Origin of the sequence: Streptomyces dysideae (assembly GCF_001514305.1) — a bacterium.
Lineage (GTDB): Bacteria > Actinomycetota > Actinomycetes > Streptomycetales > Streptomycetaceae > Streptomyces > Streptomyces dysideae.
The window spans coordinates 268,983-311,141 of record NZ_KQ949081.1 but is presented as its reverse complement, the minus strand read 5'-3'; the positions used below and the strand labels follow the sequence as shown (position 1 = coordinate 311,141).

Sequence of the window (42,159 nt, the reverse complement as noted above, 5' to 3'; positions counted from 1 at the left end):
GCCCCACACGTAAAGATCAAACCTGCGGGTTACGTGGACCGAGCAGACGGCGGCTAACGGGTACCACCAAGGCACCCGATACCACGGTGCGATTCAGCTACTCATCGAGCCGACAGGCCGAAGCATGGCGGGCAAGTGGGTCGGGTTCGGCAAAGACTTCGATGTGAACACGGGCCCGTGGGAGCTGCGCCTACGCGACCGATCGACCGGCCGCGCGAGCATCGAGCGGTACTCGACTACACCGCAGTAAGGGATCGGGGCACTCTCCTACAAGGAACAGCGGGAGTCGCCCTGTGCGGGCGGCCCGGCCGCCGAGTCTGCCCCAACTGGTTCGACCTGGCGGGTGCACAAGATCTGCCCACTCTCATGTTCCCCTGAGCGTCATCATGCGAAATCCTCGTTCAACGGGTCGATGAGCAGGCCCGGCAGGGAGCGGAAGGCGGCAGCCCCGATTGGCCCGAAAGACATCATTCGTCAGGATCGGGCCATGGCCTCTGAGCGCGCGTTCCGCCCGCACCGTGTCGTCGTCCTCGCCCTGGACGGACTGCTCCCCTTCGAGCTGGGCATCCCGCACCGGATCTTCGGCCGTCCCAAGGACGCCGAGCGGCGGCATCTGTACGAGGTGATCACCTGCTCGGTGCGCCCGCCGGGCCCGGTCGAGACCAACGCCGACTTCGCCATCCACGTCCCGAACGGCCCGGAAGCCCTGGCCACCGCCGACACCGTGATCGTCCCGGCGTCGTACGAACTCGGCCCGGTCTACGAGGAGGGCGCCCTGACCGACGAACTGGCCGCCGCGCTCGCCCACATCCGGCCCGGCACCCGGTTCGCCTCCATCTGCACCGGCGTCTACGTCCTCGCCGCCGCCGGCCTCCTCGACGGCCGGCCCGCGACCACGCACTGGGCCGACGCCGAGCGCCTCCAGCGTCTCTTCCCGCGCGTCAGGGTCGACGCGGACGTCCTGTTCATCGACGACGGCGACGTGCTGACCTCGGCGGGCGTGGCGGCCGGGATCGACCTGTGCCTGCACATGGTGCGCCGCGACCACGGCACGGCGGTCGCGAACGAGGTGGCCCGCCGTACCGTCGTACCTCCCCATCGGGACGGCGGGCAAGCGCAGTTCATCCACCGCCCCGTGCCCGACCCGCAGCTGGCGACCACGACCGCCGCGCGCGCCTGGGCGCTGGGCCGGCTGCACGAGCCGATCCAGCTGCGGGACATGGCAGAGCAGGAGGCCATGTCCGTACGGACGTTCACCCGCCGGTTCCGCGAGGAGGTCGGCGTCAGTCCGGGCCAGTGGCTCACCCAGCAGCGCGTCGAGCGGGCCCGGCACCTGCTGGAGTCCACCGGCCTGACCGTCGACCAGGTGGCCCGGGACGCCGGCTTCGGCACGGCCCAGTCGATGCGCCAGCACCTACAGGCGGCGCTCGGGGTCACCCCCACCAGCTATCGGCGCACCTTCCGCGCCGGCGGCGACAGCGGGGTCGGTGTCAACGGGCGGATGCGCAGCGGCACTTGAGCCGTCAAGGCGGGCCTCTCCCCACCAGCCGAGCGCCGTCAGCAGCAGGGTCAGCAGCACGCCGACCAGGATGGCCGTGGACGGTGCCACCAGCTGAAGCAGACCGCCGACGAGGGAACCCGACGCCGCGTAACCCGCGCCCGCGGCCGCGTACATCACGGAGTAACCGGCGGCCAGAACACCCGGCGGCACGGCCTCGCGCAGCGACAGGTTGCGGGTGATCAGCGCGCCCGACTGGAGCGTGCCCGCCAGGACGAGGGCGACCGCGATCCCCGCCGCGCCCGGTATCAGCGCGGCGAGGGTCACGAAGACCGACATGCCGCACATCAGCACCACACTGCGCACACGGAGCCGCCCCGGCCACGACCTCATCCCGTACAGGAACGCCCCGAGCCCCGCGCCCACCGCCAGGCCCGCCAGCATCGGGCCGGACCAGCCGACGCCGATGCCGCGCTGCTCGAGAAGGGCGGGCAGGGTGAGTTCGGCCAGGCCGAGCAGGGTGAGGCTGGCCGCGCCGGTGACGTACACCGGCCAGGCGCGTATCAGAACACGGAGCTTCGCATGCCCTGCGTCCTGCTCCCCGTTGTCCCAGCCGGCAGGCAGCAGCCACAGGCCCGCAGTCGACAACGCCATCAAGGCGGCCGCGAGGAGCAGCGGGACGCGCGGCGCGACCCCGAGGGCGAGGCCGGCGACCGCGACCGGCGAGACCGCCCACACCCCGGACATCAGCATCGACTCGGCGGACAGCGCCTGCGCCACGGCACGTTCCGGGACCAGCGAGGTCAGCAACGCCCGCTGACCACCGGCGGCCGCGGCCGGGGCCGCACCGGCCAGGAACGCGAACGCCCCCAGCACGACGGGGTGCGCCTCGGCCAGCACACCGAGCCCCGCGAACCCCACCGCCCCGAACGCGAGCCCGACGGCCAGATGACGACGGCCGCGAGCCGGGTCCATACGCATCCCGAGGACCGGCGCCCCGATGATCTCGCCGATCACATAGGCCGCCGCGAGGGTCGCACCCAGGGTGTAGCCGCCGGGCCGCTCCCGCGCCAGGAAGACCAGGGCCAACGGCGCCATGGCGACCGGCATACGGGCGGCGACGGCTGTGCAGGCCCAGGTCAGAACCTGCTTGGAGGCGACATCGCGGTAGGTCATGGTGTGAACCGTAGGGGGCGGCACTGACGGTGCGGCAGTGGATTTCCGGGCCTGTGGAAAACTCCGGAGGTCAGAAGGTCAGCACCGCCCGGGCCACCTTCCCCGCCTCCGCGTCCGCCGCCGCCCTCTCGAACTCCTCGACCGGATACGTCTCCGTGACCAGCTCGTCCAGCAGCAGCCGCCCCTCCCGGTACAGCTCGGCGTACAGGGCGATGTCCCGTTGTGGCCGCGAGGAGCCGTAACGGCACCCCAGGATCGACTTGTCCAGGTACATGGACGACACGACGAAGGACGCCTCGGCCCCGGCCGGCGGCACACCGAGCAGGATCGCCTGACCGTGCCGGTCGAGCAGATCGACGGCCTGCCGGATGAGCTCGACCCGCCCCACGCACTCGAAGGCGTGATCCACCCCCGTAGGCAGCAGGTCCCGTACCCCTTCGGTCGAGGTCAGGAAGTCGGTCGCCCCGAACCGCCGAGCAGCCGCCTCCTTCTCCGGATTGGCGTCCACCGCCACGATCCGCAGCGCCCCCGCGATCCGGGCCCCCTGAATGACGTTGAGCCCGACACCGCCCGTGCCGATCACCAGCACCCGGTCCCCCCGGTCCACCTTCGCCCGGTTGAGCACGGCACCGACGCCCGTCAGCACCCCGCACCCGATGAGCGCGGCCGCCGGCATGGGAATGTCCTTGGGGATACGGACGGCCTGCACCGCCCGCACCACGGTCCGCTCGGCGAAGGCGGAGTTGGAGGCGAACTGGTAGACGGACCGGCCGCCCCTGGTGAACGGCTGTCCCGGCCGTCCGATGGCCCGTCGGCACATGGTCGGCCACCCCCGGTCGCACTCCGCGCAGGCACCGCAGTTGGCCAGCGTGGACAGCGCGACATGGTCCCCGGGCCCGACGTGCGCGACCCCCGCGCCCACGGCCTCCACCACCCCCGCCCCCTCGTGCCCCAGCACCACAGGAACCGGGAAGGGGATGGTCCCGTCCACCACCGACAGATCGGAGTGACACAACCCCGCCGCCGAGATCGTGACCAGCACCTCCCCGGCCCCCGGCTCCCGCACCTCGAGATCGTCCACGACCTCGGTCTGCTTCCCGTCGAACACCACGCCTCGCATCACACAGCCACCTCAGCCTCTCGGTTCCTTCGGCAGGCCGAGCACCCGCTCGGCGATGATCGTGCGCTGGATCTGATCGGAGCCGCCGTAGATGGTGTCGGCCCGCGAGAACAGGAACAGGTGCTGCAACGCGTCGAGTTCGTACGGCGCCGACGCCGACCACGCCACCGGCCCCACCGCCGCCTCGGCACCCCGTACGGCCATCGCCAGCTCCCCGAGCCGCTGATGCCACCCGCCCCACAGCAGCTTGGCCACACTCGACGCGCCCGTGTCCCCGGAACCCCCCAGAGTCCGCAGGGCGTTCCACCGCATCACCCGCAACTCGGCCCACTGCCGCACAAGGCGCTCACGCAGGACGGGATCCCCGACGGCCCCCGTACGCAGGGCAGTCCGCACAACGCGCCCCAACTCCCCGGCGAACCCGATCTGCTGGGCCAGCGTGGACACCCCCCGCTCGAACCCGAGCAGGCTCATGGCCACCCGCCAGCCCTCACCCTCTCCCCCCACGACATGCTCCACGCGCGCGTGCGCCCCGTCGAAGAACACCTCGTTGAAGTCGCCGGTGCCGGTCATCTGCCGAATCGGCCGGACCTCGATCCGCCCCGGCTGGTCCATGGGCACGAGCAGAAAGGTCAGCCCGTGATGCCGACGAGACCCGGCTTCCGTACGGGCCAGCACAAAACACCAGTCGGCCTCATGGGCGAGCGAGGTCCAGATCTTCTGCCCGGTGACCCGGTAAACCCCCTCCGAGTCCCGCACGGCCACGGTCCGCACCCCGGCGAGATCGGACCCGGCCCCGGGCTCGCTGTACCCCTGGCACCAGAGCTCCTCACCGGCGGCGATCGGCGGCAGAAAGCGAGCCTTCTGCGCATCACTGCCGTGGGCGAGGAGGGTGGGGGCGAGAAGCTTCTCGCCGATGTGCCCGGAGCGCGGAGGCGCCCCCGAACGCGCATACTCCTCGGCCCAGACCACCTGCTGGGTAAGGGAGGCAACCCGATTCCCGTACCCCACCTCCCCCCAGGAAAGCCCAATCCAACCCCCCTTCCCAAGGACCCGCTCCCAGCTACGCCGATCCTGCCCACCGTCGGCATGCGCACAGAGCCAAGCCTTCGCTTCGGCCCGAAAGGCCTCGTCCTCAGCACCAAACCCAAACTCCACAGGGCTCCCCTCTCAACGCCGGACACGTGCAGGCACCTGAGGGGCGCGGGGCTGTGCCATATGCGGCTCCGCCGCGTGGGCGCGACAAGCCACAACGAACCCGCAGCCGCCGAACACCCCAAATCCCCCACCCCCCTAGGCCCCCGACCCCGGCCCCTCCAACAACGGCATCGGATCCACCCCCACCACCCCCGGCAAAACCTCAGCAACCCGCTCCGGCGTCCAGGAACCCTCGGCATACGCAGCGCGCAGCTCCCGCGGCTGAGCCCAGACCGCCAACTTCGCCCCAGCCATCGTGTACACCTGCCCGGTGATCCCCCGAGCCCCGTCGGACAGCAGGTACACCACCAGCGCGGCGACATCCTCCGGCTCCCCGATCTCCGGCAACGCCACCGGCACCTTCGCCGACATCCGCGTACGAGCGACCGGCGCCACCGCATTGGCGGTAACCCCGTACTTGTTCAGCCCCAACGCCGCACTCCGAACCAGCGAGATGATCCCGCCCTTGGCCGCGCTGTAGTTGGCCTGCGATACAGACCCCTGGTGGTTCCCGCTGGTGAACCCGATCAGCGTCCCCGCCCGCTGCTGCCGCATCACCGCCGAGGCCGCCCGGAACACCGTGAACGTGCCCTTCAGATGCGTGGCGACGACCGGATCCCACTCCTCCTCGGTCATGTTGAACAGCATCCGCTCCCGCAGAATCCCGGCAACACAGACGACCCCGTCCAGCCGCCCGAACGACGACACCGCAGCATCAACAACCCGCTGCCCGCCTGCCATCGTGGACACGTCGTCGGCCACCGCGACGGCCTCCCCACCCGCCGCCTCGATCTCCTTGACCACACCCTCGGCAACCTCACTGGTCGGCGAGGCCCCGTCCACAGAAACGCCGTAGTCGTTGACGACAACCCGCGCCCCTTCGGCGGCAGCCGCGAGCGCGACCGCCCGCCCGATGCCACGCCCCGCACCCGTCACGGCGACGACCTTGTCTGCCAAGAAGTTCCCCATGCCCGGCCCCTTCCCGCAGTTTCTGACGGTCCGTTAGATTCGACTCAGATTCTACGACCCGTCAGATACCCGGCGACAAGCCCCGGGGAGGGCTCATGTCACTGCCCGACGAGTTCCACGAGATCGCCAAGCGCGTGAACAACTGGGGCCGTTGGGGCGCCGACGACGAGATCGGCACCCTGAACCTGATCACCGACGAGGTGGTGCGCGAGGCCGCGGCCGAGGTCCGCACCGGCCGCCGGATCCCGCTCGCCCTCCCCCTCCAGCAGGACGGCGTGCAGACCGGGATGATGCCGGGCCGCGTCAACCCGCTGCACGCCATGGTGCAGATCAACCAGGAGATCTTCGGCCCGGGAACGGTCGCCTGCAGCGACGACGCCGTGACGATGGGCCTCCAGGCCGGCACCCACTGGGACGCGCTCACCCATGTCTCACACTCCGGCAGGCTCTACAACGGCCGCCCCGCCGACACCATCACCCCCCACGCAGGCGCCCAGTTCAGCGGCATCGACAAGGCTCGGCACATCGTCTCGCGCGGGGTGCTGCTGGACGTCGCCCGCGCCCATGGCAAGGACCGCCTCGACGGCGGGCACGCCGTCACGCCCGAGGACCTCGACGCCGCCGAGGATCTCGCGGGCACGCGCGTGCGCGCCGGCGACATCGTGCTCGTACGGACCGGACAGGTGCAGGTGTATCTCGCCGGGGACAAGCACGCGTACGCGTTCCCGTCGCCCGGACTTTCGGTCCGTACGCCGGAGTGGTTCCACGCCCGCGATGTCGCCGCCGTCGCCAACGACACCCTCACATTTGAGATCTTTCCGCCCGAGATCGAGGATCTGTGGCTGCCCGTGCACGCGCTCGACCTGGTGGAGATGGGGATGCTCCAGGGCCAGAACTGGAATCTCGAAGAGTTGTCCACAACCTGTGGACAAGAGAGCCGCTACGCGTTCCTGCTGTCGGCGATGCCCGAACCGTTCACCGGCGCCACGGGAACTCCGGTGGCACCGGTAGCGATTCTGTAGGAGGTGAGGAGTCCGACTGGCGGCGCGCTGCTGCCCACCCCGAGCGCGGCTCCGCGCGCCGCCATCCGAATCCGGCGTTCCCGCCCAGCCCCTCCTGCCCCCGAGAGACCGACGCCGGATCACGACCCACACTCGCCGAGGGTTCCCGCCACCGAAACCCTCGTCGTCCCCTCGCGGCGAATCGCTGACCACAAGCGTGATCAAACGGACACGCGGCGTCAACACCTGTTTGGGGATTTATTACTTACGCCCTATTTGCAGTAGGCGCGCACTGAGGCACGGCCCGGCGCATCATCACTCGCGTGACACAGGAAGGCCAAGATCTTTGCCACCATGCACCGCCCCGCACTCCGGGGCGTCACACCGCCTCGAAGGCCAGCCCTTCGCACGCCGAAGCGCCACCCGCGTACGCCGTCGCACCCTCGTGTGACTGTGCGCACCGGTCGAGTTCGCACCAGATGCGCTTGCCGGCGCCCTCGGGGCTCCAGCCCCACCGGTCGGCGAGCCCGTCGACGAGCGCCAGCCCGCGGCCGCCCGTCTCGTCGCCGTCCACACACCGCGGCACCGGCGCCCGGTCGCTGCTGTCGGCCACTTCGAGGCGCACGGTGGCCGACTCCTCAGCGCCGCCCCGCAGGGACAGCCGCAGCACGGCCGGACAGCCGGTGTGCACCACGGCGTTGGTGACGAGTTCGGAGATGAGCAGGATCAGGGTCTCGGCGAGCGGCTCGTCGGCTCCTATCCCGGACCCGGCGAGCCGCGAGCGGGCCCATCGCCGGGCCCGCCCCACTTCAGCGGGGTCGGGTCGGATCTCCAGCTGCACTTGAAGCACCTGCACCGCTCACACCATCCGAACCGGCGGACACTTAGCCCCGCGCCTCACGAGGGCCACGATCGTAGCCATTTTTTGCATGGCCAGAACAATGGCCGGACCCAGGGTCACGGAACGTGAATCCCTTGCATGACAGCATGGTTGACGTACAGTCACCCCAACAAGCGCTTCGGGCATATTCCAGCGCGAAGGAGTACCCGTGCGGCATACTGTGCGACGCTCATTGCGGGAAGTCGAACAGGCGGGGGCAGAAAGCCCTCTCACCCTGCGGGCAGCGGCGCGCACCGCCGGATCCGGAGCCGCCTCAGAGGCAACACCGGCATGGCTCGTGCTCAGAACCACTCGCATCTGACACAAGGTACCGGAGCGGGACAGCGACTCCAGGTCGTGACGAGTCACACCTAGGACACAAGCCGATATCAACGCTCCGTAATTCCGGTATGCCACAATCCGCGACATCCGTACCGGCCTTCCTGAAGACACCGCAGCCCAGCACCCTCAGGCCACCAGATCGGCCGCGAGCAGCTCCTCACTCTGCGTGACTCCGCCGCCACGCTGTGCCCGCACCCAGGCCCGTTTCAGCAGCAGATGCACCTCGGACTCCCAGGTGAAGCCCATGCCGCCGTGTACCTGGAGGCAGTCGCGGGCGCCGCGTACGGCGGCCTCGTCGGAGAGCAGCCGGGCCGCGGCGATGTCCGCACGGTCGCCCGTGACGGCCGCCGCGTACACGGCGGCCCGGGCCACCTCCACCCGCGCCAGCAGCTCCGCGCACAGGTGCTTGACGGCCTGGAAGCCCCCGATCGGCTGCCCGAACTGCTCACGGGTCCGGGCGTGTTGCACGGCGAGCTCGCACGCGCGCGTGGCGGTGCCGAGCTGCTCGGCGGCGGTCAGGAGTACGGCGACGGGATCGGCGACCCCGGCCGCCCCGGGGGCCCGGTGCAGCGGCGTCAGCGGATCGACCGACCGCAGCGGTACGGCGCCGGCGGCATCCCCGCGGACGACGTCCGCTTCCGCCAGCCACTCCACCAGCCCGCCGTCGACGGCCGCCACGACCGTCTCCCCCGTGGCGGCCCCGGCCACGGTCCCGGCGGCGAGATGGGTGGCCAGCAGCGGCCCGGGCAGCAGTGCCCGCCCCGCCTCCTCGAAGGCCAACACGGCCTCGGGCAGCCCGAGTCCCACTCCGCCCTCCGCCTCCGGCACCCGCAGCGCGAAGAACCCGGCGGCCCCGAGCTCCCGCCACAGCGCACGGTCGAGACCGGGCTCCGCCACCGCCGCCCACAGGGCGTCCCGGTCGAACCGCCGGACCAGCAGTCCCCGCACACCGTCCCGCAACGCCCGCTGGTCCTCGGTGAGTTGAAACCGCATGACGACCTCACCGCCCCTTCGGCAGCCCGAGGATCCGCTCGGCCACGATGTTCCGCTGGATCTGCGAGGTGCCGGCGGCGATGGTGTACGACAGCGAGGACAGCCGGTCGGGCACCCACGGCCGGTCGAGGTCGAGGGCCTCGGGGCCGAGGACGTCGGCGGCGGCGTCGTAGAGCTCCTGACGGGCATGCGAATACCTCAGTTTGAAAACCGAACCCGCGACGCCGGGTACGCCCCCGCCGGTCTCCGCCGCGCTCACGTTCCACTGCGTCAGCCGCCACAGCGCCCGGAACTCGGCGTTCAGCCGCCCCAGCCACCGCCGGAGTGCGGGATCGTCCCAGCGCCCGTTCTTCCGTGCCTCGGCGGCGAGTTCGCGCAGCACGCGCCGGCAGGCGACGACCTCCCCGACAAAGGCCGTACCGCGCTCGAAGGACAGCGTCACCATCGTCACGCGCCACCCGTCGTTCTCGTCCCCCACCCGGTTGGCCACCGGCACCCGCACCTCGTCGAGGAACACCTCGGCGAACTCGGCCGACCCGGCGAGGGTCCTGAGCGGCCGTACGGTGATGCCCGGCGCGTCCATGGGCAGGGCGAGCCAGGTGATGCCCCGGTGCTTCGGCGCGTCCGGATCCGTCCGCACCAACAGCTCGCACCAGTCGGCGACTTCGGCGTGCGAGGTCCAGATCTTGGACCCGTTCACCACGTAGTCGTCGCCGTCCCGCCACGCGCGCGTGCGCAGCGCCGCCAGGTCGGAACCGGCGTCCGGTTCGCTGAAGCCCTGGCACCACACCTCGTCGCCGCGCAGGATCGGCGGCAGCCAGCGCGCCCGCTGCCCGTCCGTCCCCTCGGCGGCGATGGTCGGCCCGGCGTGCAGCAGCCCCACGAAGTTGGCGCCCACATAGGGCGCGCCCGCCTTCTCGGTCTCCTCCAGGAAGATCAGCCGCATGGTCGGGGAGGCGTCCCAGTGCACGTCGGCGTACCCGGCGTCGTACAGCGTCCGCTGCCAGCCGAGGTCGTAGGCGCGGCGCGCGGGCCAGTCGTCGGGGGAGGGTTTCGGCGGAAGGGACGGCAGCGTCTTGCGCAGCCACTCCCTCAGCCGCGCCCGGAAGTCCGCCTCCTCGGCCGTGTACGACAGGTCCATGGGGGCTACTTGTCGAAGTCCAGGTCGAGCATGCGGATCGCGTTCCCGCGCATCAGCTTGTAGACCGTCTCGTCGTCGAGGCCCTTCACATGGTCGAGGGCGACCTCCTTGGTGTGCGGGAAGGTCGAGTCGACGTGCGGGTAGTCGGTCTCGAAGGTGGCGTTGTCGCGGCCGATGACGTCCAGGGACGCGATGCCGTGCTTGTCGCGGAAGAAGCAGCAGAAGATCTGCCGGTAGTAGTACGTCGAGGGCGGCTCGGGGATCAGGTCCTTCACGCCACCCCACGCGCGGTGCTCCTCCCAGACGTCGTCGGCGCGCTCCAGGGCGTACGGGATCCAGCCCATCTGCCCTTCGCTGTAGGCGAGTTTGAGCCGGGGGAACTTGACCAGGACGCCGCTGAACAGGAAGTCCATCATCGAGGCCATGGCGTTGTTGAAGCTGAGGGAGGCCTGGACGGCGGGCGGGGCGTCCGGTGAGGCGGCCGGCATCTGGGACGAGGACCCGATGTGCATGTTGACGACGGTCCCGGTCTCCTCGCAGGCCGCGAAGAACGGGTCCCAGTAGCCGGAGTGGATCGACGGCAGCCCGAGGTAGGTGGGGATCTCGGAGAAGGTCACCGCCCGCACGCCCCGCGCGGCGTTCCGCCGGATCTCCGCGACCGCCAGTTCGACGTCCCACAGCGGGATCAGGCACAGCGGGATCAGCCGGCCGCCGCTGTCACCGCACCACTCCTCCACCATCCAGTCGTTGTAGGCGCGCACACAGGCCAGCGCGACCTCCTTGTCCTTCGCCTCGGCGAAGGTCTGCCCGCAGAACCGCGGGAAGGTCGGGAAGCACAGGGAGGCCTCGACGTGGTTGAGGTCCATGTCGGCCAGCCGCGCCTTGGGGTCCCAGCACCCGCGCCGCATCTGGTCGTAGGTGATGCCCTCGAGGGTCATCTCGTCCCGGGAGAAGCCGACGGCCGCGATGATGCGCCGGTAGGGGGACTTCAGGTCCTCGTAGATCCACCAGTCGGTGGGCGGGCCGTCCGGATCCATCGTGATCTTGTACTTGCCGCCGATGTAGGCGAGTTCGCCGATGCCGGCCCTCAGGTGCTGGGGGCCGTGGTCCCGGTACCTGGCGGGCAGCCAGGTCTCGAAGAGGTGCGCGGGCTCGATCACGTGGTCGTCGACGCTGATGATACGGGGCAGTTCGGCCATGGGTCCCTCCGCCGGAGATACGGGAGATGCTGAGACACGTACGAATCTGATGACCCGTCAGATAGCGCGCTACGGGCAGGCTAGTCCCGCGCCTCTGGACCGACAAGGCGCCGGGCCCTACGCTCTGCCCACGATCTGACTGACCGTCAGCTGACGCAGGGGGCTGTCATGAACGACACCGCGTACGCCCTGAGCTCCTCCCGCACCCTCTGGGACCTGGCCGCCGACCGCGCCGGCCGCACCCCCGACCGCCCGGTCCTCCTCCAAGGCGACCGCACCCTCACCTTCGGCGAGCTCCGCGACCGTGCCGAGCGGGTGGCGGCCGGCCTGTACGGCATGGGCGTACGCCCCGGCACGGTCGTCGCCTGGCAGCTGCCCACCCGTATCGAGACGGCGGTGCTGTCCTTCGCGCTGGCCCGCCTGGGAGCCGTGCAGTCCCCCGTCATCCCCTTCTACCGGGACCGCGAGGTCGGGTTCGCGCTGCGGGAGTCGAAGGCCGAGTACTTCGCCGTACCCGGCGAGTGGCGCGGCTTCGACCACACGGCGATGGCACGGCGGCTGGGCGCCAAGGGCGTCTTCGAGGCCTACGACGAACTCCCCGACGGCGACCCGTCCGCACTCCCCGCGCCACCCTCCGACGGCACGGCCGTCCGCTGGATCTACTGGACCTCGGGGACCACCTCCGACCCCAAGGGCGTCCTGCACACGGACCGCTCCCTGCTCGCGGGCGGCTCGTGCCTGGCGCACGCACTGCGCCCGACGTCGGCCGACGTCGGTTCGATCGCCTTCCCGTACGCCCATATCGGCGGCCCGGACTACATGGTGATGCTGCTGCTGTACGGCTTCCCGGCGGTGATGTTCGAGCAGTTCGCGCTGCCGGACGCGCTGGAGGGGTACCGCAGGCACGGCGTGACGATGGCCGGCGGCTCGACGGCGTTCTACTCCATGTTCCTCACCGAGCAGCGCAAGCAGCCGGACCAGAAGGTCATCCCTTCGCTACGGCTGCTCGCGGGCGGCGGGGCACCCAAGCCGCCGGAGGTGTACCACGCCGTCGTACGGGAGATGGGTGTGCAGCTCACCCACGGGTACGGCATGACCGAGGTGCCGATGATCACGATGGGAGCGCCGGACGACACCGTGGAGAACCTGGCGACGACGGAGGGGCGGCCCCCGGAGGGGATGGAGATACGGATCGTCGGCGGGGAGGTGCGGTTGCGCGGGGAGGCGGTGTGCCGGGGTTATCTGGATCCGGCGCAGACGGCGGAGGCCTTCGACGCGGAGGGGTTCCTGCGCACCGGTGACCTCGGGCGGCTCACCGACAGCGGGCACCTCGTCCTCACCGGGCGGCTGAAGGACGTGATCATCCGCAAGGGCGAGAACGTCTCGGCGAAGGAGATCGAGGACCTGCTGCACCGGCATCCGGGCGTCGGGGACGTGGCGGTGATCGGGCTGCCGGACGCCGGGCGCGGGGAGCTGGTGTGCGCCGTGGTCGAACAGCCGGAGGGGGCCGAGCCGTTGTCGCTCGGGGCGGTGACGGCGTATCTGCGCGCGGAAGGGCTGTCGACGCACAAGCTGCCGGAGCGGCTGGAGGTGGTGGACGCCCTTCCGCGCAACGAGACGCTGCGGAAGGTACTGAAGTACAAGCTCAGGGAGCGCTTCTCAGGTCAGTCGGGCACGGTGAATCACTCAGGCACGGTGAAGTAGCGCGCGAACGCCGTCACGATCTCGCCCTCGCCCACCCTGCCGTCGCCGTCACCGTCGAGCGCGGCGGCGGCCGTCAGCGCCAGGTCCTCACTCACGCCCAGGATCCGGAGCACGCGCGCGGTGTCCGTGACGCTGGCCGCACCGTCGCCGTCCGGGTTGGCCACGGCGAGGGCGGCGTGCAGGAAGGGGCGGGCGATCTCGGCGAACCGGTCCGGGTTGTCGCGCAGGCGCTTGACCGCGCCGTTCACGAACTCGTCCCGGGTGATGCGCTGATCACCGTCCCGGTCCGCAATCCCGGCCATGCCCTGCCAGAACGCCTCGGCACCGAGGTACAACGCCTGGCCCTTGTCGGAGCGGGCCGCCGTACCGAACTCCGCGAGCAGCGCCTTGGCCGCCACGCTGAAGTCCTCCCGGTCGATGTAGCCGTTGCCGTCCTGGTCGAAGGTGGCGAACCGGGCGGCGATCCTGCGCTCGTACTCGCTGCTGACCATGTCTCTTCGTGCCGCCTTTACGTCACGTGGGGCTGTATCTGGCACGGAGCGTACGACGCGGAGGCCCTTCCGGGCGCGGGAAAGCGGCGGTTGTGCCAAGACCGGGGGAATTTCGGGACAACGGTGTGGCAGGGAGTGGACGTACGGTCAACTGTCCGTATGGAGACGGTGGCGGCAAGTGTCATAGCGGTGGTCGGGACGCTGCTCGGTGCGGGGATCACGCACATGTTCCAGCGGCGGTCGCTGGAACGGACGGAGACGTCGGCGCGGCGGGAACGGCTCAGGCAGGAGCGCCTCGACGCGTACTGCTCGTACGCGGGACTGCTGGTGAGCCTGCGGCGCGTGCTGGTCAGCCGCTGGTACTGCGTCACGGAGAACCGCCCCGCCGAGGAGGCCAAGGAGGCGCGCTACCGCTCCTACGACCTGCGCTCCGAGGCCCAGGAAGCGCTGTTCCGGGTACTGATGCTGACCGCCGACGACCTGGTCGTACGGCAGGCGAAGGAGGCGTTCGACCAGGTGCTGGAGATGCACCACACGACGGACGTCCAGGAGTTCGCCGACCGGCGGTGCGCGACGAAGGACCTCATCGACGCGTTCGTCGCGGCCGCGAAGCGGGACGTCGGGGGGCCCGTGACGCCCGTTCAGGCCGACAGGGGCCGGGCCTCCTCGTCCACGGCCGCCGCGATGTCCGGGTAGACCTCGAACAGCCGGCGCACGCCCAGCGCGCCCAGTACGCGGTTGACGTGGGAGCCGTCGGCCGCGCCGTGGGCCGGGAGGATCAGGTGGAGCCGGCCCCGGCAGGAGCGGATGAGGCGGCGGGCGGCTATGAGGACGCCGACGCCGCTGGAGTCGCAGAAATAGACCTCGGAGAGGTCGAGGACGAGACTGTGGCGGCCCTCGGCCACCGCGTCGTGGATGCGCTGACGCAGCGCCGGCGATGTCACCAGGTCCAGTTCGCCCGACACTTGGAGCACGGCCCAGTCGCCGTGCTCGCCGCCGGTCACGTTGAACGCCACCACCATGCCCTTCGCTCGCCGGAACGCAAATGGAAGCCAGCCCTTCGCTTCCTTGCAGCGCGGCTGCCCAGCGGCTGTGCCCTGAAACACCGCCCCAGAAACGGAAACCGATCGAAAGAGGCTTGTTTCCATCGGATTCGATCCTGTTCGATCAGGTCTGATCGAACGGTGCGCGGGTAGGCGCCGCGACGGACGTGTGCGCGAGGGGCGTCAAGGTCCACTACCACCTGCCGCCCGCCAGGGGCGCGCATTGGCACAAAGGGGCGTGCGCGGTCCGAGGTGCCGACTACATTCGAGGAGACGGTGAGCGCACGCTTGGCTCGGGCAACAGGCACGGCAAGGGGGCCGCATGGCGAAGAAGGACGCACCGCCCCGCTGGGACCGCAGGATGCAGCAGCGGCTGGCACGCGGTGAGGCGGCCGCCCTCGGCGAGCTCTACGACCGCTTCGCCTCGCTCGTGCACGGCCTCGCCCACACCGTCCTGGGCGACGAACGCGCCGCCGACGGCATCACCCGCGACGTCTTCGCCCACGTCTGGGAGCACCCCGACGCCTACGACCCCAAACAGGGCCCCCTGCGCTCCTGGGTCGCCACCCTGACCCACCGGCTCGCCGTGCAGCGCCTGCGCGCCACCGAGACCGCCGCCCTCGCCCAGGCCGGCCGCGGCACCACCGAGGAACTGGAGCGCAGGGTGCGGCACGCCTCGGTCGCCGCCCGCGCCGACTACATCGTCCAGTCCATGCCCGTCCCGCTGCGTGCCGCCCTGGAGCTGGCCTACTTCCAGCGCCGCGACTACCGCCAGACCGCCGTCGACCTCGGCGTCACCGAGGACGAGGCCCGCCGCCGCCTCCGCCTGGGCCTCCAGCTGCTCTCCACGGCCCACGACGCCGGAGCCGCCGCCCCGGGAGCACCACCGGGATACGGGGGTGCGGTGTGAACGAGGCGGGCCGGCTCGAGGCGTACGACGAGCATGAGACGGACGGCGAGAAGGATTACGAGGAGAGGCAGCACGAGGAGAAGGAGTACGAGGAGAAGGAGCACGACGGCCAGGAGCCGTATGACGGCCCCGGCGAGGGCAAGGACGACAAGACCGCCGACGACGGCCCGGGCGGACCCGGCGACGGCACCCCGCCCACCACCCCGTCCCCCGACCCGGACCGCCCGCCCCTCATACCGCTTCCCCGCGCCTCCGTCGAGGACGGCGGCCGCCCCCTGCCCACGCCGGCGGACCTCGGCGACCCGGCCCCCCGCCCGGCACCGCTCGTCCTCGAACACCGCGTCCTGAAGGCGCTGCTCGGCGCGTGGGCGCTGGCCGCCTGCTCGCCGGAGGAGACGGCCGCCGTCGAGGAGCACCTCGGCGACTGCGGCGCCTGCGCCGACGAGGCACTGCGGCTGCGCGAGGCGGTCGGCCTGCTGCACCAGCCCGAGAGCCTCGACCTGGACCCGGCCCTGCGCACCCGCGTCCTGGAGGGCTGCCTGGAGCGGCGCCCGCCGCGTATCCCGGTGCCCGGCTGGGCGGCGCCGTACGACGCCGAGACCGCGCGCCTCGACGCCCTGCTGCAGGACTTCGGGGACGCCGAGTGGCACGCGCCCGTGCGGCTGAAGTGGTTCGAGGCCGACAAGGAGACGAGCCGCCGTACGACCGTCGCCGGGGTGATCGCACACCTGCTCATGGTCGACGGGCTGGTCGGCATCGGGCTGGGCCTGGACGACCCGATGGGCGACGTGACCGCGGACCGCCCGACACCGGCCGCGCGCACGGAGGCGTACTGGCGCACCTCGCACTTCCCGCCCACCCGCTCCGTCCGCGCACCCTGGCGGGAACAGAGCCACGACCTGGTGCGCACGGTGTCGTTCACCGGTGGCACGGCGGGCAGACTGGCGATCTCGTACGGCGACTTCGAGCTGCCGCTGCACGACGCGATGCTGGACCGGGCGTTCGAGTGCTGGGTGCACGCGGAGGACATCGCCGAGGCGGTGGACTACCCGTACACCCCGCCGTCCCCACACCACCTGCACGACATGATCGACCTGGCGGCCCGCATGCTCCCCACCGCACTGGCGGTACGCCGCCGCACCGGCCTGGCCTCCCCGGGCCCCGGCCGCCACCTGGTCCCCGCGGGCAGCCCCGGCCGCAGCCTCCGCCTGGAGATCGAGGGCCTGGGCGGCGGCGAGTGGCTGATCCCCCTGGACTCCCCCGCGGCGCTCGGCTCGGCGGACTTCGAGGTGGCCCACGTGGCCTTGGACGGCGCGGAGTTCGGCCGCCTGGCAGCCGGCCACGTGTCGCCGACGGAGGCAGCAGCGGGTCAGGTAGGAGACCGCGAGGCGATCAGGGACGTCCTGTTCGCAGCAGCGTCCCTGAGCAGGATGTAGGGGCTGGCAGTGGCTAAGCGAAAACGACCGTCCGCCGCCCGTTGAGCAGAATCCGACGCTCGGCGTGCCACTTGACCGCCCGAGCCAACGCCTGACACTCCACATCCCGCCCCACAGCCACCAGCTGATCCGGCGTGACGTCATGCCCCACCCGCTCAACCTCCTGCTCGATGATCGGCCCTTCATCAAGGTCGGCGGTCACATAATGCGCCGTCGCCCCGATCAGCTTCACACCCCGGGCATGCGCCTGGTGATACGGCTTCGCACCCTTGAAGCTCGGCAGGAAGGAGTGATGGATGTTGATGATCTGCCCGCTGAGCGCCTTGCACAGATCATCGGAGAGAACCTGCATGTACCGAGCGAGAACGACCAGCTCCACGTCCTCCTCCCGCACGAGCTCCAACAGCCGGGCCTCAGCCTGCGCCTTGTTGTCCTTCGTCACCGGAATGTGGTGGAAGGGGATGTCGTACGAGCCCACGAGCTCGGCGAAGTCGGTGTGGTTCGACACCACCGCCGCGATCTCCACCGGCAGCGCCCCGATCCGCGCCCGGAACAGCAGGTCGTTCAGACAGTGCCCGAACTTGCTGACCATCAGGACGATGCGCATCTTCTCGTCGGCCCGGTTGATCTGCCAGTCCATGTGGAAGGAGTCGCCGATCGCCGCGAAACTGGCCCGCAGCTTGTCCACGGTCACCGGCGCCTCCGCCGAGAAGTGGACGCGCATGAAGAACAGTCCCGTGTCGTGGTCGCCGAACTGCTGGCTGTCCTCGATGTTGCAGCCGGTCATGAAGAGGTAGCTCGACACGGCGTGCACGATGCCCTGCTTGTCGGGGCAGGACAGGGTGAGGACGTACTGGTCGGCGGGGACCACAGGTCGGTCGGACTGCTCATTCATGCAGAACAGGGTCCCATATCCGGTGTCGCGCCGGACTCGCGTCTCGCTAGGCAGACCGCGTCATGATCCGCAGCACCTCGAGCGACCGCGGCTGCGCGTCCGGGTCCTCCCCGTCGCTCACCGTCAGCCGGACGTGCGCGTCCCGGGCCGCCCGTACCGCCTCCGGCCACGCCTGGTGGTCGACGTAGGCGGAGACCGGCGCGTCCGGCCCGACCTGGTGCATGATCCGCAGCACGCGCAGTACGGCGGTGTCGACGAGCGCGGCCTCCTGCGAGTCGCGGAAGATCGTGCCGACGTACTTCTCGGCGGACCAGTTGTCCAGCCAGGTGTCCTCGACCAGGCGGTACACGGCGTCGGTGACGTCCCCGTATCCGTCGACGCCGGCCAGCCAGACGTCCCGCTGGAACACCGGATCGGAGAGCATGTGCAGCGCCGAGCGCACATTGCTGCGCCAGCGCCACCACGGCATGTCGTTTACGGGCATGCCGCCCATGGTGGATGAGCGACGGCCACGACGGGAAGAGTTCTCCGAACCTTGCACGGTCATCGATCGTACGTTCCCCTTCTCGGGAGCCGCACCACCCCCTGCAATTCACCTTTACGTCACCTGGCAATAACCGAGGGTCACGCCAGGGTTAGCGATGTGGCGGAATCGTGCGTGTCCATGACCGGACGGCGACGCCTGCGCAGCATCTTCCTCCCCACGACCACCAACCGGCCCGTAAGAACCCTTGCCCGACGGGCGGGTGCGCTGGTCGCGTGTGCGTCGGTCGCCGTCGGCTGCGGGGTCATCCCCGGTGCCACGGGGGGCTCCGGGGATGCCCCGATCACCGTCATGACCTGGGCTCCGGACGGCACCAAGGCCACCAACAAGCCCGGCATGCCGGCCTTCGCCCAGGCCTACGCCCGCTGGATCAACGCCCAGGGCGGCATCGAGGGCCGCGAGCTGAAGGTCCTCACCTGCAACGACCACAACGACACCGTGGCCGCCGCGAACTGCGCCCGGCGCGCGGTCAAGGAGAACGTCGTCGCGGTCGTCGGCTCCTACAGCCAGTTCAGCGACGCCTTCCTGCCCCCGCTGCAGAGCGCCGGCATCCCGTACATAGGCGGCTACGGCGTCACCAACGGCGAGTTCACCAGCCCGCTCTCCTACCCGGTCAACGGCGGCCAGCCCGTCCTGCTGGCCGGCCTCGGCAAGGAGCTCGCCGCGAGCTGCGGCCCCCTCGTCCTGGTCCGCCCCGACAGCATCGCCGGCGACGAACTGCCGCCCCTGATCGACTCCGGCCTCACGACCGGCCGGCACGCACTCGCCGACGACCAGCTGGCCGCCGAGGACGCCACCGAGTACTCGGACCAGTCGGTGCGGGCCCTGGAGTACGCGACCACCGACCCGGACGAGAAGGGCTGCGTGGTGCCCGCCCTGGGGGACCGGACCAGCACCTTCATGGACTCCTTCCGGCGCGCCCGCGACAACTACCCCGAGGTGCGCACCGCCACCGTGCTCGGCAGCGTCGACCAGACGGTGATCAACGCGTCCGGCGGGGCGTCGGGGCCGTACGAGGGGTCGTACATCACCGGCTGGTACCCGGTGACGTCCGACGCCCGCTGGAACGAGATGAAGAAGGTGATCAGCGAGCAGGCCTTCAGCGACAACCGCATCGACGCGTCGGACGCCGGAGTGCAGACCACCTGGATCGCCTACACCGTCTTCAAGGCCGTCGTCGAGTCGCTGGGCGGGGGCGAGGTGTCCTCCGACACGGTACGGCGGTCCCTGAACCGCGGCCTCAAGATCTCCACGGGCGGGCTCACACCGACGCTCGAGTGGAAGTTCCAGGACACCCTCGCGTCCGTCGGCTTCCCGCGCCTGGCCAACGCCGACGTGACCCTCCAGGTCGTCCGGCAGGGCCGGCTGGTGGCCGCCCGCAAGGGCTTCATCGACGTGACGAAGACCCTGCAGAACGCCGAGGTGAGCTGAGCTAGGGGGTGTCCGGCGTCGCCGCCTACAGCTGGGTCGGCTGGCGCTCGGTCAGGCCGTACGTCCCGGCGATCGAGTTCCAGAGCTGCGCGGCCGTCCTCTTCTGCGTGGTCGCGGTGCCGCTCTCCCGGTTGCCCGCCTGGGTCTGCCCGGTGACACGGGCCTGCCCGCCCTTGCACAGGTTCTTCCTGTTGCCGGCCACCTGGTCCGCCCACGCCGCGTAGTGGTTGTCCGCGGCCGCCGACGCCTGCCACGCCTTGGTGAGCGCGGCGGTCAGCTCGGCGTTGTTCGGCAGCTTGTCCACCGACAGGGCCTTCAGGTCGGTGACCAGCTGGTTGCGCTGCTTGGCCGCGTCCCGCAGGTCGGTGGCCGCCTGGGCGAGGTTCTTGCAGGACTTCACACTGGCCACCGCGTTGATCACGGCGGTACGGCTGTCGCCGCTGTCGGCGAGCAGCTTGTCCAGGGCGATCGCCTGCTGCTCGGCCGGGTCGGCGGCCGGCGGGCCGGATTCCGTCGCCGGGGCCGTCGCGGACACGGGCTGGTTCTTGTCGTCCTGGTCGTCCCCGCCACCGGCGAGCAGCGCGCCCGCACCGACACCGAGGACGGCGATACCGACGCCGACCGCCGCGATGACCGGCAGCCGCGAGCCGGTACGGCCACCCCGGCGGCCGCCGTCGACGTCGTCCTGATCGCCGGGCGGGAAGTACGCCGACGGCGCGGAATGCCGGACCTGCGGCTGCGGCTGCTGGAAGCGGGGCATCTGCTGGGTGGCGGCGGCCGGGCTCTCGCCGCCCGGCTCGCTGCGGAAGAGGTTGTCGAACTCGGCCGGCGGCTGCCGGTCCTGGCCCCCGCCCGGCCGCATGCCGTACGGCTGATCGGCGACGGGCGCGATGTACTGCGTGGCCTCGGCATCGGGCCCCGAGACGGGCGGCAACGGCCCCGCCCCGCCCTGCCCGGCATGCCGCACCTCGGGCGGCAGCGCCCCCGGCCCGACCGGCGGGATGAACTGCGTCGCCCCCTCGTCCGCGGCGACGGGCGGAATGTACCGCGTGGCCGCGTCGTCCACCGCCCCGGCGGAAACCGGCGGCAGGAACTGGGTGGCCCCCTCATCGCCGGCGGGCGGCAACGCCGCCCCGAAGCCACCGGCACCGGTGTGCGGCCCGGGCGCGCCCGCGTTGCCGTGCACGGCGGGGGGCAGGGGGGCGCCCGCGCCGGGAGTGCCGTACCCGGGGGAGCCGTACGAGTCGCCGCCCGCGGGAGGGACGGGTGCGCTCGGAGCGCCGTAGGTGTCCCGGCCCGCGTGAGGCGGGGACGCGTCCTGGCCGGAGGAGCCATACGCGTCGCGCCCCGCAGGCGGCAAGGACGCGCTCGGAGCACCGTACGCATCACGGGGCGCGCCCTGGCCGGCCGCGGCATAACCGTCGCTGCCCGCCGGAGGGAGGGGCGCGCTCGGAGCGCCGTAGGTGTCGCGGCCCGCGTGAGGCGAGGGCGTGTCCTGGCCGGAGGAGTTCTGGCCGGGAGATCCGTACGCGTCGCCACCCGCAGGCGGCAGCGGCGCCGACTGCGCCCCGTCCTGCCCGTACGACGGCTGTGGGGAACCCCCGCCGTATGACGACCCGCCGTACGACGGACCCGACCCCTCCGGCGGCAACGGCCGGCCCTGCTCGCCCCCGGCCTGCTGCGGCGCGTTGTCCCAAGGGGCGGGCGCGGGCGGCTGATACGGCTGCTCGGGGGCGCCCCAGGGCTGGCCGGACCGACCGGGCGGAGTGCCCCAGCCCGGCTGGGCAGGCGGTGAGGGCGGGTTCTGCTGCTGGTCGGGGCCCCAGGGTGTGCCCCAGGACTGACCGCCGGGCGGCGGTGCCGCCGGGGCCGGGGGCGGTATCTGCGGCCCTGTCGGCTGTTGACCGCCACGCCCGCCCGTCATACCCGGCAGCAGCGGCTCACCACCGTCGGAGGGCAGCACGATGCCTTCGTGCGCATGCCGCGCCGAGGGCTCCTCGCCCTGTCCACTCTGCGTCACCGGGACTCCTACGAATGGGGGACCTTCGGAATCGTCGGTTCACGCTACCGGGTCCCACGATCCGGGTGCTACGCAGCTCAGGACATGACGTACGTCCCTGTGACCGCCGTAACAGCACCAGGCCCCCATCCGCTACACGCGCCCTCCCTTCCCCACCGGAACCTCCGTTTCCCCGCCGTTCACGCCCTTGTGGCCCGGGGTTTCAGGCCGCCGCCTGGAGGTCCAGCCGCGCCCCGAACTCCCTGACCACGGGCTCGTCCCGGAACGGCTCCAACCGCTGCTGGAAGTCGTCCAGATAATCGGCGCCCCGGTTCGAGCGCAGCGTCTCCAGCAGTTCCACGGCCTTCAGCCCTGTATGACAGGCCTGTTCGATCTCGCGCTGCTGCACCTGCGCAGTGGCCAACAGCACAAGGCCGATCGCCCGCCGCCGCGCCTTCGTCTCCGGGAGCCCCGCCAGTGATTCCTCCGCGCGCCGCGCCGCCGCCTCGGCCTGTCCGAGGTCGCGGTGGCAGTGCGCCAACTCGTCGGCGAGATAGGCCTCGTCGAAGTGCGCGATCCACGCCGGGTCGTCCCCGGAGTCCGGATCAGCCGCCTCCAGTGCGTGCACCGCCCGCCCGGAGGCGGCCTGCGCCCCCCGCGCATCGCCCATCAGCGCATGTCCGCGCGCCTCCGCCGCGTAGAACATCGCCTCCGCACGCGGTGTCACGCGCCCACGCGCCCCCTCCTGCGCCGCGCGCGCCAACTGCGCGATCTCCCGCGGGTTCCCGAGCTGCGCGGCGAGATGGCTCATGGAGGCGGCGAGGACGTACCCGCCGTACCCTCGGTCGCCCGCCGCCTGCGCGAGCCGCAGCGCCTGGATGTAGTACCGCTGGGCGAGCCCGGGCTGCCCGGTGTCGATGGCCATGTAGCCCGCGAGCTCGGTCAACCGCGCGACCGCGGCGAACAGTTCACGCCCGACGGCCTCCCGGTACGACCCGGCCAGCAGCCCCGACACGACACTGTTCAGGTAGTGCACGACGACCGGACGCACATGCCCGCTGCCGTACTGGTGATCAAGGTCTACGAGCGCCTGTGTCATCGCCTGCACGGCCGCGACGTCGGACTGCCCCACCCGGGGCCCCGCCTGCCGCGACACCTGCGAGTCGGGCGACGAGATCAGCCAGTCGCGGCTCGGCTCGACGAGTGCGGACGCGGCGACGGACGAACCGGACAGGAAGTCCCGGCGGCCCACGTCACTGCGCCACAGCTCACACACCTGCTCGATGGCCCCCAGTACCGTCGGCGAGAACTGGAGACCGACGCCCGACGCGAGGTTCTTGCCGTTGGCCATCCCGATCTCGTCGATCGTGACCGTACGGCCCAGCTTGCGGCCGAGCGCCTCCGCGATGATCGCCGGCGCTCGTCCCCGCGGCTGCTGTCCGCGCAGCCAACGGGCCACGGACGTCTTGTCGTAGCGCAGATCGAGGCCGTGCTCCGCGCCGCACATGTTGACCCGGCGGGCCAGCCCGGCGTTCGAGCAACCCGCTTCCTGAATGAGCGCCTGCAGCCGTTCGTTCGGCTGCCGCGCGACGAGAGGCCTTGCGGCCATGGCGTACCCCCTGTGGCTGCGGTGCCTGCCCACGCACCGAGTTGACTTGTCTTCCACCGAAAAGATCCGGCCGTGAAGATCAATGCCCCGCGAACATGCCCAAAATGCACGTCATGTGAGGCCTGCTGAGGATTGCCGGGGTAAAGGCGGAAGCCGACCCCACTCTGGGCTACCCACCTCAGACCACGGATCCTCCTGCGCGCCCCCACACATGCATCCATGCGCCCCAGATGAGGAATCGATGCTCCTCCCCCGCGCGCAGGCCCTGTCGTCGGACTGGCCGTAACCCGAGGTGGGTGCGGGAGTTGTGTTCATCGTGGAAGAGACGATCGCGGGCACCGAAGCCGCTCAGATTCCGAAGCAGCGCGGGGAATCGCTGCTGGAAACCGCCGTTCGCTATGCCGAGGAACGCCACTGGGACGTGTTCCCCGGCACCTGGCTGGAAGCCGTCGACGGGGTGCAGCACTGCTCCTGCGACGACGTCGCGTGCGCCGCGCCCGGCGCACATCCGGCGCGGCAGGACTGGGCGACGCAGGCCACGGGCAGTGCGACCGTTGCGCGTCGGATGTGGCTGAAGCAGCCGAGTGCGTCGATCCTGTTGCCGACGGGGCGTACGTTCGACTCCATTTCCGTCCCGGAGACGGCCGGGTTTCTCGCGCTGGCCCGGATGGAGCGGATGGAGCTGACGCTCGGGCCGGTGACGTTGACGCCGGATCGTCGGATGCACTTCTTCGTGTTGCCGGGCGCCGCTGTGAAGGTGCCGGATCTGGTGCGCAATCTGGGGTGGTCGCCGGCGTCGCTCGATCTGGTCGCGCTGGGTGAGGGGTCGTATGTCGCGGGGCCGCCCACCCGGTACGGGTCCCGGGGGGCCGTGCAGTGGGCCTGCCGGCCTACGCCCGCGAATCGGTGGCTGCCGGATGCGGAGGAGCTGATCTCGCCGCTCGCCTATGCGTGTGGTCGGGATCGGTAGCCTGCGCCTTCTGTCCTGCCTGGTTCTGTTGATCGGCGGCTGCCGGCTGTTCGTGGCTCGTCGCGCCCACGCGGCGGAGCCGCATATCAGACGCAGTCCCGCGCCCCTGGGGGGTTGTCCCACCGTAGGGTTCGTTCCTGACGGAGGGAGTCTTGGTGGGTGTCAGTGCCGTACGGGTGCGTGGGCTCTGGAAGCGGTTTGGGCAGCAGGTCGCTGTTGCCGGGATTGATCTGGAGCTGCCCGCGGGGAAGTTCATCGGGCTCGTCGGGCCGAACGGGGCCGGGAAGACCACCACGTTGTCGATGGTGACCGGGCTGCTCAGGCCCGATCAGGGGTCCGTCGAGGTCGTCGGGCACGACGTGTGGCGGGACCCGGTCGAGGTCAAGGCGCGGATCGGGGTGCTGCCGGAGGGGCTCAGGCTCTTCGAGCGGCTCTCCGGGCGGGAACTGCTCGCCTACTCGGGGCGGCTGCGCGGGCTGCCCGGCGCCGAGGTCGACAAGCGGGCCACCCAACTGCTCGACGTGCTCGACCTGGCCGGCGCCCAGCACAAGCTCGTCGTCGACTACTCGACCGGCATGCGCAAGAAGATCGGGCTCGCGGCCGCTCTCCTCCACAACCCCGAAGTCCTCTTCCTCGACGAGCCGTTCGAGGGCGTCGACCCAGTGTCCGCCCAGACCATCCGAGGCGTGCTGGAGCGGTACACCGCCTCCGGCGCCACCGTCGTCTTCTCCTCCCACGTCATGGAGCTCGTCGAGTCGCTGTGCGACTGGGTGGCGGTGATGGCCGCCGGGCGGATCCGGGCGCACGGTCCGCTCGCCGAAGTGCGCGGCGACGCGCCCTCGTTGCAGCAGGCCTTCCTCGAACTCGTCGGCGCCAACGGGCGCGACGCCGGGGCCGACCTGGACTGGCTGGGCGGCGGGGCGCGATGAGCACGGACGTCACCGGTGTCGTCGTACAGCTGAAGCTGTCGCTGCTGCGGAACGGGCTGCGGCAGTCCGCCGGGCGGCGCGCCGCCTACATCGCCTCGGCCGTCTGCGTGCTCCTCGTCGCCGTGCTGCAACTGCTCGGCCTGATCGCCCTGCGCGGCAACGCGCACGCCGCCTCCGTCGTCGTCCTGCTGGTCGCCGTGCTGGCGCTGGGGTGGGCGGTGATGCCGCTGTTCTTCCCCGGCGGGGACGAGACCCTCGATCCGACGCGGCTGGTGATGCTGCCGCTGCGGCCCCGGCTGCTGGTGCGGGCGCTGCTCGCGGCCTCACTGGTGGGGATAGGGCCGCTGTTCACGCTGTGCCTGCTCGTGGGGTCGGTGATCGCGGTCGCGCGGGGCGGGGCGGCGTACGCCGTGGGTGTCGTCGCCGTCGTGCTCGGGCTGCTGGTGTGCGTGGCGTTCGCGCGGACCGTCGCCGCCGCCAACGTCCGGCTGCTGACCAGCCGCAAGGGCCGCGATCTGGCGGTGCTGAGCGGGCTGGTCATCGCGGTCGGGGCGCAGGTCGTCAACTTCGGGGCGCAGCGGCTCGGTTCGTCAGGGCTCTCACAGCTCGATCCGGCCGCTGACGTGCTGCGCTGGGTGCCGCCCGCCTCGGCCGTCGGGGCGGTGGATTCGGTGAGCGACGGTGCGTACGGAGCGGCCGTCGTCCAACTCGCCCTGACCTGCGGGGCGCTGGTGGCGCTGATCGGCGTGTGGTCGCGGCACCTGACCCGGCTGATGACCTCCCCCGACGGATCCACCCTCCAGGCCGCCACCGAGACCGCCGTACGACGGCGCACCTCGACCGGCCTCGCCCGCCTGCTGCCCGCCGGGCGGACCGGAACGGTCATGGAACGCAGCCTGCGCTATGTGTGGCGTGACCCGAAGACCAAGGCGGCGTGGGTGACCTCGCTGGCGATCGGCCTGATCGTGCCCCTGTTCAACGCCCTGCAGGGCACCGGGTCGATCTACTTCGCCTGTTTCGCCGCCGGGATGCTCGGCGTGCAGATGTACAACCAGTTCGGGCAGGACACGTCCGCGTTCTGGATGGTCGCGATGACGATCTCGTCCACCCGGGACGCCTACGTCGAACTCCGCGCGCGGGCCCTGGCACTCCTGCTGATCACCCTCCCCTACGCCACCCTCGTGACCGTCCTGACGACAGCACTCCTCGGCGCGTGGGCCAAGCTCCCCGAGGTGCTGGGGCTTTCCTTCGCACTGCTGGGCGCGATGCTGGCGACCGGCGCGTGGACGTCGGCCCGCTTCCCGTACTCCATCCCGCAGGAGGGCTACAAGAACGTGGCCCCTGGCCAGAGCGGCCTCGCCTTCATGGCGATCTTCGGCGGAATGGTGGGCGGCAGCCTGCTCTGCGCCCCCGTCATCGCCGCGACGATCTGGCTGAACGTCAGCGAGGGCGGGGAGGACTGGACCTGGCTGCTCCTACCGGCGGGCGCGGCCTACGGGGCGGCGATCACCCTGCTGGGCCTACGGCTGGCCGCCCCACGCACGGCGGGGCGGCTACCGGAAATCCTGACGGCGGTAAGCAAGGGCTGACGGGGCCTGCAACACCGAGAAAGGGGCGCGGGGCTGTGTCTGATATGCGGCTCCGCCGCGTGGGCGCGACAAGCCACAGACAACCCGCACCCGCCATCTCAACCCCAACCAGGCAGACGAGATGGCGCCCGGCATCACCCAGTCAGGCACGCGTCCAGAAACGGCTCGATGGCCCCCCGCCAAGCCTCCGGCTGGTCATAGTGCACAAGATGCCCGGCGTCAGCCACCTCCGCATACTCCCCCCGAGGCAACACCCGCACCATCTCCTGCGCCTCGGCACGCCCCAGCTCACCATCGAGCCCACGAACCACCAGCGCGGGGCACTGAACCTGCGCCAGTTCCTCCCAGTGCGCGTCGTACACCCACGTCTCCCGGGACTTGAGCATCTGGTCGGGTTCGAAGACCGGCCGCCAGCCGTCCGGTGACTCGGCCATCACCTCGGCGTAGAACTCACCCCGGGCCGGATTCGGCCGCTCCACCCACGGATCGTCCTCCCCGAACCACTTCCGTACGTCGGCGAGCGTGGCGAAGGGGACGGGCCAGGCCTTGAACCAGTCGGCCCACTCCCGCTGCGAGGCCGCGCCCAGCGCCGACGCCCGCATGTCGCAGATGATCAGCCCGCGGACCAGGTCGGGCCGCTTGGCGGCGAGCTGCCAGGCGGTCAGCGCGCCCATCGCGTGGCCGATGAGGACGGCCGGGGCGAGGCCCAGTTGTTCGAGGGCGGCTTCGGCGTCCTCGACGTATGCCTCGCGGGTGAAGGCGGCCTGCGGTGGCTTGTCGCTGCGGCCGTGGCCGCGCTGGTCGAGCGCGACGGCGCGGTGCCGCTCGGAGAGCCAGCGGGCGGTGGACGCCCAGTGCGAGGCACGGCCCATCAGACCGTGCAGTAACAGGACGCCCGGCGTCCGTTCGTGATCGGCGGTGGGCGGGCCGGACTGGTCCGGTGATCCGGGCTGTGCGGGGACGAGCTTCGCCGGGTCGGACTTGGGAGGGTCGCCGAACTCCCAGGCCGCAAGGCGTACGCCGCCCGTCCCGGTTACGTCGATGCGCCGCGCCATTGGTCCTGGCACCCCCCTAGCTCCGCTCGGACCGCTCGCTCCCGCTCGAGCCGGCCGGTCCTGTGAACCGCGTCCTGCTTGCCGTGCGTGCTGTGCTTGCCGCCACTCGCGCTCACGCGAGTGCCGCGTGCTGCGCATGGTGCGCGTTCTGTGTCTGCTCCGTGTGTCCCGCGTGATCGTATGTGCACATCCTTGCAGCGCACATCCCGCGTGACCCGTCACTCGCAGACTATCGAATGGCTATTCGAAAATGCCGTTTCCGTAGGCAACACCCCTCATTTGAGTGACCTCCCTCAAGGATTGGCGGCCGCCGCTGAGGGGAGATCTTCAACGGGAGGCGGACCGCTCGGGGAAACCGGTCCGAGGGGAATGACCCTGAGAGCTCGGGGCTCCGGGTCAGCACAGGGGAGGACAGGCCCCGGCGCCACATGGCGCCGGGGCCCTCCTCACGTCCACGGCACATCCTTCCCGCCCCCTCCCCGGCCGGGCGACATCGCTGTCGTACCGCGGCCAAGAGCCCTCAGGTCATATGCCTCACGCGACAGCCTCGCACGCGAAGCGCCCGTGCGCTGCGATTCGGAGCACTGAATCTTGGATTCGACGAGATCGACGGGCTGACACAACTACCGCCCCTGTCCCGGGAGTTACAGCGTCCGAGTGCGGGGCGAACGTCCGGCCGGGGACTCAGCGCTTGGCGACGAACACGTGCGAGGCGACGTCCGCCTCCAACTCGGCCGCCTCGCCGCCGCTGCCCACCAGCACACCGCCAGCCGACTCGGTCACGCTCACCACGGAGCCCGGCTGCACGCCCGCCCGCCGCAGCGTGTACATCAGCTGCGCGTCGGTCTGGATCGGCTCGCCGATCCGCCGGACGACGACCGTCTTGCCCTCCAGGCCAGGGTCGAGGTCGGCCAGCGACACCATGCCCTCGTCCAGGAACGGATCGGCGCCGTCCTTCTCGCCGAGCTCCTCCAGACCCGGGATCGGGTTGCCGTACGGCGACTCGGTGGGGTGCCGGAGCAGCTCGAGAACGCGGCGCTCCACGGCCTCGCTCATCACATGCTCCCAGCGGCACGCCTCAGCGTGCACCTGCTCCCACTCCAGGCCGATCACGTCGACGAGCAGGCACTCCGCGAGCCGGTGCTTGCGCATCACGCGCGTGGCGAGCCGACGGCCCTCGTCCGTCAGCTCCAGGTGGCGGTCACTGGCGACGGACACCAGTCCGTCGCGCTCCATCCGCGCCACGGTCTGGCTGACCGTCGGCCCGCTCTGGTCGAGCCGCTCGGCGATCCGGGCGCGCATGGGGACCACACCTTCCTCCTCCAGCTCGAGGATGGTGCGGAGATACATCTCCGTGGTGTCGATCAGTCCGGACATACGTGCCCCTTGATGAGATGTGCCGGAAGCACGACAGCTTCGCGGCGCGTGCGCTGGCCCTGGATTCAATTCTGACGCATACCACTGACAACCGTGCCGCGCCGGTGAAACCAAGCGGTTACGTGAAGGCTCCCCGGAGCGGCCGACGGCGCCCGCACGCCCGTATTGACACCGCACTGGTCCAGACCGCACCGTGATCCGCGACACACCATACCGACGGCCACACCGAAGGGGCCCGTATGAGCGACAGCACACCGGCCGGACAGTTCTTCGACGCCGCGATCGGTCTGCTGCAACGGGTCCGGGACGAGGAGGCCGAACACATCGAGGCGGCCGGCACGCTGCTCGCCGACACCGTCGTGAACGGCGGCCGCCTCTTCGCCTTCGGCGCCGGACACTCCTCGCTCGCCGCGCAGGACCTCGTCTACCGCGCCGGCGGACTCGCCCTGATGAACCTGCTCGCCGTGCCCGGTGCCGTCGGCGTCGACGTCATGCCGGCCACCCTCGGCTCCGCCCTGGAGCGCGTCGACGGCCTCGCGAGCGCCGTCCTGGACTCCTCGCCCCTCCGCGCGGGCGACGCCCTGGTGATCATCTCCCTCTCCGGCCGCAACGCCCTGCCCGTGGAGATGGCCCTGCACGCCCGCGCCCTGGGTGTACGGGTCATCGGCGTGACCTCGGTGGCGTACGCCTCGGAGACGACGTCCCGCCACACCTCCGGCACCTACCTGAAGGACCACTGCGACCTCGTCCTCGACTCGAAGATCGCGATCGGCGACGCGGAACTCACCCTCGACACCATCCCGGCCCCCTTCGCCCCGGCGTCCACGGTCGTCACCAGCGCCCTGCTCCAGGCGGTCATGGCCACGGCAGCAGCCTCCTTGGCCAACCGCGGCATCGAGCCCCCACTCCTGCGCTCCGGCAACGTCGATGGCGGGCATGAGTGGAACGGGCGGGTGTTCGAGGAGTACGGGGACCGGATCTTCTATCGGCGGTAGGCAGCCGGGCGAGCGCACACTCGTGTCCGCCGAGCCGCAGGCAGGCGGCAGGCGGCAGGCGGCAGGCGGCAGGCGGCAGCATCCGCCAAGCCGCGGGCAACCGCGTCCGTCAGGCTGCGGGCAGTCGTGCCGCTGGGGCGGCACCCGTCCCAAAGAGAGGCGGCACCCCGCTAGCGCCGGGCTGCGCGACCCACCCCCACCCAGCCACCCGCCGGGCACCGGGCACCGGGCACCCCAGCCTCGCCTACCCCGACCGCCCCACAACCCCCGCCAAATCCAGCGCCATCGCGATCCGGACGGCCACATCCTCCGCGTACACCGCGTCCGAACGCTCGAACGCACTCCGCCCCGCACCCCGCAGAAACGTCACGACCCCCAACGTCCGCCCCCGACTCCGCAGCACCGCGCACAACGCATGCACCGAGTCCTCCGGCCACTGCCGGGCAACCGCCCACTCCCGCGCCTTCTCCGCCGCCACGGCCCCCACACTGGCCCGCACCGCCCCGATCCGCGCCACACACTGCAATGCCGGATGCCCCTCCCCGTACCGCACCGGCAGCCCGGCCTCACCACCGAGCAGACTCGGCCCGGGCACCCCGGAGGGCGTCGCGGCGACCCGCACCAGCCGTACCGGCCCCGCGGCGTCCGCGTCGGACACCGCCCCGCCCGCCACCCGGTCGATCAGCGCATGGTCGGCGAACCCGGCCAGCGCGAAGTCCAGATGCACGGTCGCCGCCTCCGCCGGGTCCTCGCACTCCGCCGCCGCCCGGGCCGCCCGGTGCAGCTGGTTCGTCCGGAACCGCAGCAGCGACGCCTCCTGCTCACCCTGCTTGGCCCCGGTCACGTCCTGGAAGAGCCAGCCCACACCCAACGGCACCGGCTCCTCCGCAAGCGGCGAGGCCAGCCGTACGAACCCACACCGCCAGCACCGCCGCCGGTCACCCTCAGGCGTCCGCACGGTCACCCAGATCTCGGCCGGCGCGGGCGGCGCACCCTCGGCCAGCACATGCGCGAGCGCGCTCTCGAGCTCCTCGACACCCTGGGCGAGCAACTCCCCCAACGGCCGCCCCAGGACGGACGTACGCCCGATACCCAGCGCCCGGGCGGCATGCGCATTGACCACCGCCGGCCGCAGATCCGCGTCGACCAGCACCACACCCCACGACGCGTCCTCGAACAACGCCTCGCTCAGCGCGATCGACCGCTCCAGATCGATCTGCGCGTGCACCTCACTGAACGCGCAGTACAGGCCCGCCGGCTTGCCGTCCGGCCCGCGCACGGCCGCCGACTGCGTCCGCACGAGCACCCGCCCGCCGTCCTTGGTGAGCAGCGCGAACTCGTACACCTGACGCCCCGGAGCGTGCATGGCGGACAGCAGCCGCCCCTCGACCTCCTCGGCGTCCGCACTCCGCACGGCCCACCCCGCGAACCCCCGCCGCCCCACGGCCTCGGCCGCGGTCCACCCCAGGATCCGCTCCGCCTCACGGTTCCAATGGGTCACGACCCCGTCCGCGTCGAAGGCACACAGAGCCGCGTCCATCCCGTCCAGCAGCGCGGCCAGCAGATCCGAACCGACCGAGCCCTCCGGACCGTCCCGCTCGGGCTCGTCCGGCCCCAGCTCGTCGGTGGTCCCACTACGCCGGGAAGCACTCACCTGGACCCCCTGCCAAGCTGCGTCCGCACCTACGGCGCGTCGGTTCGCTCACTCATCCCTCATCTAACTGGAACGTGACGCAGCGCACACCGAGTTCCCCCAAGATTGAAGGAATCGTTGTACGCCGGAAATCCGCCCTACTCCGTTCCCGCGGCCGCCGGCCGCAACGTCAGCCACACCTCATTGTCGCCTCCGACGCCACATACCGCTCGACCTCCACGAACCGCAGCCCGCCCTCAGACCGGAGCCCCGCTCCCCCGCCGCGCGTACACCTCGATCTCGATCTTCATACGAGGATCCGCGAGCCCGCACACCATCATCGTCGCCGCCGGCCGCACCGCACCGAACGCCCGCCGCAGCACCGGCCAGCACGGCTCGAAGTCCGCCCGCTCCGGCAGCAGATACCGCACCCGCACCACATCCGCGAACGAACACCCCGCCTCCGCCAGCGCGGCCCCCACATTCCGCAGACACTGCTCGGCCTGCTCCGCCACGTCATCGGAGATCGTCATGGCCGCGTAGTCGAACCCGGTCGTCCCCGACACATGCACCCAGTCCCCGTCGACCACGGCACGCGCGTACCCGATCTCCTCCTCAAAGGTCGACCCACTGAGAATCACCCGCCGCCCCACCTGCTGCTCCGCCATGCGCGAAACGGTAGGTGGCCGACACAGGTACGTCTACGGAGATCACCCGCACCCCACCACCGTCAGACCCTGCTGCCACAGTTCCGTCCCATGAACACGGACGAGTTCTGGCACGTCATCGACACCGCACGCTCCCACACCACGACCGACCACCCCTTCGACGAGGCCCTGGTCGACCTACTGACCCGCCGCTCCACGCAGGACATCCTGGCGTACGAGGAGCGCTTCGACGCACTGCACGACGCCCTCCACCGCTGGGACGTGTGGGCCGCCGCCTACCTCATCGGCGGCGGCTGCTCCGACGACAGCTTCATGGACTTCCGCGCCGGTCTGATCGCCCAGGGACGCAAGTGGTACGAGCGGGCGGCCACCGCGCCCGACAGCCTCGCCGACCATCCCGAGGTCGTCCGGGATGCGCTTCACCTCCCCTGTAGACGGGGGAGCACTGCGCAAGATCGGAGGTAGAAGAGGGCACGGTCGTCGAGGTCGGCCGCCGCTGTGAACTGCTCTGACCCGCCTGTTCGCATGGGGCCGCACTGTTGGCGCACGGTCCGGCGAAGTGCGAGCCGGAGCAGAAGTGGCGGCCCCACAGGTACCGGCGCGCGTGCGTGTCGTGCTCCTTGCGCAGCGGCCGGGCGGAGGTGCCCTTGAGGGAGTTGACCGGCTTGGAGGGCTGGACCCCCAGCGGACAGGGGTTACCGCGTCGGGTGGCCGGTGTCGGGCTGCCGTACCACCGGGGCCAGTTGGGTGACCTTTGAGGCTCTCGCTCGTTCTTGTGGGTGTCGGGCGAATCTTCGAAGGGGGGCATTTTGTGAGTCAAGGCACCTTGGTCAAGCGGCAGTTCGGGCACCGTGCCCGGCTTGCACTGTCGCCTGCCGAGGTGTTGAAGGCCGATGCCCAGGCACACGCGGCCCGCACGATGTGGAATCTGCTGCACGCCTGGTGGCAGATGATGCCGAAGGACAAGCGGACTCTCGCGAACGCGGACGCCGCGATCCGCCAGGCCCGCAAGGACCTCGAATTCCTCGCCCTCCTCCCCGCGCAGGCCGCCCAGGCCGTGCTGAAGACGTATGTCCAGGCGTGGCGTAACTGCTGGGACGGCAGAGCGGATGCCCCGAACTACAAGGGCCGGTTCCGGTCCGTGATGAGCGTGGACATTCCGCAGGGCCGGGACCTGAACATCAAGCGTGTGCACCGCCGCTGGGGCATGGTCAATCTGCCCAGGATTGGCCGCGTGAAGTTCCGGTGGACCAAAGACCTGCCCGTGGGCAAGCGTGCCGGCACCGAGAACCGGATCACCGGAGCCCGGCTGGTCAAGGACGCCCTTGGCTGGCACATCGCTTTCCGCGTGATGACCCAAGAGGCCAGGCCCGAGGCTCACCAGGGCCCCGAGGTCGGGATCGACGTGGGCGTGAGCGTGCCTCTCGCCCTGTCCGACGGCGGGAGCTTCGAGCACGGCGCGTGGCTGACCGAGAAGGAACAGGCCAAGCTCCTGCACCTGGAGCAGCGCGCCGCCCAGCGCAAACAGCGCCGAAAGCCGGGCGAGCGCACCAGCCGCCGCCTGCGCCGCACCTATGACCAGATCGCCCGGCTCCGAGCGAAAGCCAAGCGACGGGCCGCCGACTGGCAGCACCAGACGACCACCACCATCGCCCGTGCCTACGGCACGGTGGTGGTCGAAGCACTCACCATCACGAACATGGTCAAGTCGGCTCGGGGAACCGCCGAAGAGCCGGGGAAGAACGTCGCCCAGAAGGCCGGGCTGAATCGCTCCATCGCCGCCGAGGCGTGGGGCCGCACGGTCACGATGCTGGCGTACAAGACCGCCCGGCACGGAGGCACCCTCGTCAAGGTCCCCGCTCCCGGCACCTCCCGGCGCTGCTCGGCGTGCGGATGCACCACGCCTGCCAGCCGAGAGTCCCAGACCGTGTTCGTGTGCAAGAACCCGGACTGCGGCTGGTCGGGCAACGCCGACCACAACGCGGCCCGGAACATCTTGCATCTGTACCGGATCGGCCTCGTGGCGATCCCGGCTGCCGGGAGGGCAGTCGTCAGGCGCGCTCGTTGCGTCAAGCCCGCCACCGCAAGGTAGGCGGGAATCTCCTTCCTGAGCTTGCCAAGGGAGGAGAACACTTCAAGAAGAGGTGAACTACTCCGCGCGCGGCCGAGGCCTACGAACGCCTCACCGGGTGCGGAGAGGACAGCTTCTACGATGCCTGGAAGCAGTGGGAGGCCGCTCACCCGGACCCCGACCCCGCCGGTCCCGACATGGGCGAGGACTTCGACTTCGACGACGCGGGTTAGATGCGGCGGCGGCTGCCGCGGCTGGCCGGGCTGTTCCTCTCGGACAGCGCTTAGCAGCGCGACCAGTCACGCGTTCGATGAATTGAGGATGAACGCGACCCGATGGCAGCTCACGGAGGCCCTGGGTAACCTCGGCAAGCCCGTACAGCCTGGTCGGGCGACCGTACGAAGTGGAACCGCAGTGCCATGGGGCTGGAGAAGACGCACACGTTGGACGCGCTGTCCGTCGGACGTCTGGATCACGAGAACGGCGACGCCATCGTGCGGCTTCCCGGGCAGGTGCTCGTCGTCAAAGCCACCGGACGCGGCTCGTACGCCCGCACCACTCCGGACCGGTTCGGGTTCCCCCGGCTGCGCCGAGTTCGTACCAAGCAGCACTTCGGATACGCCACCGGGGATCTCGTACGGGCCAATATGCCGACCGGCAAGTGGGCGGGCACATGGACCGGTCGTATCTCGGTTCGAGCCAACGGGCAGCACAGCCTCACCACACCGGCAGGACGGTTCAACGTCCGCCACCGGAATCTTCAGCTCCTGCAGCGGGGCGACGGATACGGGTACATCTTCCGGCCGGAATCCGCTCCGTCAAAACCCCAGAAAATCGGTTGATCGGTGCCCGATCACTTCCTAGGGTGGCTGTTACTTCGGAAGGAGGTGGTTCGGCAGATGTATGCATACCGGACGGAAGAGGTGGCTGCGGGCTAACGGCCCGGCACCCCACCCAGTGCGGTGCCGGACCAGCGTGCGCAAGATACACGCAGCCGGCCCAAACCAACGCAGTCACCCGACCCGCGAGCTCGCCGGTACGTCCGGCCGGCTCCTCCGCCGTCAGGCGGAGGGACCCGAGCTCGCGGGTCGTCTGCGTTTCAGGGGATTACGGACTGAGCCGCTCCACCCGCCAGCTTCCGTCCGGCTCCTCGACGTACCGCAGTCGGTCGTGCAGTCGGTTCTCCCGGCCCTGCCAGAACTCCACCATCTGGGGTGCCACCCGGAAGCCGCCCCAGTGTGGTGGCACCGGTACCTGTTCGCCCTCGGGGTAGCGGGCGGCGAGTTCGGTGTACGAGGCGTCCAGGTCGGCGCGGGTGGCGATCACCGAGGACTGGGCGCTGGCCCAGGCGCCGAGCTGGGAGCCGCGTGGGCGGGTGCGGAAGTACGCGGCGGTCTCGTCGCGGCCGGTGCGGCGGGCGATGCCCGTGACGATGACCTGGCGGGCCATCGGGTGCCAGGGGAAGAGGAGGGAGACGTACGGGTTCTCGGAGAGGTCGCGGGCCTTGCGGGAGTCGTAGTTGGTGTAGAAGACGAAGCCCTGTTCGCTGAAGTGTTTCAGTAGCACCGTGCGTGAGCTGGGGTGGCCCTCTGCGTCCGCCGTGGAGACGATCATGGCGTTCGGCTCGAAGAGGTGGGCCTCCGTCGCGGCCTGCTTGAACCAGCGCGCGAACTGCGCCACGGGCGTGGCGGCCAGGTCGTTCTCGGCGAGGCCCTCGGCCCGGTACTGCTTGCGCATCGCGGCGGGGTCGAGGGGGACGGCGTCTCGGTCGGTCACTCGGTCATCTTGCCGTATGCGCGGGCGGCGTTCAGCGCGGTGTCGTTCATCACTGAGTGGCACTCAGTGCCGCGAGGTCTCCCCAAAGGTGGCACTCGGAGATATCGTGCTGTTGCCGTTCCGGTTGGGTGACCGCCGGCCGCACGGGGCATCAGAGGGGTACCGCCCAGGACCGCGAGTCCTCGGAGGCCGAGCCGTAGGCCGGTTCCGCGACCGTGGATCCCCGGGGCGCGCATCTCGTTCCCGCCGTCCGACACCTGGTCGTCCCGCTCTCAAGGTCCCCACCACCCCATCTGTCGTACACATCACGAGGAGCCGCCTGATGTCCGACTTCGTACCCGGACTCGAAGGAGTCGTCGCGTTCGAGACGGAGATCGCCGAACCGGACAAGGAGGGCGGCGCCCTGCGGTACCGGGGCGTCGACATCGAGGACCTGGTCGGTCATGTCTCGTTCGGCAATGTCTGGGGGCTGCTGGTCGACGGCGCCTTCAATCCCGGTCTGCCGCCCGCCGAGCCGTTCCCGATCCCGGTGCACTCCGGTGACATCCGGGTGGACGTGCAGTCCGCGCTCGCCATGCTGGCGCCGGTGTGGGGTCTCAAACCCCTCCTCGACATCGACGGCGAGCAGGCGCGTGCGGACCTGGCGCGGGCCGCCGTCATGGCGTTGTCGTACGTCGCCCAGTCCGCGCGCGGGCAGGGGCTGCCCATGGTTCCGCAGCGGGAGATCGACAAGGCGCAGTCCGTCGTCGAGCGCTTCATGATCCGCTGGCGGGGTGAGCCCGACCCGAAGCATGTGGCCGCCGTCGACGCCTACTGGACGTCGGCCGCCGAGCACGGCATGAACGCGTCCACGTTCACGGCCCGCGTCATCGCCTCCACGGGCGCGGACGTGGCGGCGGCGCTCTCCGGTGCCGTGGGGGCCATGTCCGGGCCGCTGCACGGGGGCGCGCCCTCCCGGGTCCTCGGCATGATCGAGGAGATCGAGCGGACGGGCGACGCGGAGGCGTACGTGAGGCAGGCCCTGGACAAGGGTGAGCGTCTGATGGGCTTCGGTCACCGGGTGTACCGCGCGGAGGACCCACGCGCGCGTGTGCTGCGCCGTACCGCCCGCGAGCTGGGGGCCCCGCGTTTCGGGGTGGCCGAGGCGCTGGAGAAGGCGGCTCTGGCGGAGCTCCACAGCCGTCGCCCGGACCGTGTGCTGGCGACGAACGTGGAGTTCTGGGCGGCCATCGTCCTGGACTTCGCCGAGGTGCCGGCGCACATGTTCACGTCGATGTTCACGTGTGCCCGTACGGCGGGCTGGTCGGCGCACATCCTGGAGCAGAAGCGCACCGGCCGTCTCGTCCGTCCGTCGGCGCGTTATGTCGGCCCGGGTTCGCGGGACCCGAGGGAGATCGAGGGGTACGCGGACATCGCGCGCTAGCGGGCTGCCGGGCCGGTCATCACGTGGGCCGCCCCGGACGCCGTCCTCAGCCGAGCGCCTCGTCCAGCAGCTTCGCCCACTGTGCGACGACCCGTTCGCGGCGGCCGGCGTCGTCCGTGAGGAGGTTGGCGAGGCCGAGGCCGCGGGCCATGTCCAGGAGGCCCTGGACGGTTTCGCGGGCGCCGGGTGTGGTTTCGTCCGCGCCGAGGAGGTCCACGGCGATGCGGTGGGTCTCGCGGCCTACGTGGGCCTCGAGTTCGGTGACGCGTGGGCGTAGTTGTTCCTCGTTGGAGGCGGCGACCCAGAGGTGGAGGGCGGCGCGGAACAGGGGGCCGGTGTAGAGGTCGACGAGGGCTGTCACGACGGCCCGGCGGTCCTGCGCCGGGCCTTCGGGGAACAGGGCGCGCAGTGCGGTGGAGCGTTCCTCGGCGACGTATTCGACGGCGGCCGTGAAGAGGTCCTCGCGGGTCGGGAAGTGGTGTTGGGCGGCGCCTCGGGAGACGCCGGCGCGTTCGGCGACGACGGAGACCGTGGAGCCGGCCCAGCCGTGTGCTGCGAGGCAGGCCACGGCGGCTTCCAGGAGCCGTTGCCGGGTGGCCCGGCTGCGGTCCTGTTTGGGGACGCGGTCGACTGTGGTCACACCACCCATGCGGGATCCCGTCGTTCTAGGAAGGCCGTCATTCCCTCGCGTGCCGGTGCGGAGGAGAACAGCCGGGCCGAGAGCGCGGTGAGGTCGGCCGCGTCCCGGTCGAAGGTTTCCAGCACCCTAGCTGTGAGCAGTGCCTTCGTTTCCGCCAGGCCCTGGGGGGATGCCCGGCGCAGGCCGTCCAGGAGGGGGGTCAGTGCCTCGTCGACGTCGTCGGCCGTGGTCGTCAGGAGGCCGATGCGGGTGGCCTCGGTGGCGTCGAAGGTCTCGCCGGTGAGGTAGTAGCGGGCCAGGGCGCGGGGGTCGGTGCGGGGCAGCAGGGGGAGGGAGATGACGGCGGGGGCGACTCCGATGCGTACCTCTGTGAAGGCGAAGGTGGCCCGGGGTGATGCCGCCGACATGTCGCATGCCGCCAGGAGGCCGAGGCCGCCCGCGCGTGCGTGGCCGGTCACCCGTGCCAGTACCGGTTTGGGCAGTTCGACGATCTGGCGGAGGAGGCCCACGAGTGCGGCGGGGGGTGGTGGCTCGCGCAGGTCGGCGCCCGCGCAGAAGGTGTTGCCGGTGTGGGTGAGGACGATCGCGCGTACGTCGGTGTTCTTGGCGCAGTCCGTCAGCGCGTCGGCGAGTTCGGCCACCAGGGGTGCCGAGAGGGCGTTGCGGTTGTGTGGGGAGTCGAGGGTGAGGGTCTCGACGGCACGCGCGCGTGTACGGTCGATCAACGTCACGATCGCCCCCTCAGTTCCCGGCGCAGGATCTTGCCGGACGCCGCTCTCGGTACGGCGTCGATGAAGGTGACCTGGCGGACGCGTTTGTAGGGGGCGACGCGTTCGGCGACGTACATCATGACCTCTCCTTCGGAGAGGTCGGTGGCGGACGGCTGGCGGACCACGTAGGCGTGCGGGACTTCGTTGCCGTCGTCGTTGTAGACGCCGATGACTGCCGTGTCGGCGATGCCGGGGTGGGTGAGGAGGAGGGCCTCCAGTTCGGCGGGGGCCACTTGGAAGCCCTTGTACTTGATGAGCTCCTTGACCCGGTCCACGACGAACAGCCAGCCGTCGGCGTCCGCGTGGCCGACGTCGCCGGTGTGCAGCCAGCCGTCGGGGTCGATCATCGCGGCGGTGGCGTCGGGGCGGCCCAGGTAGCCCTTCATGATCTGGGGGCCGCGGATGAGGATCTCGCCGGCCTCGCCGACGCCGAGGTCCTTGTCGGGGTCGTCGAGGGAGACGATGCGCATCTCGGTGCCGGCGATGAGCTTGCCGACGGTGCCGGCGGGGGCGTCGTGCATGGCGTCCACGGGGACGACGTGGGTGCCCGGTGACAGTTCCGTCATGCCGTAGGCCTGGCCGACGGGCGGTAGGCCGAGGCGCTCGGAGCAGGCGGCGGCGAGCTTGGCGTCCAGGGGGGCGGCGGCGCTGGTTATGTACTTCAGGGACGACAGGTCGTACTGCGCGACCAGCGGGTGTTTGGCGAGGGCCAGGACGATCGGCGGGGCGACGTAGAGGCCGGTGATGCGGTGGTTCTGGATGGCGGCGAGGAAGGTCTCCAGGTCGAAGCGGGGCAGGACAACGACGGTGGCGCCCTGGCGCAGGGGTGCGTTCATGAGGGCTGTCAGGCCGTAGATGTGGAAGAACGGCAGGACGGCGAGGATGCGGTCGCCGGGTCCTGCCGGCATGACGGGTTCGAGCTGGGCGAGGTTGGTGGCGATCTGGCGGTGCGTGAGCATCACGCCCTTGGGGGTGCCCGTCGTTCCCGACGAGTACGGGAGGGCCGCCACGTCCGCCACGGGGTCGATGGTGACCTGCGGTTCGGGGGCGGCCGAGGCCAGCATGTCGATGAGTGACCGGTGGCCGGGAGCGCTGTCGCAGACGAAGATCTCCTCCACCCCGCCGGCGAGTTCGGCGGCCCGGCGTGCCGCCTCCAGCAGCGGTGAGACGGTGACGATCCAGCGGGCCGCCGAGTCCTTGAGCTGCTTGGCGAACTCCTCCGGCGTGGCGAGCGGGTGCACGGTGGTGACGGTGGCCCCCGCGCGCGTGGCGGCGTAGAAGGCGATCGGGAAGGCGACCGTGTTGGGGCTGTGCAGGGCGAGGACGTCGCCCTTGCGGACGCCCGCTTCGGCGAGGGCTGCGGCGACCGTCCGGTGGAAGCGGTCCACCTGGTCGTAGGTGAGGGTGGTGCCGTCCGTGCCGTCGATGAGGGCGGGCGCGTCACCGAACTCGGCGGCCCGGCCCAGCACCGCCTCGTGGATGGGGAGTTCTACGGGTGGGACGTCTGCGTACTCGCTGCGGAACATGGTTCCTCCTCGCGCCACACGGTGCCGGATCAGTACGACTTGGGCAGGCCCAGGGTCTGGTGGGAGACGTAGTTGAGAATCATCTCCCGGCTCACCGGAGCAATACGGGACACGCGTGCGGCGGTTATCAACGAGGCGAGCCCGAACTCGCGCGTGAGGCCGTTGCCGCCGAGGGTGTGCACGGCCTGGTCCACGGCCCTCACGCAGGCCTCTCCCGCCGCGTACTTGGCCATGTTGGCGGCCTCGCCCGCGCCCTCGTCGTCGCCCTCGTCGTACAGGTATGCCGCCTTCTGCATCATCAGGCGGGCCAGTTCGAGGTCGATGTGCGCCTGGGCGAGGGGGTGTGCGATGGCCTGGTGGGCGCCGATGGGGGTGTTCCATACGGTGCGGTCGCGGGCGTACGTGATCGCTTGCGCGAGTGCGTAGCGTCCCATGCCGATCGCGAACGCGGCCGTCATGATGCGCTCGGGGTTGAGGCCGGCGAAGAGCTGGAGGAGGCCGGCGTCCTCGTCGCCCACGAGGGCGTCGGCGGGGAGGCGTACGTCGTCGAGTGTCAGCTCGAACTGCTTCTCCACGGCCTGGAGTTCCATGTCGATCTGGCGGCGGGTGAAGCCCTCGGCGTCCCTTGGGACGATGAACAGGCAGGGCTTGAGGCGGCCGGTGCGGGCGTCTTCTGTGCGGCCGACTATGAGGGTGACGTCGGCTGTGTCCACGCCGGAGATGAAGACCTTGCGGCCGGTGAGGAGCCAGTCGGTGCCGTCTTTGCGGGCGGTTGTCGTGATGCGGTGGCTGTTGGAGCCGGCGTCGGGTTCGGTGATGCCGAAGGCCATGGTGCGGGTGCCGTCGGCGAGGGCGGGGAGCCAGTGCTGTTTTTGGGCTTCTGTGCCGAAGCGGGCGATAACTGTGCCGCAGATGGCGGGGGAGACGACCATCATCAGTAGGGGGCAGCCTGCGGCGCCGAGTTCTTCCAGGACGATGGAGAGTTCGGCTATGCCGCCTCCTCCGCCTCCGTATTGCTCTGGGAGGTTGACGCCTAGATAGCCGAGTTTGGCTGCTTCGGTCCAGAGTGCTTCTCGGTCGTAGTTGCGGCCGTGGCGCTTTCCGAGGGCTGCTACTGCGGATCGTAGGGCCTTGTGTTCTTCGGATTCTGTGGTGGGGG

Annotated in this window: 38 protein-coding genes and 1 pseudogene (1 of these 39 cut by a window edge); 16 read left to right on the top strand and 23 right to left on the bottom strand. The window is 70.8% G+C overall.

The window, feature by feature from the left end; all coding sequences use genetic code 11:
* Nucleotides 1-31: 31 nt before the first annotated feature.
* Nucleotides 32-250: pseudogene (locus AQJ91_RS55575) on the top strand (XRE family transcriptional regulator); the annotation flags it as partial.
* Nucleotides 251-487: 237 nt separating this feature from the next.
* Nucleotides 488-1,519 (top strand): GlxA family transcriptional regulator, encoded by a 1,032-nt coding sequence (locus AQJ91_RS14935; RefSeq protein WP_067021025.1) that lies wholly within the window; start codon nt 488-490, stop codon nt 1,517-1,519.
* On the opposite strand, the gene AQJ91_RS14930 is transcribed toward AQJ91_RS14935, so the two are convergent.
* The 4 genes from AQJ91_RS14930 to AQJ91_RS14915 form a co-directional block, all read right to left on the bottom strand.
* On the bottom strand, nt 1,415-2,674 hold the full coding sequence (locus AQJ91_RS14930; protein WP_067021022.1) for an MFS transporter: 1,260 nt from the start codon (nt 2,672-2,674) through the stop codon (nt 1,415-1,417). The two genes, AQJ91_RS14935 and AQJ91_RS14930, sit on opposite strands and share 105 nt — an antisense overlap.
* Nucleotides 2,675-2,744: 70 nt before the next feature.
* Nucleotides 2,745-3,794 (bottom strand): Zn-dependent alcohol dehydrogenase, encoded by a 1,050-nt coding sequence (locus AQJ91_RS14925; RefSeq protein WP_067021019.1) that lies wholly within the window; start codon nt 3,792-3,794, stop codon nt 2,745-2,747.
* A gap of 12 nt (nt 3,795-3,806) precedes the next feature.
* Entirely contained in the window at nt 3,807-4,952 is a 1,146-nt protein-coding gene (locus AQJ91_RS14920; RefSeq protein WP_067021016.1) for an acyl-CoA dehydrogenase family protein, read from the bottom strand.
* Nucleotides 4,953-5,087: 135 nt separating this feature from the next.
* Nucleotides 5,088-5,960, bottom strand: coding sequence for an SDR family oxidoreductase (locus tag AQJ91_RS14915; protein WP_067021013.1), 873 nt, complete (start codon nt 5,958-5,960; stop codon nt 5,088-5,090).
* 95 nt (nt 5,961-6,055) lie between these two features.
* Between AQJ91_RS14915 and AQJ91_RS14910 the strand changes: the two genes are divergently transcribed.
* Nucleotides 6,056-6,982: a cyclase family protein gene (locus tag AQJ91_RS14910; RefSeq protein WP_067021011.1), complete on the top strand. Its 927-nt coding sequence runs from the start codon at nt 6,056-6,058 to the stop codon at nt 6,980-6,982.
* A gap of 358 nt (nt 6,983-7,340) precedes the next feature.
* Here AQJ91_RS14910 and AQJ91_RS14905 read toward each other — a convergent pair whose 3' ends face one another.
* The 4 genes from AQJ91_RS14905 to AQJ91_RS14890 form a co-directional block, all read right to left on the bottom strand.
* Entirely contained in the window at nt 7,341-7,802 is a 462-nt protein-coding gene (locus AQJ91_RS14905; protein ID WP_067021008.1) for an ATP-binding protein, read from the bottom strand.
* Between the two features lie 507 nt (nt 7,803-8,309).
* A complete protein-coding gene (locus AQJ91_RS14900; protein ID WP_067021006.1) occupies nt 8,310-9,176 on the bottom strand; it encodes an acyl-CoA dehydrogenase family protein in 867 nt (288 codons plus the stop codon).
* A gap of 7 nt (nt 9,177-9,183) precedes the next feature.
* Entirely contained in the window at nt 9,184-10,317 is a 1,134-nt protein-coding gene (locus AQJ91_RS14895) for an acyl-CoA dehydrogenase family protein (protein WP_067021003.1), read from the bottom strand.
* Nucleotides 10,318-10,322: 5 nt separating this feature from the next.
* Nucleotides 10,323-11,516 (bottom strand): amidohydrolase family protein, encoded by a 1,194-nt coding sequence (locus tag AQJ91_RS14890; RefSeq protein ID WP_067021000.1) that lies wholly within the window; start codon nt 11,514-11,516, stop codon nt 10,323-10,325.
* Between the two features lie 168 nt (nt 11,517-11,684).
* Here AQJ91_RS14890 and AQJ91_RS14885 point away from each other — a divergent pair, with 168 nt between their 5' ends.
* Entirely contained in the window at nt 11,685-13,220 is a 1,536-nt protein-coding gene (locus AQJ91_RS14885) for a class I adenylate-forming enzyme family protein (RefSeq protein ID WP_067020996.1), read from the top strand.
* Here the strand turns inward: AQJ91_RS14885 and AQJ91_RS14880 are convergent.
* On the bottom strand, nt 13,199-13,711 hold the full coding sequence (locus AQJ91_RS14880) for an EF-hand domain-containing protein (protein WP_067020993.1): 513 nt from the start codon (nt 13,709-13,711) through the stop codon (nt 13,199-13,201). The genes AQJ91_RS14885 and AQJ91_RS14880 overlap by 22 nt on opposite strands.
* Nucleotides 13,712-13,870: 159 nt before the next feature.
* Between AQJ91_RS14880 and AQJ91_RS14875 the strand changes: the two genes are divergently transcribed.
* Nucleotides 13,871-14,407, top strand: a complete 537-nt coding sequence (locus AQJ91_RS14875) for a hypothetical protein (protein WP_407696853.1) — start codon at nt 13,871-13,873, stop codon at nt 14,405-14,407.
* On the opposite strand, the gene AQJ91_RS14870 is transcribed toward AQJ91_RS14875, so the two are convergent.
* The gene (locus tag AQJ91_RS14870; protein ID WP_067020986.1) at nt 14,353-14,733 is read right to left on the bottom strand and encodes an STAS domain-containing protein; all 381 of its coding nucleotides are present in this window, start codon (nt 14,731-14,733) and stop codon (nt 14,353-14,355) included. The genes AQJ91_RS14875 and AQJ91_RS14870 overlap by 55 nt on opposite strands.
* Nucleotides 14,734-15,076: 343 nt before the next feature.
* On the opposite strand from AQJ91_RS14870, the gene AQJ91_RS14865 reads away from it, so the two are divergent.
* Both AQJ91_RS14865 and AQJ91_RS14860 read left to right on the top strand, forming a co-directional pair.
* Nucleotides 15,077-15,664 (top strand): sigma-70 family RNA polymerase sigma factor, encoded by a 588-nt coding sequence (locus AQJ91_RS14865; RefSeq protein ID WP_067020982.1) that lies wholly within the window; start codon nt 15,077-15,079, stop codon nt 15,662-15,664.
* Entirely contained in the window at nt 15,661-17,100 is a 1,440-nt protein-coding gene (locus AQJ91_RS14860; protein ID WP_067020980.1) for a zf-HC2 domain-containing protein, read from the top strand. The genes AQJ91_RS14865 and AQJ91_RS14860 overlap by 4 nt, the downstream gene beginning before the upstream one ends.
* Before the next feature lie 13 nt (nt 17,101-17,113).
* Here the strand turns inward: AQJ91_RS14860 and purU are convergent, their stop codons facing one another.
* Nucleotides 17,114-17,995 carry a formyltetrahydrofolate deformylase gene (gene purU, locus AQJ91_RS14855; RefSeq protein ID WP_067020977.1) on the bottom strand — a complete coding sequence of 294 codons (882 nt, stop codon included), beginning with the start codon at nt 17,993-17,995 and terminating at the stop codon, nt 17,114-17,116.
* A gap of 46 nt (nt 17,996-18,041) precedes the next feature.
* Nucleotides 18,042-18,542, bottom strand: coding sequence for an SCO4402 family protein (locus AQJ91_RS14850; protein ID WP_067020974.1), 501 nt, complete (start codon nt 18,540-18,542; stop codon nt 18,042-18,044).
* A 117-nt stretch (nt 18,543-18,659) separates the two neighbouring features.
* Between AQJ91_RS14850 and AQJ91_RS14845 the strand changes: the two genes are divergently transcribed.
* Nucleotides 18,660-19,970 carry an ABC transporter substrate-binding protein gene (locus tag AQJ91_RS14845; RefSeq protein ID WP_067020972.1) on the top strand — a complete coding sequence of 437 codons (1,311 nt, stop codon included), beginning with the start codon at nt 18,660-18,662 and terminating at the stop codon, nt 19,968-19,970.
* Nucleotides 19,971-19,995: 25 nt separating this feature from the next.
* Here the strand turns inward: AQJ91_RS14845 and AQJ91_RS14840 are convergent, their stop codons facing one another.
* Nucleotides 19,996-21,894 carry a hypothetical protein gene (locus tag AQJ91_RS14840; RefSeq protein WP_407696858.1) on the bottom strand — a complete coding sequence of 633 codons (1,899 nt, stop codon included), beginning with the start codon at nt 21,892-21,894 and terminating at the stop codon, nt 19,996-19,998.
* Nucleotides 21,895-22,192: 298 nt separating this feature from the next.
* The gene (locus AQJ91_RS14835) at nt 22,193-23,578 is read right to left on the bottom strand and encodes an NsdA family TPR-like regulatory protein (RefSeq protein ID WP_067020966.1); all 1,386 of its coding nucleotides are present in this window, start codon (nt 23,576-23,578) and stop codon (nt 22,193-22,195) included.
* Between the two features lie 307 nt (nt 23,579-23,885).
* On the opposite strand from AQJ91_RS14835, the gene AQJ91_RS14830 reads away from it, so the two are divergent.
* From AQJ91_RS14830 to AQJ91_RS14820, 3 genes are all read left to right on the top strand, one after another.
* The gene (locus tag AQJ91_RS14830) at nt 23,886-24,548 is read left to right on the top strand and encodes a bifunctional DNA primase/polymerase (protein ID WP_067020963.1); all 663 of its coding nucleotides are present in this window, start codon (nt 23,886-23,888) and stop codon (nt 24,546-24,548) included.
* A 152-nt stretch (nt 24,549-24,700) separates the two neighbouring features.
* On the top strand, nt 24,701-25,477 hold the full coding sequence (locus AQJ91_RS14825) for an ABC transporter ATP-binding protein (RefSeq protein WP_234382261.1): 777 nt from the start codon (nt 24,701-24,703) through the stop codon (nt 25,475-25,477).
* Nucleotides 25,474-27,066, top strand: a complete 1,593-nt coding sequence (locus AQJ91_RS14820) for a transporter (protein WP_107122442.1) — start codon at nt 25,474-25,476, stop codon at nt 27,064-27,066. Before AQJ91_RS14825 ends, AQJ91_RS14820 begins: the two co-directional genes overlap by 4 nt.
* Nucleotides 27,067-27,200: 134 nt before the next feature.
* Here AQJ91_RS14820 and AQJ91_RS14815 read toward each other — a convergent pair whose 3' ends face one another.
* Nucleotides 27,201-28,121 (bottom strand): alpha/beta fold hydrolase, encoded by a 921-nt coding sequence (locus AQJ91_RS14815; protein ID WP_067020958.1) that lies wholly within the window; start codon nt 28,119-28,121, stop codon nt 27,201-27,203.
* 684 nt (nt 28,122-28,805) lie between these two features.
* Entirely contained in the window at nt 28,806-29,498 is a 693-nt protein-coding gene (locus tag AQJ91_RS14810; RefSeq protein ID WP_067020955.1) for an iron-dependent transcriptional repressor DtxR, read from the bottom strand.
* A gap of 239 nt (nt 29,499-29,737) precedes the next feature.
* Here AQJ91_RS14810 and AQJ91_RS14805 point away from each other — a divergent pair, with 239 nt between their 5' ends.
* A complete protein-coding gene (locus AQJ91_RS14805) occupies nt 29,738-30,493 on the top strand; it encodes an SIS domain-containing protein (RefSeq protein WP_067020953.1) in 756 nt (251 codons plus the stop codon).
* A 244-nt stretch (nt 30,494-30,737) separates the two neighbouring features.
* Here the strand turns inward: AQJ91_RS14805 and AQJ91_RS14800 are convergent, their stop codons facing one another.
* Nucleotides 30,738-32,147: a PAS domain-containing protein gene (locus tag AQJ91_RS14800; RefSeq protein WP_067020950.1), complete on the bottom strand. Its 1,410-nt coding sequence runs from the start codon at nt 32,145-32,147 to the stop codon at nt 30,738-30,740.
* Nucleotides 32,148-32,383: 236 nt separating this feature from the next.
* Nucleotides 32,384-32,794 carry a RidA family protein gene (locus tag AQJ91_RS14795; RefSeq protein ID WP_067020947.1) on the bottom strand — a complete coding sequence of 137 codons (411 nt, stop codon included), beginning with the start codon at nt 32,792-32,794 and terminating at the stop codon, nt 32,384-32,386.
* 90 nt (nt 32,795-32,884) lie between these two features.
* On the opposite strand from AQJ91_RS14795, the gene AQJ91_RS14790 reads away from it, so the two are divergent.
* The 3 genes from AQJ91_RS14790 to AQJ91_RS14780 all read left to right on the top strand — a co-directional run bounded on the left by AQJ91_RS14790 (nt 32,885) and on the right by AQJ91_RS14780 (nt 35,707).
* A complete protein-coding gene (locus AQJ91_RS14790) occupies nt 32,885-33,259 on the top strand; it encodes a DUF4240 domain-containing protein (RefSeq protein WP_067020944.1) in 375 nt (124 codons plus the stop codon).
* Nucleotides 33,260-33,605: 346 nt separating this feature from the next.
* The gene (locus AQJ91_RS14785; RefSeq protein ID WP_067020941.1) at nt 33,606-34,886 is read left to right on the top strand and encodes an RNA-guided endonuclease InsQ/TnpB family protein; all 1,281 of its coding nucleotides are present in this window, start codon (nt 33,606-33,608) and stop codon (nt 34,884-34,886) included.
* A 398-nt stretch (nt 34,887-35,284) separates the two neighbouring features.
* Nucleotides 35,285-35,707: a hypothetical protein gene (locus AQJ91_RS14780; protein ID WP_199847932.1), complete on the top strand. Its 423-nt coding sequence runs from the start codon at nt 35,285-35,287 to the stop codon at nt 35,705-35,707.
* Between the two features lie 265 nt (nt 35,708-35,972).
* On the opposite strand, the gene pdxH is transcribed toward AQJ91_RS14780, so the two are convergent.
* Nucleotides 35,973-36,641: a pyridoxamine 5'-phosphate oxidase gene (gene pdxH, locus AQJ91_RS14775; RefSeq protein ID WP_067020939.1), complete on the bottom strand. Its 669-nt coding sequence runs from the start codon at nt 36,639-36,641 to the stop codon at nt 35,973-35,975.
* Between the two features lie 322 nt (nt 36,642-36,963).
* Between pdxH and AQJ91_RS14770 the strand changes: the two genes are divergently transcribed.
* Nucleotides 36,964-38,064, top strand: coding sequence for a citrate synthase 2 (locus AQJ91_RS14770; RefSeq protein ID WP_067020937.1), 1,101 nt, complete (start codon nt 36,964-36,966; stop codon nt 38,062-38,064).
* Between the two features lie 46 nt (nt 38,065-38,110).
* Here AQJ91_RS14770 and AQJ91_RS14765 read toward each other — a convergent pair whose 3' ends face one another.
* The 4 genes in view from AQJ91_RS14765 to AQJ91_RS14750 are tightly spaced (at most 29 nt apart) and all read right to left on the bottom strand, a layout consistent with a single transcriptional unit that may run on beyond the window.
* Nucleotides 38,111-38,713, bottom strand: a complete 603-nt coding sequence (locus tag AQJ91_RS14765) for a TetR/AcrR family transcriptional regulator (protein WP_067020935.1) — start codon at nt 38,711-38,713, stop codon at nt 38,111-38,113.
* A complete protein-coding gene (locus tag AQJ91_RS14760) occupies nt 38,701-39,435 on the bottom strand; it encodes an enoyl-CoA hydratase family protein (RefSeq protein ID WP_067020932.1) in 735 nt (244 codons plus the stop codon). Before AQJ91_RS14760 ends, AQJ91_RS14765 begins: the two co-directional genes overlap by 13 nt.
* A complete protein-coding gene (locus tag AQJ91_RS14755) occupies nt 39,432-41,000 on the bottom strand; it encodes a 4-coumarate--CoA ligase family protein (protein WP_067020929.1) in 1,569 nt (522 codons plus the stop codon). The genes AQJ91_RS14760 and AQJ91_RS14755 overlap by 4 nt, the downstream gene beginning before the upstream one ends.
* Before the next feature lie 29 nt (nt 41,001-41,029).
* Nucleotides 41,030-42,159: the 3' portion of an acyl-CoA dehydrogenase family protein gene (locus tag AQJ91_RS14750; protein WP_067020925.1), read on the bottom strand. 4 nt of this gene lie beyond the right edge of the window; only the last 1,130 of its 1,134 coding nucleotides appear in the window; its start codon lies beyond the right edge, outside the window — the gene reads right to left on this strand; it ends in the stop codon at nt 41,030-41,032.

Excerpts from the sequence above, each read along its gene's own strand:
- AQJ91_RS14935 (WP_067021025.1), top strand. The coding sequence starts at position 488 with ATGGCCTCTGAGCGCGCGTTCCGCCCGCACCGTGTCGTCGTCCTCGCC.
- AQJ91_RS14930 (WP_067021022.1), bottom strand. The coding sequence starts at position 2,674 with ATGACCTACCGCGATGTCGCCTCCAAGCAGGTTCTGACCTGGGCCTGC.
- AQJ91_RS14925 (WP_067021019.1), bottom strand. The coding sequence starts at position 3,794 with ATGCGAGGCGTGGTGTTCGACGGGAAGCAGACCGAGGTCGTGGACGAT.
- AQJ91_RS14915 (WP_067021013.1), bottom strand. The coding sequence starts at position 5,960 with ATGGGGAACTTCTTGGCAGACAAGGTCGTCGCCGTGACGGGTGCGGGG.
- AQJ91_RS14910 (WP_067021011.1), top strand. The coding sequence starts at position 6,056 with ATGTCACTGCCCGACGAGTTCCACGAGATCGCCAAGCGCGTGAACAAC.
- AQJ91_RS14900 (WP_067021006.1), bottom strand. The coding sequence starts at position 9,176 with ATGCGGTTTCAACTCACCGAGGACCAGCGGGCGTTGCGGGACGGTGTG.
- AQJ91_RS14895 (WP_067021003.1), bottom strand. The coding sequence starts at position 10,317 with ATGGACCTGTCGTACACGGCCGAGGAGGCGGACTTCCGGGCGCGGCTG.
- AQJ91_RS14890 (WP_067021000.1), bottom strand. The coding sequence starts at position 11,516 with ATGGCCGAACTGCCCCGTATCATCAGCGTCGACGACCACGTGATCGAG.
- AQJ91_RS14885 (WP_067020996.1), top strand. The coding sequence starts at position 11,685 with ATGAACGACACCGCGTACGCCCTGAGCTCCTCCCGCACCCTCTGGGAC.
- AQJ91_RS14880 (WP_067020993.1), bottom strand. The coding sequence starts at position 13,711 with ATGGTCAGCAGCGAGTACGAGCGCAGGATCGCCGCCCGGTTCGCCACC.
- AQJ91_RS14875 (WP_407696853.1), top strand. The coding sequence starts at position 13,871 with ATGGAGACGGTGGCGGCAAGTGTCATAGCGGTGGTCGGGACGCTGCTC.
- AQJ91_RS14870 (WP_067020986.1), bottom strand. The coding sequence starts at position 14,733 with ATGGTGGTGGCGTTCAACGTGACCGGCGGCGAGCACGGCGACTGGGCC.
- AQJ91_RS14865 (WP_067020982.1), top strand. The coding sequence starts at position 15,077 with ATGGCGAAGAAGGACGCACCGCCCCGCTGGGACCGCAGGATGCAGCAG.
- purU (WP_067020977.1), bottom strand. The coding sequence starts at position 17,995 with ATGAATGAGCAGTCCGACCGACCTGTGGTCCCCGCCGACCAGTACGTC.
- AQJ91_RS14850 (WP_067020974.1), bottom strand. The coding sequence starts at position 18,542 with ATGACCGTGCAAGGTTCGGAGAACTCTTCCCGTCGTGGCCGTCGCTCA.
- AQJ91_RS14845 (WP_067020972.1), top strand. The coding sequence starts at position 18,660 with ATGACCGGACGGCGACGCCTGCGCAGCATCTTCCTCCCCACGACCACC.
- AQJ91_RS14840 (WP_407696858.1), bottom strand. The coding sequence starts at position 21,894 with ATGACGGGCGGGCGTGGCGGTCAACAGCCGACAGGGCCGCAGATACCG.
- AQJ91_RS14835 (WP_067020966.1), bottom strand. The coding sequence starts at position 23,578 with ATGGCCGCAAGGCCTCTCGTCGCGCGGCAGCCGAACGAACGGCTGCAG.
- AQJ91_RS14820 (WP_107122442.1), top strand. The coding sequence starts at position 25,474 with ATGAGCACGGACGTCACCGGTGTCGTCGTACAGCTGAAGCTGTCGCTG.
- AQJ91_RS14815 (WP_067020958.1), bottom strand. The coding sequence starts at position 28,121 with ATGGCGCGGCGCATCGACGTAACCGGGACGGGCGGCGTACGCCTTGCG.
- AQJ91_RS14810 (WP_067020955.1), bottom strand. The coding sequence starts at position 29,498 with ATGTCCGGACTGATCGACACCACGGAGATGTATCTCCGCACCATCCTC.
- AQJ91_RS14805 (WP_067020953.1), top strand. The coding sequence starts at position 29,738 with ATGAGCGACAGCACACCGGCCGGACAGTTCTTCGACGCCGCGATCGGT.
- AQJ91_RS14795 (WP_067020947.1), bottom strand. The coding sequence starts at position 32,794 with ATGGCGGAGCAGCAGGTGGGGCGGCGGGTGATTCTCAGTGGGTCGACC.
- AQJ91_RS14790 (WP_067020944.1), top strand. The coding sequence starts at position 32,885 with ATGAACACGGACGAGTTCTGGCACGTCATCGACACCGCACGCTCCCAC.
- AQJ91_RS14780 (WP_199847932.1), top strand. The coding sequence starts at position 35,285 with ATGGGGCTGGAGAAGACGCACACGTTGGACGCGCTGTCCGTCGGACGT.
- AQJ91_RS14770 (WP_067020937.1), top strand. The coding sequence starts at position 36,964 with ATGTCCGACTTCGTACCCGGACTCGAAGGAGTCGTCGCGTTCGAGACG.
- AQJ91_RS14765 (WP_067020935.1), bottom strand. The coding sequence starts at position 38,713 with ATGGGTGGTGTGACCACAGTCGACCGCGTCCCCAAACAGGACCGCAGC.
- AQJ91_RS14755 (WP_067020929.1), bottom strand. The coding sequence starts at position 41,000 with ATGTTCCGCAGCGAGTACGCAGACGTCCCACCCGTAGAACTCCCCATC.